The organism is Streptomyces sp. NPDC007945, assembly GCF_042958885.1.
GTDB lineage: Bacteria > Actinomycetota > Actinomycetes > Streptomycetales > Streptomycetaceae > Streptomyces.
Map to the genome: position 1 here is coordinate 449,788 of NZ_JBIBJV010000006.1, position 57,671 is coordinate 507,458.

Annotated in this window: 48 protein-coding genes (2 of these 48 only partly in view); 24 read left to right on the top strand and 24 right to left on the bottom strand. The window is 73.2% G+C overall.

Going from position 1 to position 57,671, the window contains the following annotated elements; all coding sequences use genetic code 11:
* Positions 1-1,303: the 5' portion of a cellulase family glycosylhydrolase gene (locus ACFZCF_RS21730; protein WP_391288078.1), read on the bottom strand. 263 nt of this gene lie to the left of the window's left edge; only the first 1,303 of its 1,566 coding nucleotides appear in the window; its start codon is at positions 1,301-1,303; its stop codon lies beyond the left edge, outside the window.
* Positions 1,304-1,619: 316 nt separating this feature from the next.
* On the opposite strand from ACFZCF_RS21730, the gene ACFZCF_RS21735 reads away from it, so the two are divergent.
* The 9 genes from ACFZCF_RS21735 to ACFZCF_RS21775 all read left to right on the top strand — a co-directional run bounded on the left by ACFZCF_RS21735 (position 1,620) and on the right by ACFZCF_RS21775 (position 14,339).
* Positions 1,620-4,535, top strand: a complete 2,916-nt coding sequence (locus tag ACFZCF_RS21735) for a glycoside hydrolase family 48 protein (RefSeq protein ID WP_391288080.1) — start codon at positions 1,620-1,622, stop codon at positions 4,533-4,535.
* Between the two features lie 229 nt (positions 4,536-4,764).
* Positions 4,765-6,279 (top strand): alpha-N-arabinofuranosidase, encoded by a 1,515-nt coding sequence (locus ACFZCF_RS21740; protein ID WP_388446091.1) that lies wholly within the window; start codon positions 4,765-4,767, stop codon positions 6,277-6,279.
* A gap of 161 nt (positions 6,280-6,440) precedes the next feature.
* Positions 6,441-7,724, top strand: a complete 1,284-nt coding sequence (locus ACFZCF_RS21745) for an ABC transporter substrate-binding protein (protein WP_388446094.1) — start codon at positions 6,441-6,443, stop codon at positions 7,722-7,724.
* A complete protein-coding gene (locus tag ACFZCF_RS21750) occupies positions 7,724-8,758 on the top strand; it encodes an ABC transporter permease subunit (protein WP_388446097.1) in 1,035 nt (344 codons plus the stop codon). Before ACFZCF_RS21745 ends, ACFZCF_RS21750 begins: the two co-directional genes overlap by 1 nt.
* Positions 8,755-9,612, top strand: coding sequence for an ABC transporter permease subunit (locus ACFZCF_RS21755; protein WP_391288083.1), 858 nt, complete (start codon positions 8,755-8,757; stop codon positions 9,610-9,612). The genes ACFZCF_RS21750 and ACFZCF_RS21755 overlap by 4 nt, the downstream gene beginning before the upstream one ends.
* A complete protein-coding gene (locus ACFZCF_RS21760) occupies positions 9,609-10,211 on the top strand; it encodes a hypothetical protein (protein WP_391288085.1) in 603 nt (200 codons plus the stop codon). Before ACFZCF_RS21755 ends, ACFZCF_RS21760 begins: the two co-directional genes overlap by 4 nt.
* Positions 10,212-10,368: 157 nt before the next feature.
* On the top strand, positions 10,369-13,101 hold the full coding sequence (locus ACFZCF_RS21765; protein ID WP_388446106.1) for a Tat pathway signal sequence domain protein: 2,733 nt from the start codon (positions 10,369-10,371) through the stop codon (positions 13,099-13,101).
* A gap of 16 nt (positions 13,102-13,117) precedes the next feature.
* Positions 13,118-14,170, top strand: coding sequence for a GDSL-type esterase/lipase family protein (locus ACFZCF_RS21770; protein WP_391288087.1), 1,053 nt, complete (start codon positions 13,118-13,120; stop codon positions 14,168-14,170).
* Positions 14,171-14,195: 25 nt separating this feature from the next.
* A complete protein-coding gene (locus tag ACFZCF_RS21775) occupies positions 14,196-14,339 on the top strand; it encodes a hypothetical protein (RefSeq protein ID WP_391288089.1) in 144 nt (47 codons plus the stop codon).
* Here the strand turns inward: ACFZCF_RS21775 and ACFZCF_RS21780 are convergent.
* Positions 14,321-17,209, bottom strand: a complete 2,889-nt coding sequence (locus ACFZCF_RS21780) for a glycoside hydrolase family 2 TIM barrel-domain containing protein (protein ID WP_391288091.1) — start codon at positions 17,207-17,209, stop codon at positions 14,321-14,323. The genes ACFZCF_RS21775 and ACFZCF_RS21780 overlap by 19 nt on opposite strands.
* 323 nt (positions 17,210-17,532) lie before the next feature.
* Between ACFZCF_RS21780 and ACFZCF_RS21785 the strand changes: the two genes are divergently transcribed.
* The 4 genes from ACFZCF_RS21785 (at position 17,533) to ACFZCF_RS21800 (ending at position 21,519) form a co-directional block, all read left to right on the top strand.
* Positions 17,533-18,567 carry a substrate-binding domain-containing protein gene (locus tag ACFZCF_RS21785; RefSeq protein WP_391288093.1) on the top strand — a complete coding sequence of 345 codons (1,035 nt, stop codon included), beginning with the start codon at positions 17,533-17,535 and terminating at the stop codon, positions 18,565-18,567.
* Positions 18,554-19,096, top strand: coding sequence for a SigE family RNA polymerase sigma factor (locus ACFZCF_RS21790; protein WP_388446118.1), 543 nt, complete (start codon positions 18,554-18,556; stop codon positions 19,094-19,096). Before ACFZCF_RS21785 ends, ACFZCF_RS21790 begins: the two co-directional genes overlap by 14 nt.
* Positions 19,096-19,734, top strand: a complete 639-nt coding sequence (locus ACFZCF_RS21795; protein WP_388446121.1) for a hypothetical protein — start codon at positions 19,096-19,098, stop codon at positions 19,732-19,734. The genes ACFZCF_RS21790 and ACFZCF_RS21795 overlap by 1 nt, the downstream gene beginning before the upstream one ends.
* Before the next feature lie 126 nt (positions 19,735-19,860).
* The gene (locus ACFZCF_RS21800; RefSeq protein ID WP_391288095.1) at positions 19,861-21,519 is read left to right on the top strand and encodes a rhamnogalacturonan lyase B N-terminal domain-containing protein; all 1,659 of its coding nucleotides are present in this window, start codon (positions 19,861-19,863) and stop codon (positions 21,517-21,519) included.
* 69 nt (positions 21,520-21,588) lie between these two features.
* On the opposite strand, the gene ACFZCF_RS21805 is transcribed toward ACFZCF_RS21800, so the two are convergent.
* The 13 genes from ACFZCF_RS21805 to ACFZCF_RS21865 form a co-directional block, all read right to left on the bottom strand.
* Positions 21,589-22,500, bottom strand: a complete 912-nt coding sequence (locus tag ACFZCF_RS21805) for a DUF2382 domain-containing protein (protein WP_391288097.1) — start codon at positions 22,498-22,500, stop codon at positions 21,589-21,591.
* A gap of 131 nt (positions 22,501-22,631) precedes the next feature.
* Positions 22,632-23,768: a pectinesterase family protein gene (locus ACFZCF_RS21810; protein ID WP_388446130.1), complete on the bottom strand. Its 1,137-nt coding sequence runs from the start codon at positions 23,766-23,768 to the stop codon at positions 22,632-22,634.
* 123 nt (positions 23,769-23,891) lie between these two features.
* Positions 23,892-25,187, bottom strand: a complete 1,296-nt coding sequence (locus ACFZCF_RS21815; protein ID WP_391288099.1) for a polysaccharide lyase family 1 protein — start codon at positions 25,185-25,187, stop codon at positions 23,892-23,894.
* 12 nt (positions 25,188-25,199) lie between these two features.
* Complete coding sequence (locus tag ACFZCF_RS21820; protein WP_391288256.1) at positions 25,200-26,027, bottom strand: GDSL-type esterase/lipase family protein; 828 nt, start codon at positions 26,025-26,027, stop codon at positions 25,200-25,202.
* Positions 26,024-27,361, bottom strand: coding sequence for an extracellular solute-binding protein (locus tag ACFZCF_RS21825; RefSeq protein WP_391288101.1), 1,338 nt, complete (start codon positions 27,359-27,361; stop codon positions 26,024-26,026). The genes ACFZCF_RS21820 and ACFZCF_RS21825 overlap by 4 nt, the downstream gene beginning before the upstream one ends.
* Positions 27,362-27,457: 96 nt before the next feature.
* A complete protein-coding gene (locus ACFZCF_RS21830) occupies positions 27,458-29,005 on the bottom strand; it encodes a family 43 glycosylhydrolase (protein ID WP_391288103.1) in 1,548 nt (515 codons plus the stop codon).
* Positions 29,002-29,853, bottom strand: a complete 852-nt coding sequence (locus ACFZCF_RS21835) for a PmoA family protein (RefSeq protein ID WP_388446142.1) — start codon at positions 29,851-29,853, stop codon at positions 29,002-29,004. The genes ACFZCF_RS21830 and ACFZCF_RS21835 overlap by 4 nt, the downstream gene beginning before the upstream one ends.
* Positions 29,850-31,031 (bottom strand): Gfo/Idh/MocA family oxidoreductase, encoded by a 1,182-nt coding sequence (locus ACFZCF_RS21840; protein ID WP_391288105.1) that lies wholly within the window; start codon positions 31,029-31,031, stop codon positions 29,850-29,852. Before ACFZCF_RS21840 ends, ACFZCF_RS21835 begins: the two co-directional genes overlap by 4 nt.
* Before the next feature lie 5 nt (positions 31,032-31,036).
* Positions 31,037-31,957: a carbohydrate ABC transporter permease gene (locus ACFZCF_RS21845; protein WP_388446148.1), complete on the bottom strand. Its 921-nt coding sequence runs from the start codon at positions 31,955-31,957 to the stop codon at positions 31,037-31,039.
* A complete protein-coding gene (locus ACFZCF_RS21850) occupies positions 31,954-32,892 on the bottom strand; it encodes a sugar ABC transporter permease (RefSeq protein WP_360607203.1) in 939 nt (312 codons plus the stop codon). The genes ACFZCF_RS21845 and ACFZCF_RS21850 overlap by 4 nt, the downstream gene beginning before the upstream one ends.
* 123 nt (positions 32,893-33,015) lie before the next feature.
* A complete protein-coding gene (gene araD, locus ACFZCF_RS21855) occupies positions 33,016-34,782 on the bottom strand; it encodes an L-arabinonate dehydratase (RefSeq protein ID WP_391288108.1) in 1,767 nt (588 codons plus the stop codon).
* Positions 34,779-35,681, bottom strand: coding sequence for a dihydrodipicolinate synthase family protein (locus ACFZCF_RS21860; RefSeq protein WP_391288110.1), 903 nt, complete (start codon positions 35,679-35,681; stop codon positions 34,779-34,781). Before ACFZCF_RS21860 ends, araD begins: the two co-directional genes overlap by 4 nt.
* A 2-nt stretch (positions 35,682-35,683) precedes the next feature.
* Positions 35,684-36,349, bottom strand: coding sequence for an FCD domain-containing protein (locus ACFZCF_RS21865; RefSeq protein WP_391288112.1), 666 nt, complete (start codon positions 36,347-36,349; stop codon positions 35,684-35,686).
* 418 nt (positions 36,350-36,767) lie between these two features.
* Between ACFZCF_RS21865 and ACFZCF_RS21870 the strand changes: the two genes are divergently transcribed.
* Positions 36,768-37,631 carry an alpha/beta fold hydrolase gene (locus ACFZCF_RS21870; protein ID WP_391288113.1) on the top strand — a complete coding sequence of 288 codons (864 nt, stop codon included), beginning with the start codon at positions 36,768-36,770 and terminating at the stop codon, positions 37,629-37,631.
* 69 nt (positions 37,632-37,700) lie between these two features.
* Here the strand turns inward: ACFZCF_RS21870 and ACFZCF_RS21875 are convergent, their stop codons facing one another.
* The 3 genes from ACFZCF_RS21875 to ACFZCF_RS21885 form a co-directional block, all read right to left on the bottom strand.
* Entirely contained in the window at positions 37,701-38,204 is a 504-nt protein-coding gene (locus ACFZCF_RS21875; RefSeq protein WP_391288116.1) for a hypothetical protein, read from the bottom strand.
* A gap of 266 nt (positions 38,205-38,470) precedes the next feature.
* Positions 38,471-38,692 carry a hypothetical protein gene (locus ACFZCF_RS21880; protein WP_391288118.1) on the bottom strand — a complete coding sequence of 74 codons (222 nt, stop codon included), beginning with the start codon at positions 38,690-38,692 and terminating at the stop codon, positions 38,471-38,473.
* Positions 38,689-39,153 (bottom strand): hypothetical protein, encoded by a 465-nt coding sequence (locus ACFZCF_RS21885; protein ID WP_388446171.1) that lies wholly within the window; start codon positions 39,151-39,153, stop codon positions 38,689-38,691. The genes ACFZCF_RS21880 and ACFZCF_RS21885 overlap by 4 nt, the downstream gene beginning before the upstream one ends.
* Positions 39,154-39,249: 96 nt before the next feature.
* Between ACFZCF_RS21885 and ACFZCF_RS21890 the strand changes: the two genes are divergently transcribed.
* The 6 genes from ACFZCF_RS21890 to ACFZCF_RS21915 all read left to right on the top strand — a co-directional run bounded on the left by ACFZCF_RS21890 (position 39,250) and on the right by ACFZCF_RS21915 (position 43,718).
* Positions 39,250-40,089: a Scr1 family TA system antitoxin-like transcriptional regulator gene (locus ACFZCF_RS21890; RefSeq protein ID WP_391288120.1), complete on the top strand. Its 840-nt coding sequence runs from the start codon at positions 39,250-39,252 to the stop codon at positions 40,087-40,089.
* Entirely contained in the window at positions 40,086-40,280 is a 195-nt protein-coding gene (locus ACFZCF_RS21895; RefSeq protein WP_391288122.1) for a DUF397 domain-containing protein, read from the top strand. Before ACFZCF_RS21890 ends, ACFZCF_RS21895 begins: the two co-directional genes overlap by 4 nt.
* Positions 40,277-40,723 (top strand): pyridoxamine 5'-phosphate oxidase family protein, encoded by a 447-nt coding sequence (locus ACFZCF_RS21900; protein WP_388446177.1) that lies wholly within the window; start codon positions 40,277-40,279, stop codon positions 40,721-40,723. Before ACFZCF_RS21895 ends, ACFZCF_RS21900 begins: the two co-directional genes overlap by 4 nt.
* 29 nt (positions 40,724-40,752) lie before the next feature.
* Positions 40,753-41,169: an Imm10 family immunity protein gene (locus ACFZCF_RS21905; protein ID WP_388446180.1), complete on the top strand. Its 417-nt coding sequence runs from the start codon at positions 40,753-40,755 to the stop codon at positions 41,167-41,169.
* Positions 41,170-41,235: 66 nt separating this feature from the next.
* A complete protein-coding gene (locus ACFZCF_RS21910) occupies positions 41,236-42,081 on the top strand; it encodes a hypothetical protein (protein WP_391288125.1) in 846 nt (281 codons plus the stop codon).
* Positions 42,082-42,572: 491 nt separating this feature from the next.
* On the top strand, positions 42,573-43,718 hold the full coding sequence (locus ACFZCF_RS21915; RefSeq protein WP_388446361.1) for a Cmx/CmrA family chloramphenicol efflux MFS transporter: 1,146 nt from the start codon (positions 42,573-42,575) through the stop codon (positions 43,716-43,718).
* Here ACFZCF_RS21915 and ACFZCF_RS21920 read toward each other — a convergent pair.
* On the bottom strand, positions 43,678-44,232 hold the full coding sequence (locus ACFZCF_RS21920; RefSeq protein WP_391288127.1) for a hypothetical protein: 555 nt from the start codon (positions 44,230-44,232) through the stop codon (positions 43,678-43,680). The genes ACFZCF_RS21915 and ACFZCF_RS21920 overlap by 41 nt on opposite strands.
* Positions 44,233-44,306: 74 nt before the next feature.
* Complete coding sequence (locus ACFZCF_RS21925; RefSeq protein WP_391288128.1) at positions 44,307-47,156, bottom strand: glycoside hydrolase family 3 C-terminal domain-containing protein; 2,850 nt, start codon at positions 47,154-47,156, stop codon at positions 44,307-44,309.
* A 237-nt stretch (positions 47,157-47,393) separates the two neighbouring features.
* On the opposite strand from ACFZCF_RS21925, the gene ACFZCF_RS21930 reads away from it, so the two are divergent.
* Both ACFZCF_RS21930 and ACFZCF_RS21935 read left to right on the top strand, forming a co-directional pair.
* A complete protein-coding gene (locus ACFZCF_RS21930) occupies positions 47,394-47,597 on the top strand; it encodes a Beta-galactosidase C-terminal domain (protein ID WP_391288130.1) in 204 nt (67 codons plus the stop codon).
* Complete coding sequence (locus tag ACFZCF_RS21935; protein ID WP_391288133.1) at positions 47,594-49,819, top strand: glycoside hydrolase N-terminal domain-containing protein; 2,226 nt, start codon at positions 47,594-47,596, stop codon at positions 49,817-49,819. The genes ACFZCF_RS21930 and ACFZCF_RS21935 overlap by 4 nt, the downstream gene beginning before the upstream one ends.
* Positions 49,820-49,941: 122 nt before the next feature.
* Here the strand turns inward: ACFZCF_RS21935 and ACFZCF_RS21940 are convergent, their stop codons facing one another.
* On the bottom strand, positions 49,942-50,967 hold the full coding sequence (locus ACFZCF_RS21940) for a zinc-binding dehydrogenase (protein WP_388446204.1): 1,026 nt from the start codon (positions 50,965-50,967) through the stop codon (positions 49,942-49,944).
* Positions 50,964-52,118 carry a mandelate racemase/muconate lactonizing enzyme family protein gene (locus tag ACFZCF_RS21945; RefSeq protein ID WP_388446364.1) on the bottom strand — a complete coding sequence of 385 codons (1,155 nt, stop codon included), beginning with the start codon at positions 52,116-52,118 and terminating at the stop codon, positions 50,964-50,966. The genes ACFZCF_RS21940 and ACFZCF_RS21945 overlap by 4 nt, the downstream gene beginning before the upstream one ends.
* A 205-nt stretch (positions 52,119-52,323) precedes the next feature.
* On the opposite strand from ACFZCF_RS21945, the gene ACFZCF_RS21950 reads away from it, so the two are divergent.
* Positions 52,324-53,097, top strand: a complete 774-nt coding sequence (locus ACFZCF_RS21950) for an IclR family transcriptional regulator C-terminal domain-containing protein (RefSeq protein ID WP_391288135.1) — start codon at positions 52,324-52,326, stop codon at positions 53,095-53,097.
* 113 nt (positions 53,098-53,210) lie between these two features.
* Here ACFZCF_RS21950 and ACFZCF_RS21955 read toward each other — a convergent pair whose 3' ends face one another.
* Positions 53,211-54,791 (bottom strand): glycosyl hydrolase 53 family protein, encoded by a 1,581-nt coding sequence (locus tag ACFZCF_RS21955; RefSeq protein WP_391288137.1) that lies wholly within the window; start codon positions 54,789-54,791, stop codon positions 53,211-53,213.
* A gap of 173 nt (positions 54,792-54,964) precedes the next feature.
* A complete protein-coding gene (locus tag ACFZCF_RS21960) occupies positions 54,965-56,986 on the bottom strand; it encodes a beta-galactosidase (RefSeq protein WP_391288139.1) in 2,022 nt (673 codons plus the stop codon).
* A gap of 215 nt (positions 56,987-57,201) precedes the next feature.
* On the opposite strand from ACFZCF_RS21960, the gene ACFZCF_RS21965 reads away from it, so the two are divergent.
* Positions 57,202-57,671, top strand: the start of a protein-coding gene (locus ACFZCF_RS21965; RefSeq protein ID WP_391288142.1) for an extracellular solute-binding protein. It continues 847 nt past the right edge of the window; the window shows 470 of its 1,317 coding nt (coding positions 1-470); its start codon is at positions 57,202-57,204; its stop codon lies beyond the right edge, outside the window.

Here is a 57,671-nt window from a genome sequence, read left to right on the forward strand (position 1 = left end):
TGGAGCAGGTGTTGAAGTTGTAGACGTGCCAGGCGGCGGCCAGATTGGCGGCCGGATCCGTGGGGCGGTAAGTGAGCCACTGGCTGAGGTCGTTGGAGTACGCGATGCCCGGGACGAGGATCAGGTTCTTCGCCCCGGTGGCGCGGACCGCGTCCACCAGGTCCTGCATGCCGGCGACCTCGTACCCGATGCCGGGACAGGTGCCGCCGTCGCGCCAGCAGGTCCATGCCTGGGTCGCGGTGGAGGTCGCCCGGTCCGGGTAGGGCTCGTTGAAGAGGTCGAGGACGACCCGCTTGTCGTTCTTGAAGGTGTTCGCCACCGAGGTCCAGAACGCCGGGGTGTAGCGGGCGTTCGGCATCGGCTTCTGGCAGCTGGCGTGCACGTCGGCGCAGCCGGAGGAGTTCCCGGTGTACTGGCCGTGCGTCCAGTGCAGTTCGAGGACCGGGGTCATGCCGTGGGCGAGGACCTTGGTCACCAGGTCTTCGACCGCGTCGATGTAGTTCGCGCCCCGGTACTCGGGCTTGATGTTGTCGAGGCCGAGCCAGCACTCCTCGTTGAGGGGGATGCGGACGGTGTTGGCCTTCCAGTCGGCGATCGCCTTGACGGACGCGTCGTCGACCGGACCGTCCCAGATGCCGTAGCCCTGCACGCACATGAACTCGCCGCCGGAGCGGTTGACGCCGAGCAGGCGGCGGACCGCGCCGTTCTGGTCGGTGAACTTGTTGCCGCTGACGGTGAGTTCGGGCGCGCCGGAGACCGGGGTCGGCGGCGGCGAGGTCGGCGGGGTGGTGGGTGGTGTGGTCGGCGGTGTGGTCGGAGGGTCGGTCGGGGGAGTCGTGGGCGGGGTGGTCGGAGGCGTCGTGGTGGGCGGGGTGGTCGGTCCGTCCACGGTGCAGGGCACGCCGCCGAGCGTGAACGCGGCCGGGGCCGTGTTGGTCCCCGTCCACGAGGCGATGAAGCCCGTCGTCACCTTCGCGCCGGGGTCGAGCCGGGCGTTCCAGCTCTCGTTGACGACGGTCACGGCGGCGCCGGACTGGGTCCACTTGCCGCCCCAGCCCTGGCTGACCACCTGGCCGGCCGGGAAGGAGAAGCCGAGGCTCCAGCCGTTCAGCGCCGTGCTGTTGTTGGTGACGGTGACGGCACCCTGGAAGCCTCCGGTCCACTGGCCGGAGACGGCGTACTCGACGGTGCAGACGGGTGCGGCCGCGGCTCCTGAGGCCGTACCCACGACGGCGAGCGCGGTGCTCGCCATCGTGACCGCTGCTCCTGCGAGCAGCGCGGTGAGACGTGGGGGTCTTCGCATGAGCGAGTCCTCGCAGCGAGGGCACGCCCCCTACGGCGTGCCGACTGGATGGAATCGCTCCCACTGGTCGGGCAGACCGTAGCGGCAACGGCGGCCAAGCAAAAGAGGAGTTGGGGAAATTGCTCGTCGTGTGCCTTCGACTCTTCACGCATCTTGACGTGGTTGCGTCACGCTTGCACAGTGGGAGCGCTCCCACTGGTTCACGGCTTGTTCACGCACCCCCCGTACGGCCCGTTCCCCCGCACCACCGGCGCGTTCCCGTACGGCCCGCTCTTCGCACCAACCGACCTTCCGAGCCGCGAGGAGACCCACCCGCATGCAACGCCTCAGACCACGCCGCCCACGCAGGCACCTGACCGCCCTGACCGCCGCGCTCGCCCTCCCCCTCGGCCTGCTGGCCGCCGGAGCCGGGGCCGGGACCGCGCAGGCCGCCGCCCTCGCGTGCAGCGTCGACTACAAGACCAACGACTGGGGTTCGGGCTTCACCGCCGAACTCACCCTCACCAACCGGGGAACCGCCGCCATCGACGGCTGGACCCTCACCTACTCCTACGCCGGTGACCAGAAGCTCACCAACGGCTGGAGCGGGGTCTGGTCCCAGTCCGGGAAGAACGTCACCGTCACCAACGCCGGCTGGAACGGCACGATCGCGGCCGGCGCCGCCGTCACCGCCGGCGGCCAGTTCACGTACAGCGGCGCCAACACCGCCCCGACGAACTTCGCCGTCAACGGCACCCTGTGCGCCGGGGCCCACCAGCCGCCGGTCGCCGTCCTCACCAGCCCCGCCGCCGGTGCGGTCTACGCCCAGGGCGACGCCGTCCCGCTCGCCGCCACCGCCGCGGCGGCCGACGGCGCGACCGTCGACAAGGTCGAGTTCTACAGCGACACGACCCTCCTCGGCACCGACACCACCGCCCCGTTCACGTACAGCGCCGCCGGCCTCGCCACCGGCGCCCACTCGCTCTACGCCAAGGCGTACGACAGCCAGGGCGCCTCCGGCGAGTCCGCGCCGGTCGGCATCACGGTCGCCGCGGGCCCCGCGCTCGTCGCCAGCCCCGGCCAACTGGCCGTCCGGCAGGGCTCCACCGGCACCTTCGACCTGAAGCTGTCGAAGGCCCCGACGGCGAACGTGACCGTCACCGTGGCCCGTACCTCCGGCAACACCAACCTGACGGCCTCCCCGGCCACGCTCACCTTCACCCCGGCGAACTGGAACACCGCCCAGAAGGTGACCGTCACCGCCGCCGCGACCGGCACCGGCGTCGCCGTCTTCACCGCGAGCGCCCCCGGCCACGCGAAGGCCGAGGTCCAGGCCACCCAGCTCGCCGCCGACTCCACCTACGACGCGCGCTTCCTCGACCTCTACGGGAAGATCACCAACCCGGCCAACGGCTACTTCTCGCCCGAGGGCATCCCGTACCACTCCGTCGAGACCCTGATCGTCGAGGCCCCCGACCACGGGCACGAGACGACCTCGGAGGCGTACAGCTACCTCATCTGGCTCCAGGCCATGTACGGCAAGATCACCGGCGACTGGACCAAGTTCAACGGCGCGTGGGACACCATGGAGAAATTCATGATCCCGACCCACGCCGACCAGCCGACGAACTCCTCCTACAACGCCTCGAAGCCCGCCACCTACGCCCCCGAGTGGGACCTCCCCTCGCAGTACCCGGCGCGCCTCGACTCCGGCGTCACCTCCGGCTCCGACCCGATCGCGGCCGAGCTGAAGAGCGCCTACGGCACCGACGACATCTACGGCATGCACTGGATCCAGGACGTCGACAACGTCTACGGCTTCGGCAACGAACCCGGCAAGTGCTCCGCGGGACCGACGGCGACCGGCCCCTCGTACATCAACACCTTCCAGCGCGGCCCGCAGGAGTCCGTCTGGGAGACCGTCACCCACCCGACCTGCGACAACTTCTCCTACGGCGGCAAGAACGGCTACCTGGACATCTTCACCGGGGACGCCTCCTACGCCAAGCAGTGGAAGTACACCAACGCCCCCGACGCCGACGCCCGCGCCGTCCAGGCCGCCTACTGGGCCGACCTCTGGGCCAAGGAGCAGGGCAAGGGCGCGCAGGTCTCGGCCACCGTCGGCAAGGCCGCCAAGATGGGCGACTACCTGCGGTACTCCATGTTCGACAAGTACTTCAAGAAGATCGGCAACTGCGTCGGCCCGACCGCCTGCCCGGCCGGCACCGGCAAGAACAGCGCCCACTACCTGATGTCCTGGTACTACGCCTGGGGCGGCGCCGTCGACACCTCCGCCGGCTGGTCCTGGCGGATCGGATCCAGCCACAACCACAGCGGCTACCAGAACCCGCTCGCCGCGTACGCGCTCAGCGAGTACGCCCCGCTCAAGCCCAAGTCGGCGACCGGCCAGGCGGACTGGGCGACCAGCCTCGACCGGCAGCTGGAGTTCTACCGCTGGCTCCAGTCCAGCGAGGGCGGCATCGCGGGCGGTGCCACCAACAGCTGGCAGGGCCGCTACGCCACCCCGCCGGCCGGCACCCCCACCTTCTACGGCATGTACTACGACGAGAAGCCCGTCTACCACGACCCGGCGTCGAACCAGTGGTTCGGCTTCCAGGCCTGGTCCATGGAGCGCGTCGCCGAGTACTACCAGCAGACCGGCAACGCCGAGGCGAAGACCGTCCTCGACAAGTGGGTCTCCTGGGCGCTGTCCAAGACGACCGTCAACCCCGACGGCACCTTCCGCATCCCGTCCACCCTCCAGTGGTCCGGCGCGCCCGACACCTGGAACGCGGCGAACCCCGGCGCCAACAACGGCCTGCACGTCACCGTCGCGGACTACACCAACGACGTCGGCGTCGCCGCCGCCTACGCCAAGACCCTCACCTACTACGCGGCCAAGTCCGGCCACGCCGAGGCCAAGCGGGTCGCCAAGGCCCTGCTCGACGGCATGTGGGAGCACCACCAGGACCCGCTCGGCATCGCCGTCGAGGAGACCCGCGCCGACTACAACCGCTTCGACGACCCCGTCTACGTCCCCAGCGGCTGGACCGGCGTCATGCCGAACGGCGACACCGTGAACTCCACCTCCACCTTCGCCTCGATCCGCTCCTTCTACCAGGACGACCCGGCCTGGCCGAAGATCGAGGCCTACCTGGCGGGCGGCGCCGCCCCCGTCTTCACCTACCACCGGTTCTGGGCCCAGGCGGACATCGCCCTGGCCATGGGCTCGTACGCGGAGCTGCTCGAATAACAGCCCGCCCCGCGAGAGCGGGCTCCGCGTACGACGAGGCCGGGCGGTCCCCCGAGGGGCCCGCCCGGCCTTCGGCCTGGGGCGGGTGGGCCCGGGAGCTCGGATCCGGGATCCCGGGCGATCCCGGGGCCGGACCGCCGGTGATCCATTGACCCGGCACGGACCCCGCTCTTACGTTCTCGTTCGGACATGCGGCCATCGGCCGAAATCTCGAACGAGAGGATGCACCGTGTCACTTCCCGAACGCACCGCCCGCTTCACCCTCGACCCCGACTTCACCGTCGGCCCCGTCGACCCCCGCCTCTTCGGCTCCTTCGTCGAGCACCTCGGGCGCTGCGTCTACACCGGCGTCTACGAGCCCGGCCATCCCGCCGCCGACGCCGACGGCCTGCGCACCGACGTCCTCGACCTCGTGCGGGAGCTGGGCGTGACCACCGTCCGCTACCCCGGCGGCAACTTCGTCTCGGGGTACCGCTGGGAGGACGGCGTGGGGCCGGCCGAGGCGCGGCCCCGGCGGCTGGACGTCGCGTGGCGCTCCACCGAGTCGAACCGGTTCGGGCTGAGCGAGTTCATGGGCTTCCTGCGGAAGCTGGGGCCGCAGGCCGAGCCGATGATGGCCGTGAACCTCGGCACCCGGGGCATCGCGGAGGCGATGGACCTCGTCGAGTACGCCAACCACCCCGGCGGCACCGCCCTCTCCGACCTGCGCGTGAGCCACGGCGACAAGGACCCCTTCGGCATCCGCCTGTGGTGCCTGGGCAACGAGATGGACGGCACGTGGCAGACGGGCCAGAAGACCGCCGAGGAGTACGGCAGGCTCGCCGCCCAGACCGCCCGCGCGCTGCGGCAGATCGACCCGGACCTGGAGCTCGTCGCCTGCGGCAGCTCCGCACGTGACCTGCCGACCTTCGCCGCCTGGGAGGCGACGGTGCTGGCGGAGACGTACGAGGTCGTCGACCACGTCTCCCTGCACGCCTACTACGAGGAGACCGACGGCGACCGGGACTCGTTCCTCGCCTCGGCCGTGCACATGGAGGCCTTCATCGAGGAGGTCCTCGCCACCTGCGACCACGTGGCGGCCCGGCTGAAGTCGCGGAAGCGGCTCACGCTCTCCTTCGACGAGTGGAACGTCTGGTACCAGCGCCGCCCCAACCCGCACCCGTTCGAGGACTGGCAGGAGGCGCCGCGGCTCCTGGAGGACGTCTACACGGTCACCGACGCGGTCGTCCTCGGCTCGCTCGTCATCACGCTGCTCCGCCACGCCGACCGGATCGCCGTGGCCTGCCTGGCGCAGCTCGTGAACGTGATCGCGCCGATCATGACCGAGCCCGGCGGCCCGGCGTGGCGGCAGACGACGTTCCACCCGTTCGCCCAGGCGTCGCGGTACGGCCGGGGGACCGTCCTCGACGTGCGGCCGGTCTCGCCGGCGTACCGCACCGAGAAGTACGGCGAGGTGCCGCTCCTGCACGCGACCGCGGTGCGGGCGGAGGACGGGAGCGTGACGGTCTTCGCGGTCAACCGCGACCGGCACCGGGCGCTGCCGCTCGACGTGACGCTGCGCGGCTTCGGCCTGGCGGAGGCGGTGGAGCACAGCGCGCTCGCCGACGCCGACCCCGAGGCCCGCAACACCCTGGCCGCGCCCGACCGGGTGGTGCCGCACGCGGTGGCCGGCACGGAGCTGGTGGACGGGGTGCTGAAGGCGGTCCTGGAGCCGATGTCCTGGAACGTCATCCGGCTGGTCTGACCGGCTTCCCTTTGAATCCTTTCACTGAGGTGGGGTGCGCCCCGGGTTCGAAGCGCTTCGAAAGATCCTGTCCGAAGCGTTGACGTGGCTGACGGGCAACCCTACGGTGACCCAGCAAGCGCTTTCCTGAAACGTTCTAATCACGCGCGGGAGGACGAACTGTGCGTACTCATGGCACTGTCGACCGTCGGAGTCTGCTGAAGATCACGGGTGGCTCGGTGGCGGCACTCGGCCTGACCGCGACGGGCTGCGGAGGCGGCTCCGACTCCGGCGACGGCACCGTCACCATCCGGTACACCTGGTGGGGCTCCGACGACCGCGCCAAGCGGATCAACCAGTCGATCGCCCTCTTCGAGAAGAAGTTCCCGAAGATCAAGGTGAAGACCGACTTCCAGCCGTACGCCGACTTCTGGAAGAAGTTCAACACCCAGGCGTCCGGCGGGAACACGCCCGACGTCTTCCAGAACGCCATCGGCTTCCTGCGCAAGTACGACGCCAAGAACGTCCTCCTCGACCTGCGCGAGCAGGTCGAGGCCGGGAACCTCCGCCTGGAGGGCTTCCGGGCCGGCCTGGAGAAGTTCGGCGAGGTCGACGGCAAGCTCGTCGGCGTCCCCGTCGGCTCCAACTCCATGGCCCTCGTCATCGACGAGACGGTCTTCGCCAAGGCCAAGGTCAGGCCCAAGCCCGGCTGGACCTGGGACGAGTACCACGACGCCCTGGCGAGGATCCGGCAGACGGCCGGCCGGGCCGGCGACGCCGGGCCCTACGGGATCATGTACCTGTACGACCTCTACCTGCGCCAGCAGGGCAAGGCCTTCTTCACCGACTCCGGACTCGGCTTCACCGAGGCCGACCTGACCGACTGGTGGAACAAGGCCGCCGACCGCGTCGGGTCCGGCGTCTACGCCGACCCCAAGAAGACCATCCAGGCCAAGCCGAAGTCCGCCGTCACCGCCGAGCTCGCCGGCTGCGAGTTCACCTGGGACAACTTCACCGTCCGCTACACCTCCGAGGGCAAGAGCCGGTACGGCCTCGCGCCCATCCCCACCACCGACGGCAAGCGCACCGGCCAGTACCTCGGCTCGCTCATGCTCAGCGCCTCCAAGCGCACCAAGCACCCCAAGGAGGTCGCCCAGTTCATCGACTTCATGGTCCACGACCCCGAGGTCGGCAAGATCATGGGATACGACCGGGGCGTCCCCGCCACCGAGGCGCAGAACGCGGCCTACGTCCCCACCGACGAGGTCGGCAAGCAGATCGCCGCATACGAGAAGCAGCTCGTCGAGAGCCGCGTCCTGGAGCCGATCACCCCGCACCCGTCCGGCGCCGACGTCTGCGAGGCGGCGTTCCTACGCCTCTCCGAGGAGATGTCCCTCGGCACCCGGACCGTCGCCGACGCGGTGAAGCAGTACTTCACCGAGGCGAAGACGGCCCTCTCGGCCTGATGGACGCCGCCGTGAGCACCGTACCGAACCCCGCCGCGCCGGAGAGCCCGGCGACGGCCCCGCCCGGCGAGGGCGCCGCACCCGCGGTCCCCGCCCCGCGGGGCGGGCGGCCCCGCCGGCCGGCGGGCAGCGCCCCCCGGCGCCGCGACCTGCGCGAGAACCTCGCCGGCTACCTCTTCATGTCCCCCTGGATCACCGGCTTCCTGCTGCTGACCGCGGGCCCCATGGCCGTCTCGCTCTACTTCGCCTTCACCGACTACAACCTCTTCGACGCGCCCCGCTGGATCGGGCTCGACAACTTCACCGAGATGTTCGGCGACCCCCGCTGGCGCACCTCCGTCGAGGTCACCGGCTGGTACGTGGTCCTCGGCACCCCGCTGAAGCTGGCCGCAGCCCTCGGCGTCGCCGTCCTCCTCAACCAGAGCCGGCGCGGACAGGGCTTCTACCGGGCCGCGTTCTACGCCCCCTCGCTCATCGGCGCCAGCGTCTCCATCGCCATCGTGTGGCGCGCCCTCTTCTCCGACGGCGCGCCCGTCGACCGGGCCCAGCAGCTGATCGGACTCGACCCGGGCGGCTGGATCGGCGACCCCGACAAGATCATCTACGCTCTGGTGGCGCTCACCGTCTGGCAGTTCGGCGCGCCCATGGTCATCTTCCTCGCCGGGCTCAAGCAGGTGCCCCGCGAACTGTACGAGGCCGCGCAGATGGACGGCGCGGGACCGTGGCGCAGGTTCTGGAACATCACCCTGCCGATGATCTCCCCGGTGCTCTTCTTCAACGTGCTCCTGGAGACCATCCACTCCTTCCAGATCTTCGGCTCCGCCTACATCATCGGCAGTCAGGGCAACGCCTGCGGGCCCGCCGACGGCACGCTCGTCTACACCTGCTACCTCTACGTCCAGGGCTTCGAGAACAGCCGGATGGGCCTCGCCTCCGCCATGGCCTGGATGCTGCTGCTCGCCGTCGGCCTGGTCACCGCGGTCCTGTTCTGGTCCCAGCGGCGCTGGGTGCACTACGAGGAGGGGGGCCGATGAGCCTCGTCCGTACCGGGGCGCGGGGCGTCCGCGCCGGGTCCCTCGCCTGGCACCTCGGCTCGCTCGCCGTCCTCGCGGTGGTGCTCTACCCGGTGATGTGGGTGATCGGCGGCTCGTTCAAGCCGAACGACGAGATCGTCGGCAGCCTGAACGTCCTGCCGACGGACCCCCTCACCGACAACTACCGGCGGCTCGCCGACGGCATCGCCGACATCCCCATCTCCACCTTCTTCGGCAACTCGCTGTTCCTGGCGCTCGCCTCGGTCGTCGGGGTGCTGGTCTCCAGCTCCCTCGCCGCCTACGCCTTCGCCAAGATCGGCTTCGCGGGCCGGAACCTGCTCTTCACCCTGATGATCGGCACCCTGCTCCTGCCGTACCACGTGCTGCTCATCCCGCAGTACGTACTGTTCCAGAAGCTCGAACTCATCAACACGTACACGCCGTTGCTGCTCGGCAAGTACCTCGCCACCGACGCCTTCTTCGTCTTCCTGATGGTCCAGTTCATGCGCGGGCTGCCCCGGGAGCTGGACGAGGCGGCCCGGCTCGACGGGTGCGGGCACCTGCGGACGTACTGGTCGATCGTGCTGCCGCTGTGCCGGCCGGCGCTGATCACCAGCGCGATCTTCACCTTCATCAACGCGTGGAACGACTTCATGGGCCCGCTGATCTACCTCAACGAACCCGAGAAGTACACCGTGTCGCTGGGCCTCAAGATGTTCGTCGACCAGGACGGCGTCGCCAACTACGGCGGCATGATCGCGATGTCGCTGGTGGCGCTGCTGCCCGTGGTCGCCTTCTTCCTCGCCTTCCAGCGGTACCTGATCGACGGCATGGCCACCTCGGGGCTCAAGTGACCGCCGCCGACGCCCCCGTGCGCGGCGCGCGCTTCTTCGCCCGTTTCGCCGTCTTCGCCGAGTGCCTGCTCACCGGGGTGTGGATCGCCGTCGCCGCGCTCCCGCTCGTCACCCTGCCGGCCGCGCTCGCCGCCGGCGCGGGGCACCTGCGGCGCACCGTCGCGGGCGACGGGACCGGGCTGCGCTCCTTCGCCGCCGAGCTGCGCGGCGCGCTGCGGGGCGGCGGGTGGGCGGTGGGCCTGGCATGGTGGGCGGCGCTCGCCCTGGTCCAGGCCGACCTCGCGCTCGTCCGGGCGCTGCCCGTGCCCGGCGGTCGGGCGGCCGGGGCCCTCGCGATCCTCGCGGCGCTCTGGGCGACCGTCACCCTGCTCCGGGCGGCCACCGCCTGGCGGCCGGGCGCGGCCTGGCGTGCCCTGCTCGCGGACGCCTGGCGCCGCTCGCTGCGGGACCCGGCCGGATCCCTGCTCGTCGTCTGCGGCCTGGCGGTCGTCGCCGCCTCCGCCTGGTTCTCCGCCCCGCTGGCCCTCCCCGCCCTGGGCCTCCTGACCGCCGGCACCCTGGCGGCCGAGCACCGCACGGCCGCCGTCGCCGCCACCTGAGCCCCGGGACGGTCCCCGACGGGTGCCGCCGCCCGAGCTGCGCCGTCCGTCGCCGTCCGTCACCCCGCCGGTCCGGGGACGCGGCCCCCACCCCACCCCACCCCGCCTCACCCCCTCCCTCGGGCGTGCCACAGGTGTGCCCTCGAAAGGAGTCCACGTGTCTTCGCTACCTCGTCGTTCCCTCCTCAAGGCGGCCGCCGTCGCCGGTGCCGCCGCGCAGTTCAGCTGGGTGCTCGGGCGGGGGGAGGCGCAGGCCGCGCCCGCCGCCGAGCAGGTCGCGGAGGAGCGGCCCGCGAGCATCGGGTGGCTGGAGCCGGGTGGGCTCGGGGCCGCCGGCGGGTCGACGTTCGGTGTCGCCTGGCCGAAGGGCGTGCACCCGGGGGACCGGGAGTTCGCGCTCACCACCGCCGACGGCGCCCCCGTGCCCGTACAGACGTGGACCACGGCCCGCTGGCCCGACGGTTCGCTGAAGTGGACCGCGCACGCGGTCGGACCCGAGGCGGCCGGGGCCGAGCGGTACTCGCTCGCGCCCGGCACGCCCGCGGCCGGCACGAAGAAGATCACCGTCACCGAGACGGGCCGGAGGATCACCGTCGACACCGGCGTCGTGAAGGCCGTGCTGTGGAAGGACGGCGGCAAGCTCGTCGAGTCCCTCACCCGCGACGGCGTGCGGATCGCCACCGACGGGCGGCTCGTGCTGCTGCGACAGAGCGACCTCGACGACGGCGACCAGGGCAACGCCAAGTGGGAACGGTTCGACGGGGAGATCTCCGGCGCCGTCGTCGAACAGGCCGGACCCGTCCGGGCCGTGGTCCGGATCGACGGCAAGCACCGTAAGGGCAGCAGGAGTTGGCTGCCGTTCTCCGTGCGGATGTACTTCTACGCCGGCTCCGAGGCCCTCCGGATGATCCACACGATCACCTACGACGGCGACCAGAACAAGGACTTCATCCGCGGCCTCGGCGTCCGCTTCACCGTCCCGATGCGGGACGCCTTCTACGACCGACACGTCCGCCTGGCCGGCGAGGGCGCCGGCTTCCTCACCGAGGCCGTCCAGGGCATCACCGGTTTGCGCCGCGACCCCGGCGCCGCCGTCCGCGCCGCGCAGGTCAAGGGCGAGAAGCTGCCCGACCCGGCCACCTGGGACCAGCGGGTCACCAGCCGGCTGCGGTACGTCCCCACGTGGGGCGACTACACGCTGTCGCAGCTCACCGCCGACGGCTTCGGCATCCGCAAGCGCACCAAGGAGGGGCACGGCTGGATCCCCGCCGGCGGCGGCCGCCGCGCCGGCGGCTTCGGCTACGTCGGCGGCGCGAGCGGCGGACTCTCCTTCGGACTCCGGGACTTCTGGCAGAAGCACCCGGCCCAGCTCGACGTCCGCGGCGCCGCCGGCGCCGAGGCCGAGGTCACCCTCTGGCTCTGGTCCCCCGAGGCGCAGCCCATGGACCTGCGCTTCTACCACGACGGCATGGGCCAGGACACCTTCCCCGAGCAGCTCGAAGGCCTCAACATCACCTACGAGGACTACGAGCCCGGCTTCGGCACCCCCTACGGCATCGCCCGCACCAGCGAGCTGATGTTCTGGGCCAACGCCGCCACCCCCACCGCCACCGCCCTCGTCGCCCAGGCCGCCGCCGTCCGCGTCCCGCCGCAACTCGCCGCCGGCCCCGAGGACCTGGTCCGCGCCCGCGTCTTCGGCGGACTGTTCTCGCCGGTCGACCGCTCCACCCCGGCGAAGGCGCGGATCGAGGACCGGCTCGACTACCTCTTCACCTACTACAAGGACCAGGCGGAGCAGCGCCGTTGGTACGGCTTCTGGGATTACGGCGACATCATGCACACGTACGACGAGGACCGGCACCAGTGGCGGTACGACGTCGGCGGCTACGCCTGGGACAACTCCGAGCTCTCGCCCGACCTGTGGCTCTGGTACGCCTACCTCCGCTCCGGCCGCGCCGACGTCTTCCGCTTCGCCGAGGCCATGACCCGGCACACCGGCGAGGTCGACGTCTACCACCTGGGGCAGTGGGCGGGACTCGGCACCCGCCACGGCGTCCAGCACTTCGCGTGCAGCGCCAAGCAGCAGCGGATCTCGACCGCCGTCTACCGCCGGCCCTACTACTTCCTCACCGCCGACGAACGCGTCGGCGACCTCATGCACGACCTGGTCGACTCCGACGAGACCTTCCTCGTCCTCGACCCCATCCGCAAGATCCGCACCGAGCCGTACACCCCCGACCGCCACGCCCTCTCCATCGGCTTCGGCACCGACTGGAGCGGTCTGGCCGCCGCCTGGCTCACCGAGTGGGAGCGCGGCGGGCCCAAGGCCGCGAAGGCGGAGGCGCGGCTCCGCTCCACCATGGAGACCATCGCCGCCCAGCCCAACGGCTTCGTCCAGGGCACCGGCCTCTACGACCTCGACACCGGCCGCTTCGCGGTCGCCACGGAGCCCGTCGTCGGCGTCTCCCACCTCTCCGCCATGTTCGGCCTCGTCGAGATGTGCGCCGAGCTCATCGACCTCGTCGACATGCCGGCCTTCCGGTCCGCCTGGCTCGACTACTGCCGCTACTTCAACGCCACCAAGACCGAACAGGCCGCCCGCTACGGGAAGAACTTCGGTACGCTGCTCCTCTTCCAGGGCCACTCCCGCCAGGACGCCTACGCCGCCGCCCAGCTGAACGACGCCAAGCTCGCCGAGCGCGCCTGGGCCAAGTTCGACAAGAGCGACGGCTACACGTCCGCGATGGTCTGGGACAAGACCCCGGTGCAGGGCCCCGCCGCCCTCGAACCCGGCTACGAGCACCTGTGGATCAGCACCAACACCACCGCCCTCTACGGCCTCGCCGCCATCCAGAACCTCGCCCTCGTCGGCGACCATCTCCCCAAGTGACGGACAGGAGACCCCGATGAAGAGGACCGTGGTCCTCGCGACGAGCCTGCTCGCGCTCCTCGCCGCCACCGCGCCCGCCACCGCCCGTGCCGGCTCGCCGTACGGCGAGGGCCTCGACCACTGCGCCCGGGTCGCCGAAAACGGCGCCCTCGCCTGCCACTTCGACCTACCGCCCGGCACGTACGACGTCACCGTCACCCTCGGCGGCGACACCGCGGGGGCGACCGCGATCAGCGGCGAGACCCGGCGCGCCCTGCTGGCCGAGACCCCGACCGGGGCCGGCGAGCGGCTGCGCCGCTCCTTCACCGTCGACGTCCGCGACCCCGAGGGCGAGCCCACCGGCGCCCCCGGCACCCCCGGCCTGGACCTGCTGCTCGGCGGTGCCGCCCCCAGGGTGGCGAGCCTCCGGGTGACCCCCGCCCCGGCGGCGACCCGCCTCTTCCTGATCGGCGACTCGACCGTCTGCGACCAGCCGGGCGACCCGTACACCGGCTGGGGCCAGCGGCTCCCCGTGCACCTGAAGCGGGGGGTGGCCGTCGCCAACCACGCCGACGGCGGCGAGAGCACCGTCACCTTCCTGTCCGACCCGGCCCTCTTCGACCGGGTGGAGACGGCGATCAGGCCCGGCGACCCGGTCCTGATCCAGCTCGCCCACAACGACAAGCAGACCGACGCCACGAGGTACCGGGCCAACCTCACCACCCTGGTGGAGCGGGTACGGGCCCGGGGCGGCGAACCCGTCCTCGTCACCCCGATCGTCCGTCGCTGGTTCAACGCGGACGGTACCCTGGACAACGGCGTCGCCCTGCTCGTCAACGGCCTCGGCGTCGATCATCCGGCCGAGATCCGGGCCCTCGCCGCCACCCTCTCCACCCCGCTGATCGACCTCACGGCCCTCACCAAGGCCCGCGTCGAACAACTGGGCCCCGAGGCCTCCAAGGCGCTCTACCTGACGGCCGAGAAGCGCGACAACACCCACACCTCGGTCCGCGGCGCCACCGAGTACGCGGCGCTCGTCGCCGCCGAACTGAAGGCCCGGGGCCTGCTGCCCGAGCGGATGCTCCGCTAGCCACCGGGCCGGTTCAGACGTCGCGGTGGCGGGGACCGCCGCCGCCGCGACGGCGATCCCCGCCACCGCCCGGGCGGCGAGGACGCGCGCGGTCCTCGCGCTCGCGGTGATCCGGCGGGTGACGTCCGGCCAGCCCGCCGGACCGCTGCCCTACTTCAACATGACCTGAGCGGCGGCGAAGGACAGCGAGAAGGACGCCGGGGCCGCCTCCAGGCGGTGTTCGGGGAGCACGCCCGGGCCGCAGGACTGGGACCCGATGCCGTGCAGCGCGTGGTCCAGGCCGACCCACAGCGTGTCGCCCGGCACGAGGTCCGGGCGGTGCGCGGCGGCGTCCAGCTCCGCGTGCGTCCAGCGGCGGGCGGTGAACCAGAACGACGGTTCGCCCTCGACCCGCAGCCCCGCGCCGCCGCCGGTCAGCTCCAGCCACCGGGTGTCGATCCGGGCGCCGTTCTCCTGCGGGCGCACGTACGGGGTCTGCAGGCCGGCCACCGTGGACCCCCAGATCCCGAGGCGGGCCGCGGCACGGGTGTCCGGGTACGCCTCGCCGGGGCCGCCGCCGTACCAGTCGGCCCGGTCGAGCACGGCCGGAAGGCCGAGCCGGACACCGAGCCGGGGGAGCGGCACCGGCCACGCTCCCTCGGGCACCACGTCCACGCCGAGCCGCACCGCCGTGCCGTCCGAGGTCCAGCGGTACGTGACGGCGAGCCCGACGTCACGGGCCGCGGGCGCCACCCGGACCCGCACCGTCACCCCCTCGCCGTCCACGCCCACCGCGTCCGTGCGGTGCCGCATCCGGTGCAGGCCCAGCTCCCGCCACAGCGGGCCGAAGCGGGCGTCGGGCTGCCAGGGCGCCCCCTCGTCGTTGTCCGTCGGCGCCCGCCACACGTCGAGGCCGAAGCCCGTGACCGGCTGTCCCGCCAGCAGCAGGGGCGCGCCGGTGCGGGCGTCGAGGACGACCGGACCGAGGGTGATCCGGCCCCCGTCCACGACGGCGGGAACCCGCGCGCCCGGGGTCCGGGACCGCGCCGGGGCGGTCGCCGGCAGCTGTCCCCAGGCGACCTCGTGTCCGGCCGGCGCCCAGGCGGCGGCCTCCGCGAGCAGCGCCCGTACCGTCCACACGCCCTCCGTGCCGGCCGGGTGCTCCGGCACCGCCGGCAGCGCCACCTCCGCGTGCCCGCCGGCCGCCACGGCCGGCACGTCCAGGTCCCCTTCCGCGACCACCACGCCGTCCGCCAGGAACTCCCAGACGAAGGCGTACCCGGAGAGGTCCGCCACGTCGTGGAGGTTGGTCACCCGGGCCGTGCCCGCGCGGCCGCCCGGCGCGATCCGCACCGGCTCGATCACCTTCTTGTACTCGGCCAGACCGGGCGACGGCGTGCGATCGGGGAAGAGGAGGCCGTCGCAGACGAAGTTCCCGTTGTGCTGCTCCTCACCGAAGTCGCCGCCGTAGCCGTACCCGTGGACCGGGTGGGCCAGGCCGTGGTCGATCCACTCCCACACGAAGCCGCCCTGGCAGCGCTCGTACCGCTCGAAGAGGCGCTGGTACTCGCTCAGCCCGCCCGGCCCGTTGCCCATCGCGTGCGCGTACTCACAGAGGAGGAAGGGGAGTCCGCCGCGGCGCTCCGGGCCGCCGTCGGCGCGCCGGCCGATCTCCTCGACCTCGGCGTGCGGCGGGTACATCCGGGAGTAGACGTCCACGTCGGCGCAGGAGCGGTCGCCCTCGTAGTGCACCGGCCGCGAGGGGTCCCGGTCGTGGATCCAGCGGGCCATCGCGCCGAGACCGGCGCCCGTGCCGCATTCGTTGCCGAGCGACCACAGCACCACCGACGGATGGTTCTTGTCCCGCTCGACCAGCCGGGCGGCCCGGTCGAGCAGCGCGGGCGTCCACCGCTCGTCGTCCACCGGATTGCCCCGCCAGCCCAGCTCCTCGAAGCCGTGCGTCTCCAGGTCGCCCTCGTCGATCACCCACAGCCCGTACGCGTCGCACAGGTCGAGGAAGGCCGGGTGCGGCGGATAGTGCGAGGCCCGTACGGCGTTGACGTTGTGACGCTTCATCAACACGACGTCGGCGCGCATCGTTTCGAGGTCCAGGGTCCGTCCCGTGTCGGGGTGGAACTCGTGCCGGTTCACGCCCCGGAAGAGGATTCGCCGTCCGTTCGCCTTCAGGACGCCGTCCTCGACGTACACCGAACGGAAGCCGATCCGCAGCGCGATCCGCTCCCCGCCGGCCGACAGCTCACCCTCGTACAGCCGCGGCACCTCGGCGCTCCACGGCTCCACCGGCACCGTGGCCGACTCCCCGGCCGCCAGGTCGAGCCCCAGCTCCGGCACCCGCACCCGGGCGGGCACGTCGCAGTCGACCCGCAGCTCGCCGGTCCCCGCCGCGTGGTCGTACGAGGCGTGCACGAAGAAGTCGCCGGGCGCGCCGGCCGGCCGGTGCAGCAGCGTCACCTCCCGGAAGATGCCGGGGAGCCACCACTGGTCCTGGTCCTCCAGGTACGAGCCCGAGGACCACTGGTGCACGCGGACCGCGAGCACGTTGTCCCGTTCCCTCAGCAGCTCCCCGACCGCGAACTCGTGCGGGAGGCGCGACCCCTTGAACCAGCCCAGCTCCGTGCCGTTCAGCCACACCCGGGCACAGGACTCGACCCCGTCGAAGCGGAGCACGGCGCCGCCGTCCGCGGGCCAGCCGTCCGGCAGGTCGAACCGGCGCAGGTGGTCCCCGGTCGGGTTCTCGTCGGGCACGTGGGGCGGGTCGACCGGGAAGGGGTAGAGGACGTTCGTGTACGCGGGCCCGCCGAACTCCCCGTCCTCGCCCTGGAGCACCCAGTGCCCCGGCACGGAGACGGTCCGCCAGCCGCCGGCGTCGAACCCCGGCTCGGCGAAGGAGGTGTCGGCCGCGTCGGCGGCGGGGGAGAGGCGGAACGCCCAGTCGCCGCCGAGCGGAAGGCGCGCGGCGTCCGAGCCCCCCGTCCAGGCGCGCGGCGGCAGGGTGCCCCGCTCGGGGGCGAAGGAGGTGTACCAGGGCAGATCGGTCATGGTGATCCCAACGGAAGGCGAGGGAGAGGGGGAAGGGGCGGGGAGAGGGCACCGCCAGAAAGCGCTTGCGCGACGGTGTCCATCCCACCGCCCCGCACGCTCCCGCACAACCCCGCCCGGCCCCCCGGTCCTTGGACTCTTCGCACCCCGCCTGGACAGTCCGACGAGCGGCCGCTTAGGGTCGGGGGTCCCCGTCGCCGACGGGCACCCCATCCGTCCCGGAGGTCACCCCGGAGATCCGCCCGGAACGCACACCGTCCCGGAGCCACCCCGGAGATCCACCCGGAACGCACACCGTCCCGGACCAGTCGAGGAGCGCGCACGTGGTCACCCTCGCCGACGTCGCCCGTCACGCCGGTGTGTCGGCCAGCACCGTCAGCTACGTCCTCAGCGGCAAGCGGTCCATCTCCGCCGCCACCCGCGAGCGCATCCAGCACTCCATCGACACGCTCGGCTACCGCCCGCACGCCGGGGCCCGCGCCCTCGCCGGCGGCCGGACCAGCATCCTCGCGCTGATGATGCCGCTCCGCACCGGCCTCTACGTGCCGGTGATGATGGAGATCGCCATGGCCGTCACCACCACGGCCCGCGCCCACGGCTACGACGTGCTGCTGCTCACCGGCGAGGAGGGGCCCGAGGCCGTCCGCCGCGTCGAGGGCAGCGCCGTCGCCGACGGCATGATCGTCATGGACGTCGAACTCGACGACCCGCGCCTGCCCCTGCTCCGCGAGGCCGAACGGCCCTCCGTCCTCATCGGCCTGCCCGCCGACACCGCCGGACTCGACTGCGTCGACCTCGACTTCGTCGCCGCCGGCGCCCGCTGCGTCGACCACCTCGCGGGGCTCGGCCACCGCGGCCTCGCCGTCCTCGGCGAACCCCCCGCCGTCTACGCCCGCGGCACGGGCTACGCCGAACGCACCCTCACCGGAGTCCGCGCCGCCGCCGCCGAGCACGGCCTCGACCTGCTCCACCGGCCCGTCGACGGCACCTACGCCGCCGTGTCCGCCGCCGTCACCCGGATCTTCGAGGAGCGCCCCGGCACCACCGCCCTCCTCGTGCAGAACGAGGCCGCCGTCGAACCCCTCCTCGCCGTCCTGCGCCACCAGGGCCGGGCCGTCCCCGAGGACGTCTCCGTCGCCGCCGTCTGCCCCGAGCAGGTCGCCGCCCACGCCTCCGTACCGCTCACCGCCGTCGCCGTGCCCGCCCAGGACCTGGGACGGATCGCCGTCGAGCGGCTCGTCGCCCGGCTGCGCGGCGAGCCCGCCCGCGGCACCGAACTCCTCGCGCCCCGCCTCACCGCCCGCGCCGCCACCGGCCCGGCCGCCACCGCACCGGGAGACGGCCGTGCCCGCCGCTGACCCCGGCGAGGAGCGCGACGGCACCGCCGAGTTCCGCGACTTCTTCGACCGCCACTACGCCGAACTCGCCCGCCTCGCCTACCTCCTGACCGGCGAGACCGACGCAGCCGACGACCTCGCCGCCGACGCCATGCTCGCCCTCTGGCACCGCTGGGACCGGGTCCGCGCCGCCGACCACCCCGCCGCCTACGCGCGGGGCGTCGTCGCGAACCTGGTCCGCACCCGCATCCGCGGCACCGTCCGCGAGCGCCGCCGCATCGCCGCCTTCTGGGACCGCCGCCCCGAGCACACCGAGGACCCGGACGTGCCCGCCGTCGTCGACGTGCGGACCGCGCTGCGCGCCCTGCCGTTCCGCAAGCGCGCCTGTGTGGTCCTGCGCCACGCCTTCGACCTCTCCGAGCGCGACACCGCCCTGGCCCTCGGTGTCTCCGTCGGCACGGTCAAGAGCCAGACCGCCAAGGGCATGGCCGAACTGCAGAGGCTGCTCGACGGACGGGCCGCCACCGAACTCGCCGCGGGAAGGCGCTGATGGACGAGACACGCCTGCGCGGCGAACTGCGCGAGGCGGCGGCCGCGCACCGCCCCGACCGTGCCCGGATGCTGGCCCGCGTCGAGCGGGGCATGGCCGGCCCACCGCCGGCCCGCGTCCGGCCGCCCCGGCGCCGCTGGACGGTCGCGGTCGCCGTGGCCGCCACCGTGGCCGGGGTCCTCGGGCTCGGCGGCGTCGCCGTCACCGCACTGCGGGACCGGCCCGCGCCCCCCTCGGGAGTCGCCCCCGTGCCCGGCCCGGCGGCCCGGGCGGCCGGCACCATCGACCCCGGCAGCAACCGCTGGTGGGCGCAGAGCGACCTCGCCGTCACCACGGAGGCCGAGGTCGCCGGCCTCACGGTCGAGCTGCGGGTCGCGCTCACCGGCGGGATCGTGAGCACCGGCCACTGGCAGACGCGTCCCGCCGACGACTTCACGGTCGCCGTCGCGGAGGAGGCCGGCGCCCTCGTCTACCGCTGGACCCTGAAGGAGGGCCGCTCGGTGCCTCCGGGGCCGCACACCTTCGCCGCCCAGTACAACCACGCGGAGGGCACCCGGGACGCCTCGGCCGACGCGTACACCGTCGTCCTCACCGCCCGCGACGGCGGCCGCACCACCCTCAGGGGCGCCTTCGGCTGAGGCGCCGGCCCGGCCGCGCGCCGGCGAGGCCCGCGCCCGAAGCGTGCGTGAAACGTTTCGATGGAGGGGCAACCCTTTCCCGCCCGGCGGCGACCTACGGCTACCCGCACCCACCAAGGAGCCGCCATGCGCACCCGTCCCGTCCGCCGCCGGACCGTCCTCGGCGCGGCCGTCGCCGCCGGCGCCCTCGCCGCCACCGCCACCGGAACCGCCCGAGCGGCCGGCTTCGGCTGGAGCGACGACGGCGCGCACTACGTCCTCGACACCGGCGCCGGCCTCGTCTTCAAGGTCTCCAAGACCAACGGCGACCTCACCTCCCTCGTGTACAAGGGCAAGGAGTACGAGGGCTACGGCGGCAAGCACTCCCACGTCGAGTCCGGCCTCGGCGCCTCCACCGTCACCCTCAGGCAGGTCGGCGCCACCCTTCTCGTCACCGTCGTCCACGGCACCCTGCGCCACTACTACGCGGCCCGCTCCGGCCACAACAACGTCTACCTGTGGACCGACAAGGCGGACACGTCCTTCACCGCGACCCGCTTCATCGCCCGCCTCAAGCCCGGCGTCTTCCCCGCCGAGGGCCCCGACTCCTGGGTCGAGGGCGCCGACACCGTCATCGAGGCCGGCGACGTCTGGCGGCGCGCCGACGGGCAGACCCGCTCCAAGCACTACTCGGGCGTCCGCGTCATGGACTACGACTACGTCGGCCACTCCACCGGGTCCGTCGGCCTCTGGATGGTCCGCTCCCGGCACGAGAAGGCCTCCGGCGGCCCCTTCTACCGCTCGCTGCTGCGCCACACCAACGAACTGGGCGTGGGACTCTACGAGATCCTCCACTACGACCAGGCGCAGACCGAGCCCATGCGCTTCGGTCTCCAGGGCCCGTACCTGCTCGCCTTCACCGACGGCGGCACCCCCGATCCCGCGCTCTTCGCCGCCGACCACGACACCGGCTGGGTGGACGCACTCGGCATCCCCGGCTGGGTCGGCGCCGCCGGACGCGGCCGGGTCGCCGGCGTCGGCCTCAGGAACATGGACCCGGCCCACCCGTACACCATCGGCTTCGCCAACGCCGACGCCCAGTACTGGACCCGGGCGGCCGCCGGAACCGGCGCCTACTCCTGCCGCGGCATGCTGCCCGGCACGTACACGCTCACCGTCTACAAGGGCGAACTGGCCGTCCACACCACGACGGTGACGGTCGCCGCCGGCGCCGCCACCGCCCTGCACACGCTCACCATCACCGGCGACCCGAGCACCGCGCCCGCCGTCTGGCGGCTCGGCGACTGGGACGGCACCCCCGCCGGCTTCAAGAACGCGCGGCTCATGACGTACGCCCACCCCGCCGACGTCCGGGCCGCCGCCTGGACGGGGAACGTCGTCGTCGACGGGGCGAACCCCGCCTCCGCCGTCCCCTGCTACCTCTGGAAGGGCGTCAACGACGGCTTCCTGGTGTACTTCCGGCTCACCGCGGCCCAGGCCGCCGCCGCGCACACCCTGCGGATCGGCGTCACCACCGCCTTCCTCAACGGCCGCCCCCGGGTCACCGTCAACGACACCTGGGTGTCCGCGATCCCCTCGCCGCCCGCCCAGCCGTCGACCCGCTCCCTCACCACCGGCTCGTACCGGGGCAACAACCACACGTTCACGTACAGCGTCCCCGCGAGCGCGTGGAGGGCGGACCCGTCCCAGTACAACGTGCTCCGGGTGAACGTCGTCAGTGGTTCGACCGGAACAGGCTTCCTGAGCCCGGGCACCGCCCTCGACTGCGTGGACCTGCTCGTCTGACCCCGTGGGCCGGGGCCGGGCCGTCCGGCGGCCCGGCCCCGGTCGCGTCGTGGTCGCGACGGCGGGAACTCACATGCCGCGCTCGTCGTCCTCACGGGCGACGATCGTGTCGTCCGCCTCGACCTCGATGCGCTCCTTGCGGACCTCGCCGGTGACCGTCTGCTCCTCGGCGACCTCGTCCGTCTCCAGGCGGACGCGTTCCACCGGCACCGCACGGGTCTCGACGACCGGGCGCTCCTCGTGGAGGGTCACCTCGTGCTCGGCCTCGGCGATCTCGGGGCCGGACAGGGCCTCGTCGCGGTTGGCCTCGGTGATCGGCTCGCGCACCACGCGCACCTCTTCGTGGCGGACCGGCACGGTCTGCTGGACCTCTTCCGTGACGACGTACTTGCGCAGCCGCACCCGTCCGGTCTCGACCTCCTCGGTGCCGACGTGCATCTGTTCCTCGGAGCGGGTCATCGCGTCCGGGGCGGTACCGAGGTCGTCCCTCGTGCCCGCGGTCCCGGTCATCCCGGTCATCCCGGCCTCGTCGCCGTACCCGCTCGTCCCGGCCGCACCGGCCGCCCCGGCCATGCCGGCGGTGCCCGCCGTGCCGGTCGTGCCCGTGGTGCCGCCGTGCGCCCAGCCTTCCTCACCGGGCTGGTTGGCGCGATGCCAGGCGTCGTCCCAGGCGAGCCCGTAGTACTCGTAGAGACGCTGTTCCTCGCGCTGGTCGAGGTGTCCGCGGTCGTCGACGTCGACGTCCGGCGCTCCCTTCACTCGGTCCTTGGGGTAGGGGACCTCGAGATGGTCGTGGACCACCGAAGCGTCCTTGATCGGCACGAAGGACTCGCTGCCGAACAGACCGGTCTTGACGGTGACCCATTCGGGACGGCCCGTGGCGTCGTCGAGATAGACGCTCTTGGCGTCACCGATCTTCTGCCCCTCGGTGTCGTACACGGGATGGTCCAGGACGGTCGGTATCTGTTCCTTGGCGATCATGTCCACCCTCCATGCGTTGTCGCGGTCTCCCGGGCGACTTTCCGGACTATCACGGAGAAAACACGCTCAAGCTGGAAGAAATTGGTTGATTTCTGACCTGTTGATCCTTGAATCGAACAGGCCGGGAGGAATCAGAGGCGGAGGGAGCCGGTCGGCGTCCAGTCCCCCAGGTACGCGGCCGGGGTCGCGGCGGCGGCCTGCGCGGCCGTCAGCCGGGGGCGGTTCTCCGGGACGGTGACCTCCGCGCCCCGGCCCGTGTTGCGGTACTCCGCGAAGCGCTGCCGCTGCCAGGGGTGTTCGGCCCGCATGTTCGCGTACGGGGCCACCGCGTCCACCCCCGCGGACAGCACGCTCTCCCGGACCACCAGCGAGGGCCAGGCCGTCGTGTCCGAGCCGGGCACCCAGGGGCGGGCCAGCTTGTAGTAGCCGTCCGGGGCCTCGCTGGTGACCCGGCAGCGGGTGGCGAGGAAGCCGTACGGGTTGGCGCGGGCCGTGGAGGGCGCGAAGACGAAGCCGTACGGGGCGCCGGCCAGGTCCGGGCGGACCAGCGTCCGGAAGTGGCAGTGCTCGAAGACCGCCGTGGCCCGCCCGAAGACGAAGTCCACGTCACCCTCGACGTAGCAGTGCGCGTAGTACTGCCGGGCGAAGGCCGCCAGGGACATCGAGTCCGCGTACAGGGTGTCCTGGTGGCCCAGGAAGCGGCAGTGGAAGAAGGCCGAGCGGTCGCCCTGCGCCTTCAGCGCCACCGCCTGCGTGCCCGGGTTCCCCGGCAGGTCGGCGCGGAGGAAGTCGTTGGCGAAGGTGACGGCATGCGCGGTGAAGTCCGCCGCCTGGAGGGTGACCGTCGCCGAACCCGTGGTGCCGTACGTGCCGGAGCCGTCCGGCTTCGGGGTGCCCGCGGCGTTGTCGTACACCACGGCCACGTCCTTCGCGTTCCCGCTCGCCCCGATCCACGTCATGCCCGTGCGGGCGGCGCTCACCACGACCGTCTCCCGGTACGTGCCCGGCGCCAGGACCAGCGTCCAGCCGGCCCCGGAGGCGGCGCTCACCGCGGCCTGGACGGAGGTGTGGTCGCCGAGGCCGCCGGGGTGGACGTACAGCGTCCTCGCGGAGAGCCGCGCGGCGGGCGAGCCGTACCGGCCGAACGGGCCGCCCGGCGCGGAGGCGGCGGCGGGCGCCGCCGGCAGGGCGAGGGCGGCGAGCGCCGCGCCGGCGCCGGCGAGGAAGGCACGGCGGCCGGGGGAGGTGCGGGGGTGGCGCGAGGACATGCGGAAGCTCCTTCGGGACGGACGGGGACGGACGGGGACGGGCGGGGGAAAAGGACCGGGCCGGGGCGGGCGCGACGGGACGGGGGTGCCGCGCTCCGCCCCGGCCCGGGGCAGGGGACGCGCTCAGCGCAGGCGGCCGGCGCCGGCGTGGAGGCCGACCAGGAAGGGGACGGCCCGCGGGTGGTCCACCCGGGTGCGCAGCGTCGGCGTCCAGCCCGCGTCGCCGCGGAGCGTCTCCTCGGGGAACTGCTCGTTGTGGACGGCCAGGAGGTCGACCGGGCGCCCGTCGACGTAGTTGCCGGTGGTGGTGACGGGCGCGTCCTTCCACTTCTTCAGGATCTTGCCGGCGGGCACCTCGGGGCCGAGCGTGAAGGCGTTCTTCTCCGCGTACAGCTGCGACTCCTGGCCGATGCCCAGGCTGTACACGTAGTTCGCGTCCGGCACCCTGAAGTGGTTGTTGTACGCGTCGACCTGGCCGAAGCGGACCCGGGGCGCCCGCTCCACCACGTCGTCGAAGAGGTTGTGGTGGAGGGTGACGCGGAGCCTGCCGCGGTCGGTGGCGCCCGCGCTGTCGCTGTTGCCGATCATCAGCGTCTTGTCGTGGTCGGTGAAGACGTTCCACGAGACGGTGACGAGGTCGGCGCCGCGCACCACGTCCAGTTCGCCGTCGTGCTGCTGGTACACCTCGCCGTAGTACTCCGGCAGCGAACTGTCGGGGTGGCGGCCGTCGGTGAAGGTGTTGTGGTCGATCCAGACGTGGGTGGAGCCGTACACGACGAGGCTGTCGTACTCCGAGTTCCAGGCGCCGGTGGCGCCGTCCGTCGGGTCCCACTGCGGGAAGCAGTCGAGCGGGCTCTCCAGCCTGAGGTTCCGGATCACCACGTTGTCGACCCCGGTGACCTGGAGGCTGCCGCCGAGGATCGTCGCGTTCCGACCGACGCCCACCAGGGTGGTGTTGGCGGGCACCTTGACCTTGACGGCCTGGCCCTGGGCGGCGGCGGAGGCGGCGCGCGCCTGCTCCTGCGGGCCGCTGACCTCGGTCTCGTACCCCCACACGGCGGGGTCGTAGTCGGCGAGGTACTGCTGGAAGGAGTAGCCGGGGGCCTCGAAGGCGGCGCAGCCGGCCTCGACGGCGTCCAGGGTGCCGACGACCTTGACGATCCGGGGCTCGGTGCCGGGGACGGCGAGCGCGGCCCGCAGCTCGGCCCAGGTGGTGACGGTGAAGACGCGGGAGGCGTCGGCGGCGGCGCCGCCGGTGGTGCCGGTGCCGAGGGAGGCCCAGCCGTCACCGGCCGGGAGGGTGACGCGGGTCGGGTCGGAGCCCGAGGGGTGGCCGGAGTGGGCGCCCGCGGCGGGCGCGGTGACGGTGAGGACGAGGGCGGCGGCGGCCACCGCCCCGAGCTTCGTGCTTCTGTTCACGCGCGGTTCTCCTCAGGATGCGGACGGAACGGCCGGGGGCCAGGTGATCCGGTCGGCGGGGATGTCGTCGTCGAGCCGGCGGGTCTCGCGCGGGGCGAGGACCCGGGTGCGGAGCAGTTCACGGGCCACGAGCCGGGCCACCTCGATCGCGCCGGGCGGGTTGAAGTGGGTGTTGTCCTGCTCGGTGGCGGTCCAGTTGAAGTACGTCTTGGTCGCCTCGGGGCCGAGCCGCTGCCACAGCTCCAGGGACAGCGCCTCGATGTCGAGGAGCGGTGTGCCGCAGGCGGCGGCGACCGCGCGGGCGGCGGCCGGGTGGTCGCCGAGCGAGCGCTGGGCGGTGCCGGCGGCGTCGAAGCGGCGCCGCTCGACGGAGGTCGCGATCACCGGGACCGCGCCCCGGGAGCGGGCGGCCTCGACGAAGACCCGCAGGTTGTCCTGGTAGGCGCCCCAGGGAGCGGCGTACCGGGCCGGGTCGGTGGACTTGGCGTCGTTGTGCCCGAACTGCACGAGGAGCACGTCGCCCGGGCGGAGCGCGGCCGTGATCGGGTCGAGCCGTCCCTCGTCGAGGAAGCTCTTGGTGGAGCGCCCGTTGACGGCGTGGTTGGAGACGGTGGTGTCCCGGTGCAGGAAGAACGGCAGGGCCATGCCCCAGCCGGTCTCGGGGGCCGCGTCGGCGTACTTCTGCGCGGCGGTGGAGTCCCCGGCGATGAACAGGGTGCGGGGGCGTCGGGGGGAGGACCCGGTGGCGGCGTCCTCGGTGCGGGCGGCGGCCGGCCCGGCGGCCAGGGCGAGCACCAGGCCCGCCCCGGCCGTGACCGCCTCACGGCGGCCGAGCGTCACTTCTGCTGCTGCTTCCACTCGGCCTGCGCCTCGTTGAGCTGCTCGGCGAGGCTGTCGGCGAACTCCTTCGCCGTCATCGAACCGAGCAGCACCTTCTGGAAGTCGGCCTCGTTGTCGGCCTTGGAGATGGTGTTCCAGTCGGGCAGGTAGTAGGGCAGCTGGACGATGGTCGCCTTGCCGCTGAAGAGGACCTCGGCGGCGAGCTTGGTCGGCTCCGCCTCCTTGATCCAGGGGTCCTGCGCGGCCTCGGTGTTGGCGGGGATGGCGCCGGCGGACTTGTTCCACTTGGAGTTGGACTGGTGGGAGGCCGCGAACTCGATGAACTTCCAGGCGGCGGCCTTGTTCTTGCTGCTGGAGAAGAGGCCGAGGCCGTCGACCGGGTTGGACACCATGACGCGGGTGCCGTCTTCGAGCGTCGGGTTCGGTATGCCGCGGAACTTCTCGGTGCCGAGGGCCTTCACGTGGTCCTGGTACGAGCCGAGGTTGTGGTTCAGCATGCCGATCCGGCCGCTGTCCCACTGGGCGACCATCTTGGTGAAGTCGTTGTTGACGTCGGCCGCGGGGGTGGTCTTCTTGAACAGGGCCGCGTACTTCTCCAGGGCGGCGACGTTCTTCGGGTCGTTGACGGTGGTCTTGTCGCCCTCCCAGAAGGTCTGGATGCCGCTCTGGCCGTACATGGCGTCGAGGGCCTGGGCGATGGAGCCGGCGCCGCCGCGGATGGTGTAGCCGAACTGGTTCTTGTCCTTCGCGGTGAGCTTCTCGGCCGCCTCGTAGAACGCCGACCAGGTGGACGGCTCCTTGAGGCCGGCCGCCTTGAAGAGGTCGGTGCGGTAGTAGAGGACGCCGTTGCTGGCGGAGGTCGGGACGGTGAAGAGCTTCTCCTGGCCGCCGGCCGCCCTGACGGACTCGACCATGCCGGGGTTCAGCTTGCCGAACAGGGAGCTCTTCTCGATCCGCTCGTCCAGCGGTTCGAGCGCGTTCTGCGCGGCGATCCCGGCGAGCATCGCCGCGCCGACGCCGCCGACGTCCGGCAGCGCGCCGCCCTGGATGGCGGTGTCGTACTTGGACTGCACCTCCTTGGAGGCGATGCCGACGTACTCGACGTCGATGTCCGGGTTGGCCTTCTCGAAGTCGGCGATGATCTCCTTCCAGACGTCGGTGCGGACACCGCCGTTGTTGTCCCAGAAGGTGATCTTGCCCTTGCCGGATCCCTCGGTGCCTCCGCCGCCGGCGGCGGAGCCGCCGTCGTCACCGCAGGCGGTGGCGGTCAGCGCGAGGACGCCGGAGACGGCGAGGGCGAGGGCGGCTCTGCGCCGTCCGGGGAAGATGGTCATCGTCGGCTCTCTTCTCTCGGGGTGGTGCGGGGGTCGGGGGTGGTGCGTGGGGGTGTACGGGGCCCGCCCGGGTGAGGCGGGCCGTGGCGGCGGCCGCTAGGCGGTCAGTGTGCGGAAGTCGGTGAACACGCCCGTCCCGGCGGGCCCTTCGCCCTCCGGTGCGGCGGCGAACAGTCCGAGCAGGGCGCCCACCCACCGCCAGGGGGTGGCCGCGAACTCGGGGCCGAGCCGGACGGGTCCCTCGCCGGCGTCGTAGGAGAAGCGGCAGCGGGCGTCGGCGGTGACCTCGACCCGCAGCAGGACCTCGTCGGAGGCGAGGGGCCGGGCGCGGGCCGCGTCCCGCTCCCGGTCGGCGTTGCCGGGGGCGAAGCGGTGGACGAGCAGCGGTCCGCCGTCGGTGCCTCGCTCCAGGCCGATCCAGGCGTACGCGTCGCCCAGGACGACCAGTCCGGCGTGGGCCCCGGGCGTCCCGGAGTCGAGCCGCAGCCGGACCTCGACGGTCCGGGCACCGGCCGGCAGCCGCTGCGTCAGCACGTGCGGTACGGTCCGCAGGTCGTCGGCGGCCCGCTCCGACCGCAGGCAGGCGAGGCGCAGCCCCCACCCCTCGTGCGTGCTCGTCCACCCGGTGCCGGGGTTGGCCGTCCACTGCCACTGCGGGCCGAAGGCGCCGCCGGGGAAGGCGTCGTCGACGGCCGGCCGGGACGGCGGCGCCTCCGGCAGGGCCGGCTTGCGGTGGACGCGTACGGGGGAGCCCTCGTCGCCGAGGACCGGCCAGCCGTCCGCGTCCCAGCGCATCGGCTGGAGGTGGACGAGCCGGCCGTGCGCGCAGGTCTGCTGGAAGTGCAGGAACCAGTCCTCGCCGGCGCCGGTTCGCACCCAGCCGCCCTGGTGGGGGCCGTTGACGTCGGTGTCGCCCTGGGAGAGGACGATCCGCTCCTCGTAGGGGCCGAAGAAGGAGTCCGCGCGGAAGGCGCCCTGCCAGCCGGTGGCGACGCCGCCGGCCGGGGCGAGGATCCAGTACCGGCCCTCGTGCCGGTAGAGCTTGGGGCCCTCCAGGGTGAACCAGCCGGGCAGGAGGTCGGCGTCGACGAGGGTCCGTCCCTCGTCGAGCACCTTGGTGCCGTCCGGGCTCATCCGGTGGCCGGTGAGCCGGTTGTTGAACCCGGCCCGGGACTTCGCCCAGCCGTGCGCCAGGTAGGCCTCGCCGGTCCCCTCGTCCCACAGCGGGCAGGCGTCGATGAGTCCCCGGCCCTCCTTCACCAGGTGCGGGAGGGTCCAAGGTCCTTCGATCGCGGGCGAGTTGACCTGGAAGATGCCGTGGTCGGGGTCGCCCCAGAAGATCCAGAACCGGCCGTCGTGGTGGCGGAACGAGGGCGCCCACACCCCGCGGTCGTGCCGGGGCCGGGTGAACGCCTCCTCCGGGGCGAGCCGTTCGAGGGCGTGTCCGACGAGCGTCCAGTTGACGAGGTCGCGGGAGTGCAGCAGCGGCAGTCCGGGGGCGCGGCCGAAGCTGGAGGCGGTGAGGTAGTGGTCCTCGCCGACCCGGACGACGTCCGGGTCCGACCAGTCGGCGTCGAGCACCGGGTTGCGGTACGTGCCGTCCCCCAGGTCGCCGGTGACCCGGGTCTCCGCTGTTCCGGTCACGACGCCACCGCCTTGCGGACCAGGGCGGCGGCCCCGTCCCGGTCGAGGCGGCCGTCGGCGACGACGGTGACCACGCGCCGTACGAAGGTCTCGCCGGCCGGGACGGCGAGCCGCTCCCCGTGTGCGAGGGAGGAGCCGACGCCCGGGTACTCGGCGGCCCGCACGAACCACGGGTCGCGCCGGGTCGTCCCGGTCGCCCCGGCGAAGACCAGCGTCCAGCCGTCGCCGCACATCGCCACCCAGTCGGCGCGGGCGCCGTGCACGGCCTCCTCGCCGGTCGCGTCGGGACCGAACACCCCGGGCGGCGCGGCCTCCATGGGGGCGCGCCAGAAGAAGCCGCCGTAGGCGGCGCCCGGGCGCCCGTTGGTGGCCGGGCTGCCGATGGACAGGTCGCGGCCGGAGACGTTGGCGACGGAGAAGGTCAGGTCGAGGGCCCAGGCCGTGTCGGTGAGGCCGAGGGCGGCGACCGTGCGGTGCTCGGCGAGCAGCCGCTCGCCGCCGGCGGTCCAGGTCAGTTCCTCGACGAAGCCGTCCGGGTCGCACAGTTTGAAGCCGTCGTGGCGCTGCGTGCCGTGGTTGTCGAGCGCGACCGGGCCGCGGCCCCGGACGAAGGTCCGCCCACCCCAGAAGTTGTGCCCGGCCACGTCCGGGACGGCGACGGAGACGCCCAGGTGGTGCACGTGGTCCTCGGGCAGCACCTCGGTGACGGCCCGCCCGGCGAGCGTGGTCACCGGGTGCAGGTAGGGGCGGGGGGAGTGGTCGGCGGCGAGCGGGGGCCGGGTCACGTACCGGGCGACGGTGCGCCCGGCGACCCGCAGAGCGGTGGTGGCCGTCGCGTCGGTGCTCATCGGACCTCCGCCGGTGCCGGGGCCGTCCAGGGGGCGCCGAGTTCGGAGTAGAGCCGCAGCTGTTCGGCGCTGGCGTCGACGAGCGCCTCGACGCCGGTCACGATCCGCCGGCCGGCGGTCGCGTCCTCCCCGCCGGGGGCCGTGCGCCAGTGGGCGGCGTCCATCGGCAGCGGGTCGGGCGCGGTGCGGACCGCCTCGACCACCCGCATGAAGGCGCCGGTCGCGTCCGGCGGGACGAGCAGTCCGGTGCCGTCGGTGACGTGGGCGAGGAGGTTCTCCAGGAGGTCGGTGCGGCCGTACACAATCTCCTCCGGGCCGCGGCCGGCGCGCTGGAGGAGGATCCGGTCCTCGCGGTACCAGAAGGTGACGCGGCCGCGGGTGCCGTGCACGACCACGTACGGCTCCCCGTTCGTCTCGGCGCAGAGCGTCGCCGCGACGGTCACCGGGAGGCCGGCGGTGGTGGTGACGCGGACGGCGGAGGTGTCGTCCGACTCGATGGCGTGGGCGTGGTAGAGCTCCGTCTCGATGCCGGTGACGTCCTCGGCGCGGGTGGTGCCGGCGAGGGCGAGGGCGGTGGCGACGGCGTGGGCGAGCGGGTTGGTCAGTGCGCCGTCGACGACGTCGAGGCCGCCGAGGCGGCGCCTGCCGGCCCAGGGAGCGCGCCGGAAGTACGCCTCGTCGCGGACCCAGGCGCCGGCCGCGCCGACGCCCCGGACCTCGCCGATCGCCCCGTCCGCGATGAGTCCGCGGATGGCGGGGACGGCGTGCGAGCCGAGCGACTGGAAGCCGATCTGGCAGGCGCGGCCGGCCGCCGCGACCCCGTCGGCCATCCGCCGGAACTCCGCGTAGGAGGGGGCCGGGGGCTTCTCCAGGAGGATGTCGGCGCCGTGCCGGGCGGCCGCGAGCGTCATGTCGGTGTGGGTCTGGATGGGGGTGCTGAGCACCGCCAGCTTCGCGCCGGTGGCGGCGAGGAGCGCCTCGAAGTCGTCGGACTGGGCGGGCTCGCCGATCCCGTCGAGCTCGGCGGCGTCGAGCGGGCGGAGCTCGCAGACCCCGGCGAGGCGGACCAGGCCGAGCCGTTCGAGCCGGTGGATGTTGAGGAGGTGGCTGCGGCCGTGGCCGCGGGCCCCGGCGAGGACGACCGGCAGCGGTTCGCGGGTGGACGGGGGTGTGGGCATGGGGCTCATCCCTTCACCGCCCCGGCGCTGAAGCCGGTGACGAGCCACTTCTGGATGAAGGCGAAGACGATCACGACGGGGACGGCGGCGATGACACCGCCCGCGGCGAGCGCGCCGAGGTCGACGCTGTCCGCGCCCATCAGGGTGTTGAGGCCGACCGGGATGGTCTGCTTGTCCTGGCTGCTGAGGAACATCAGGGCGAAGAGGAAGTGGTTCCAGGCGTGCACGAAGGCGAAGGAGCCGACGGCGACGAGACCGGGCCGCAGCAGCGGCAGCACCACGATGAGGAAGCCCCGGAAGCGCCCGCAGCCGTCGACCCAGGCGGCCTCCTCCAGGGAGGGCGGCACGTTCCTGATGAAGCCGCTGATGAGGATCATCGACAGCGGCAGCTGGAAGACCGTCTCGGCGAGGATGACGCTGCCGATCGAGTTGATCAGCTTCAGCTCGGCGAAGATCTGGAAGAGCGGCACCAGGAGCAGGGCGCCCGGCACGAACTGGGAGCAGAGCAGGGCCAGCATGAAGCCCTTCTTGATCCGGAAGTCGAAGCGGGCCAGGGCGTATCCGCCGGCCAGCGCGACCACCGTGGTGCTGATGAGCACCGCGATCCCGATGAGCAGGCTGTTCTGGAAGAAGACCCCGAAGCTGCGCTCGGTCCACACCTTCTCGAAGTGCTCCGTCGTCATCGGCCAGGGCAGCAGCGAGGTCGAGCCGGCCGGGCGGACGGAGAAGAGGAAGATCCAGTAGAAGGGGACCAGGGTGAAGACGAGGTAGACGCCGAGCGGCAGGTAGATCTGCCAGCGGGGCACTTCGTCCCAGGCCCGGTGCCGGGTGCGGGCGGTGGCGGGCGGGGTGCCCTCCGGCGGGTCGGCGGGGGGCGGGGCCTCGCCGGCGGGAGCGGTGCGGGTGCGGGTGGCTGCGGCGGTCACTTGCTGTCGCCTCCGAACTTGCTCAGGCGCAGATAGACGATCGAGCAGAAGAGAAGGATCACGAACGCCACCGTGGTGAGGGCGGAGGCGTAACCGAAGTTGTGCGCGTCGACGCTGGTCTCGGCGACGTACAGCGGCAGGGTCGTGGTGACGCCCGCGGGCCCGCCGCCGGTCAGCGTGTAGAGCAGGTCGACGTTGTTGAACTCCCACACCGCGCGCAGCAGCGTGGAGAGCACGATCGCGTCCCGGATGTGCGGGAGCGTGATGTGGAAGAACTGGCGGAGCCGGCCCGCCCCGTCGACCTCGGCGGCCTCGTACAGGTCGCCGGGGATCGACTGGAGGTCGGCGAGGATGAGGATGGCGAAGAAGGGCACGCCCCGCCAGAGGTCCGCGACGATCGCCGCCCAGAAGACGGTGCCGGTGTCGGAGAGCAGCGAGGTGCCGTACTCGCCGATGCCGAGGTCCGCCAGGTAACGGGTGATGCCGGTCTGCGAGTTGTAGAGCAGCACCCAGATCGCCGAGGTCAGCACGCCGGAGACGGCCCAGGGCGAGAAGACCAGGGCCCGGCCGAGCGCCCGGCCGAAGAAGGTCTGGTTGACGATGAGGGCGAGCGCCAGGCCGAAGAGCAGCTGGAGGGTCACCTCCACCACGACCCACTTCAGGCTGAAGGTGAGCGTGCCCCAGAAGTGCGGGTCGTCGGTGAAGATCTTCGTGAAGTTGTCGAAGCCGGCGAAGCCGTTCCGCCACGGCTTGGTCGGGTTGTAGTGCTGGAGGCTGTAGTAGAAGACGCTCAGCACGGGGTAGGCGATGAAGCCCAGCATCAGCAGGCCTGCGGGGGCGATCAGCAGATACGGCAGCCGGCGGGGGGTCGCTCCCGTGCGGCGGCGCCCCCGTGCCGTGGCGGCTCGGGGCGGTTTGGTCACAGCTGTGGCCATGACGGCGGCTCCGTTCTCGGGCGGGCGGTGCGGGGTCCGCGCACGCTCCACCTGTGGTGAAGCGCTTCGCGAACGGCGTTCGATATACCGAACAAGAGGGTCGGTGGTGAGGTGGGGCGGTGCTCAGCCCGCGTACGGATCCGGGGTCGTCCCCGGCCGGGCCAGGAACTCGAAGTCGCAGCCGGTGTCGGCCTGCGAGATCTGCTCCATGTACAGCGCGCCGTAACCGCGCTCGTACCGGGCCGGCGGCGGGGTCCACTCCGCCCCGCGGCGCGCCAGCTCCTCGTCCGTGACGTGCAGGTGGAGGGAGCGGGCCGCGACGTCGAGGGTGATCGTATCGCCCGTGCGGACCAGGGCAAGAGGTCCGCCGACATGCGATTCGGGCGCCACGTGCAGCACGCACGCCCCGTAGCTCGTGCCGCTCATCCGGGCGTCCGAGATCCGGACCATGTCCCGCACCCCCTGCTCCAGGAGGTACTTGGGGATCGGCAGCATCCCGTACTCCGGCATGCCGGGACCGCCCTTGGGGCCCGCCCCGCGCAGCACGAGGACGTGGTCGGCGGTGATCCCGAGCGCCGGGTCGTCGATCGTCCGCTGCATCGTCCGGTAGTCGTCGAAGACGACCGCGGGACCGGTGTGCTGGAGGAACCTCTGCTCCATGGCGACGTGCTTGATGACGGCGCCGTCCGGACAGAGGTTGCCCCGCAGCACCGCCAGTCCGCCCTCGGCGGCCAGCGGCCGGTGCCGCTCCCGGATCACGTCGTCGTCGTGGACGAGCGCCCCGGCCAACTGCTCGCGCAGGGTGGCGTGGGCGACCGTCGGCCGGTCCAGGTGGAGCACGTCGGCGATCCGGGACAGGAAGCCCGGCATCCCGCCGGCGAAGTGGAAGTCCTCCATGAGGTACGCCCCGCCGGGCCGCAGGTTCGCGAGCACCGGCACCGTCCGCGCGATCCGGTCGAAGTCGTCGAGGGTCAGCCTCACCCCCGAGCGCCCCGCCATCGCGATCAGGTGGATCACCGCGTTGGTGGAGCCGCCGAGCGCCAGGACGGCGGCGACCGCGTCCTCGTACGCCTCCCGGGTCAGCAACCGCGACAGCCGCAGGTCCCGGCGGACCAGCTCCACGATCCGCAACCCGGACGCGGCCGCCATCCGGTCGTGCCCCGACTCCACCGCCGGCACCGAGGACGCGCCCGGCACGGTCACGCCCAGGGTCTCCGCCGCCGCCGTCAGCGTCGACGCCGTGCCCATCGTCATGCAGTGGCCGGGGGAGCGGGCGAGCCCGTTCTCCAGCTCGGCCATCTCGCAGTCGCCGATGGTGCCGGCCCGCCGCTCGTCCCAGTACTTCCACATGTCGGTGCCGGAGCCGAGGGTCTCCCCGCGCCAGTGCCCCGGCAGCATCGGACCGGCCGGCACGAAGACCGTCGGCAGGTCCACCGAGGCCGCCCCCATCAGCAGCGCGGGCGTCGTCTTGTCGCAGCCGCCCATCAGCACCGCCCCGTCCACCGGGTACGAGCGCAGCAGCTCCTCCGTCTCCATCGCGAGGAGGTTGCGGTAGAGCATGGGCGTCGGCTTCTGGAAGGTCTCCGACAGCGTGGACACCGGGAATTCGAGCGGGAAGCCGCCCGCCTGCCACACGCCCCGCTTCACGGCCTGCGCGCGGTCGCGCAGGTGGACGTGGCAGGGGTTGATGTCCGACCAGGTGTTGAGGATGGCGATCACCGGCTTGCCGAGGTGCTCCTCCGGCAGATAGCCGAGCTGCCGCGTCCGCGCCCGGTGGCTGAATGACCGCAGCCCGTCGGTGCCGTACCACTGGTGGCTGCGCAGCTCGTGCGGCTGCTTCTCCGGGCGGCCGTCCGGCTCCCCGGTCCCCGCCCCGCGGTCCTCGCTCATATCGGCCACCCGCCGGCGATCGCCGCGACCTCGGCCCGCGCGTCCTCGGGGAGTTCGCGGCTGGGCGGCCGGATGTCCCGGCGGCACAGCCCGAGCGAGGCCAGCGCCTCCTTCACCACGGTCACGTTGTCGGCGCTGCCGTTGGCGGCGCGCAGCTCCTCGAAGCGGCGGATCCGCTCCCACACCTTCATCGCCGCGCCGTAGTCGCCGGCCCGCAGCGCCCCCAGCATCTCCAGGGAGAGCGCGGGCGCCACGTTGACGAGGCCGGAGGTGAAGCCGGTGGCGCCGGCCGAGAAGTAGGAGGGGGCGTACGGCTCCGCGAGCCCGGCCACCCACACGAACCGGTCGAGGCCCGCGTCCCGGGCGAAGCCCGCGAACCGAGCCGCGTCCGGCACCGCGTACTTGACGCCCACCACGTTCGGGCAGTCCTCGCCTAGCTCGGCGAGCCGCTCCCCGCTCAGCAGCGGGTTGCGGATGTAGGGGACGACGCCGAGCTCCGGCACCGCCTCGGCGATGGCCCGGTGGTAGTCGACCCAGCCGCTCTCGGCGACGTACGGGTGCACCGGCTGGTGGACCATCACCATGTGCGCCCCGGCGTCCCGGGCGTGCCGGGCCGCGCCGACGGCGGTCGGCAGGTCGTGCCCGACGCCGACCAGGATCGTCGCGCGCCCGGCGGCCTCCGCGACCGTCGCCTCGGTGAGCGAGCGGCGCTCCTCGGGGGTCAGGGCGTAGAACTCGCCGGTGTTGCCGTTGGGGGTGAGGGTCCGCACCCCGCCGTCGAGCAGCCGGCGCAGCAGCGCCCGGTGGGCGGCGGAGTCCACCCGGCCGTCCTCGGCGAACGGCGTGACCGGGATGGCTACGACGTCGGCGAGGGCGGCCCGAAGGGTCTGATGAGTCATCGTCACTCACTGTTCAGGGGTTCAGAGGTACGGGGGTTCGCGGGGAAGGCCCGGTCCACGAACGAGGCGATGTGGGCGTGCACCGCGCGGCGCGCCCCGTCGGCGTCGCCGGCGGCGGCGAGCCGCAGGATCTCGTCGTGCTCGGCGGCCTCCCGCTCCCAGGAGGGGACGGCGGCCCAGGCGACCGTGGAGACCAGCGCCGCCTGGTCGCGCACCTCGTCGAGCATCCGCCCGAGCAGCGGGTTGCCGCACGGGAGGTAGAGCGCGCGGTGGAACGCCCGGTTGGCGAGGGACCGTTGAGCGGGGTCCTCGGCCTCGGCGGCCAGGGCGAGCGCCTCGTGCGCCGCGTCGAGGGAGGCCCCGGAGGCGACCGTCCGGCGGACGGCCTCGGGCTCCAGGAGCAGCCTGACGTCGTACACGGCCCTGGCCATGTCCGCGTCCACCATCCGTACGGTGACGCCCTTGTACTGGTTCATCACCACGAGGCCGCTGCCCGCGAGGGTCTTCAGCGCTTCGCGCACCGGCGTCTTGGACACCCCGAAGCGGGCCGCGAGTTCGGCCTCCACGAGGGCCTGCCCGGGTCTGAGGCCCCCGGTGAGGATGTCGTGCTTGATCGCCTCCAGGACGTACTGGGTCCGGGAGGGGATGGGGCTGGGGGCATAGGGCATGGAGCACTCTCAGATCTCGTGTACGACGTCTCGTGTATCGCGTCTCATATATGACGTACGAAGTGCAACGGCCATGAAGCTAAGGGGACGCCGATGTTTCGTCAATGCTTCGCGCAGGGTTGATAGAAAGCGGTTTCCCCGCGGCCGACACCCTCCACCGCCACTCCTCGTCGCCCCCGGTGCCTCCGTCGGCACCGCGATCACGGTCACCGTCCCTGACCACCGGGGCGCCCCGGCCGCGATGTACACGGAGACGGGACCGGAAACGACGGCCACCGGCACGGACCTGCTGTACCGCCCGCGCGTGCTGACGGGGGAGGACCTGGACATCTGAGGCGCTCTCGACAGCGAACTCTGGCTTGAGCAGGACGAGTTCATACGCACGGGCGACCACGACCGCACCGGCTATCATCCCGCCATGGATCAGGGCGACCCCGGTGACTCAGGCGACCAGACGGCCTTCTTCGCGGCGTACGACGCCCTGTTGCGGCGCTGGCCCGCGGACGTCACCGCCGTCGACGTGGAGTCGCCGTACGGCAGGACGCGGGTCCACGTCTGCGGGCCGGAGTCAGGCGCCCCGCTCGTGCTGCTGCCCGGCGGCGGAACCACGTCCATGGCGTGGTTCGGAAACATCGAGGCCCTCGGCCGCGACCACCGGGTGTACGCGGTCGACCTCATGGGCGACTTCGGCCGCAGCGTCAACGACGGGGCGCCGCTGCGCGGCCCGGAGGACCTGACGGCCTGGCTGGACGCCGTTCTGGACGGCCTCGGCCTGGAGCAGGTGCGGCTGTGCGGCCACTCCTACGGCGCCGCCATCGCCCTGCGCCACGCGCTGCGCCACCCCCACCGCGTCAGCAGGCTGGCCCTCCTCGACCCCACCAACTGCTTCGCCGGGATGGACCCCCGCTATCTGCTGCGCGCCCTTCCCACGCTCCTGCGTCCCACCGTCGCGCGACAGCGGGCCTTCCTGCTGTGGGAGACAGGCCGGCCCCCCGAGGACCCCGCCTGGCAGGCCTTCCTCGACGCCACCACGACGGCGGTGCGCTCCAAGGTCGTCGCCCTGCGCCGTCCCCGGCCCGAGGAGCTCAGGGCCTGCGCCGTTCCGACCCTGGTCGTCCTGGCCGGACGCAGCCGGACCCACGACGCACGGCGCGTCGCGGCCAAGGCCCGTGACCTCCTGCCCGCGGCCGAGGTCGCCGTCCTGCCGGACGCCGGCCACCACACGCTCCCCACGGAGCGGCCCGCCGAACTCAACCGGCTGCTGGTGCGGTTCCTGACCTGAGAAGAGCGCCCGGCACGCCACGACGCCCGCCCGGAGGCCCGGGCGGACGTCTGCGTGCGGTGGCGCGGATCAGCAGTTCTTGATCTTCCAGATCGGGTCCCAGCTCCACCAGGAGGGAGCGATGTCGGGCGCGGTCGAGCTGTGGGCGACGGCCCCGGAGGAGTTGTAGAACCGGGCGACCGTCCCATTGGTCTGGGAGTTCTTGAAGCCGCCGCCGTCCCCGCCGCCGCCCCAGTAGGACAGCGAGTAGGTGTTGCAGTAGTACAGGTCGAAGACCTTGTACGAGCCCTGGGTGGGATCCCACACGCGGGCGCACAGGCGCCCGCTCGGGCAGGTGTAGGTGCCGTCGCTGACGTAGCGGACGCGCTCGGCGGCCGGCGAGATCGTCGGCGCCGACGCCATCACGCGCGCCCCGGCCGGGGCGTCGGCCGGAACGACGGTGACGGCCGGCGCGCGGTCGCCCGCCGGCCCATCGGCGGGAGCGGCGGCCTGGGCCGGCGAGGTGGCCAGAAGGCCGGCGACGACCAGCCCCATCCCTGCGATGAGCGCCGCGGCCTTTCGACGTAGCTGCATGCGTGGTCCTCCGTGTCATTGTCGGAACAAGATGCGTACGCGGTTCAGTATGTGGCGAAGCCGCCCGATCACAGGGCAAGTCGGGAGTTATGGCGAGAAGGCGCCAGCCGGCCTCGTCGGTCGGGTCTTTCCGGCGCTGCCTCGGATGACCACCCGGTCCCCGGCCCGGCTTTCGGAGGCTGGTCGGCGCGAGCGGCGGCGACGATGTCGCTCCGGCTTCGACCGCCGCCCGTCCCGAACGGCGCCCGGCGCCCGACCGGCCCCGCTCAGCGGCCGCCCTCCGCTGTGACCAGCGCGATGTACTCCACGCACACGGCGAACGTCCTGTGCCCCGAGGCCGCCGCGTGCGCCTCGCACCCCGTGGCCGTGCTCGCCGGCACGGGCTCGGACTCCCACGCGCACCCGCCGTCCATGCAGCACGCCGTCACCGTCACCTCGGACTCCGGCCCGGGGTGCGGCCGCAGCCGGTGCAGCGGCAGGCTCGTCACGGCCGTCCGTCCGGCAGCCTCAACTTCGGTGTGCCGTGCGGATGGTTGCGGATCTCGACCCGGCAGTCGGCCGCCGCGGAGTGGTCCTCCCGGTGGCGGTGGTGCCGCTCCCAGTCGGCGGCCAGGGCGCACGGAGCACAGCCCGGTGCGGGAACGGCGGGAGGTACGGGCTCCACGGAGAGCACGACCGGCGGCTCCTGCCACGTCTGCGGGACGGGTGGCGGCGCCATGGCCGTGACGGGGCGGGTGAGGATCCGGATCAGCGCGCGCTCCCGCTCGTCCGGCCGCCGCAGGTCCGCCGGCGCGGCCGTCCACACGGTGCCGCCGCCGGGCGGCTGGAGGTGGAGGAGGGAGCCGTCCCAGGCGGTGACTCTGCCGAGCCGAGGGGTCCCCTCGGTGGTGTCTTCCGCCATGTAGGTGCCGAGGTCGGGGAGGGGGGTCGGGGGGTCGTCTGCGGGCATGGGCACGCTCCTCTCTGTAGCGGTTTCACTACCGGGAGCCATCAGCGTGGCCTAGAGTCAAAGCTCCTTCAACGTACGAGATTTGGAGGGAGAGTCGTGGTCAACCGCAAGGACCTCGACCCGGACGATGGGCTCATGGCCGCGTATGGGGCGCGAGTGCGCAGGTTGCGCGAAGATCGGGGCTGGACACAAGAGGAACTGGCCACTCGGACCCGGTACTCCAGCAAGCACATTTCGGCCGTCGAAACCGGGAGCAGACGCTCAACTCTCAAGTTTTCGGGAGCCCTGGATGTGGCGTTCGGGCTGGTAGGTACGGACCAGTCGTTCAACCGGGAGTGCCAGAAGCTGAGGAACGGGCTTCTCCTGGAAGGTTTCCCGGAGTACGTCGTCCAGGAGCGCAAGGCCGTCGAGATCCGCCTGTTCATGATCGGAATCGTCCCCGGGCTCCTTCAGACGCCCGAGTACGCTCGGACGGTGGCGAGGAGCTTCGTCTCGCGCGGAGCGGCGACGGCGGACCAGGCAGCCGAGCGGGTCGCATACCTGCTGAAGCGCCAGCAGCTCTTGGAGCAAGAGAACCCTCCCATGCTCTTCGTCGTGATGGACGAGAGCTGTCTGCGCCGTCCTGTCGGTGGCCCCGACGTCATGGCCGCCCAGCTCGACCGACTGATCGAGTTTGCGGAGCGGCCGAATACGGTCGTCCAAGTGGCGCCGTTCGCCATAGGAGAGCGGCGACCGCTCGACCTTCCCCTCTATCTGCTGACCCTGCCGGACAGATCCGTGATCTCGTACGCCGAATCGCAGTCCAGGGGCCATTTGGAGCGGGAAAACGGAGCCGTATCGTCCATGCTCACGGCCTATCATCAGCTCGCGGCTGAATCGCTGTCGCAGGCGGACACCGTGACCATGATGAAGGACGTACGAAAGGGCCTGCTGTGACCAACGAGTACCCCCTCTGGTTCAAGTCGTCCTACAGCGGCAACGGCGGCGCCGACTGCGTCGAGGTCGCCCACAACCTCGTCCCCGCGCACGGCGTCGTCCCCGTCCGTGACTCCAAGGTGCCCGCCGGCCCGAGCCTCATCCTCTCCGCCTCCGCCTTCACCGCCTTCCTCGCCTCCGTCAAGCGGTGATACGCGACAGCGCGCGGCGCGTCCGCGACGTGCGGGAGCGGCTGACCCGCGAGAAGGACGTGTGGGTCGCCTCCGCAGGGGACGGCGGCGTGCCGTATCTCGTGCCGTTGTCGTTCTTCTGGGACGGGCGTGACGTGTGGCTCGTGACCCGGCTGTCCAACCCGACCGGGCGGAACCTCGTCGCCCGCCCCCGTACCCGCCTCGCCCTCGGGGACACCAGGGACGTCGTTCTCCTCGACGGCGAGGTCACGGCGTACCCGCATGACGAGGTTCCGGCGGAGGCCGCCGAGGGCTTCCGTGCCAAGACCGGCTGGCACGCGCGCGAGGCCGGGCCCGCGTACCGGTGGTTCCGGGTGCGGCCGGTGGAGGTGCAGGCGTGGCACGAGGAGCCGGAGCTCGCGGGGCGGCAGCTGATGAAGGACGGGGAATGGGCCGTGGAGTGAGGTCCCGACAGGCCTGGTAGAACAGGCGTATGAGCTACAGGTTCGTGGCGACCATCGCCTACGGATGGCACGAGGAGATTCCGCCGGGCGCGTACGTCCCGGCGGCCGGTGTCATCGAGTCGGAGGACGAGGAGAGCTTCGCGCTCGAATTCCAGGGCGGCATCGAGGAGCCGGACGAGCAGGACGTTCGGCTCGGGATGGACTCCTACTGCGTCGTCACCCCCGACCAGAACACGGCGTACGGATGCCTGCGCGCGGTCGAGCTGGAGGGCGACCTGCTGCGGGTCACGTTCGACCCCGCGCGGCTGGACGACCTGGGCCTGGAGGATCCCGTGGTCGAGGTGGTCCTGGACGCGCCGGCCGAGGACGTGGTGCGCATGCGGGAGGCCCTCCAGCGCATCCTTGCTTATGGCCGTCCGGACGCGCTGCCCGTCGTGACGTGGTGACGCGGCCCCGGTCACGATCGGGGAAACGGCCATGACCGCCGCGCACCCGTGGTGCACGCTGCGATCATGGCGAGACGACCACAGGTCCGGACGGGTACGCCGGGCGGCTGCCTGTTCAACGGCTGCCTGACCGTTCTGGTGTTGCTGCTCACGGCTGCCTTCGGCGGCCTGGTCTGGCTGGAGACGCAGCCGGCGCGTGCCGAGGACCGGGCGCGTCAGGACCTGCGGGCGAACGTCGCGACGCACCGCGAGCGGTTGGGCGAGGCGGCGGCCAACGGCAGCCTTCCCGACGGGGAGATCGCCGAGGTCTTCCGCCCCGCGAAGCCCGCGGGGGGCTTCGTCGGCGCCACGCGCCAGGGCGGGGTGGTCACCGTGGTCGCGGAACTGGTCGGTCAGGGCCAGGCGGCCGGCATCCCTTTCCCGACGAGTCGGTGGGTGACCGGCTGTTACGCGTTCGAGGTGCCGCCGCCGGACTCGGGGCACTCGCGGCCCTCCCTCCGGGACCTCCCGCCCGAGGCGTGTGGGGCGCGGGCGACCACGCCCCCCGCACCCGGCCGCCCGGACCAGGCCGGCGCGGGCGGGAAGCCCTTCGCGAAGGTCCTCACCCGCGGCGCGGGCGACACGCCGCCCGGCCGCTCCGCGCACCTCTCGGGAATGCTCGTGGTCACCGACGACCGCTGCGTCGCGGTGAGGACCCACGCGGGCGCCGTGCCGACGGCCGTCGCCTGGGGCCATGGCTGGTCGGTCCGGGAGGAGGACGGCGAGGCCGCCGTGTACGGCCCGAAGGGCGGGCTCTACGTCCGGGAGGGCGACCGGGTCGGGCTGGACGGCGCGGCCTCCGAGCGGTTCGCCGGCAGGCCGTGCGCCGACGGCACGGTCTTCGAAGCCCACGACGAACAGGCCGGCTCCTAGGGCCTGTCGTCAAACTCCCGCCTGCCCCACGACGCCCTGCACGCACTCTCGCCGCACCGGGCACAAGGCCAAGTACGTCCCGTACGAGGCCTCGCGCCCGGCACGCCGAGAGCACGCACCTGACGCCGCGGGGCCGCCCTCCGGGCGACGGCGGGATTTGACGACAGTCCCTAGGCCCGGAAACCGGGTGCGGGGAGCGGGGCCGAGAGGTACCGTGCCCACCATGTCCAGCCCCGAGGCGTCCAGAGCGGGGGGCTTTCGGTCACGCCGTCAGCCCCTGAGCCTCCGTACTCCCTGAGCCGCACCCGGCCACCGACCACCGCAGCGCCCCGCGCCGTGCGGCCGTTCCGGTGTGCCCGTGCGCTCCCGAGGGGTCGGTGAGGTGGGGCCGCGGTGGTGACGCGACGACGTCCTTCGTCCCTCCCGCCTCACCCTCGGAGCCTTCCGTGTCCCTCCCGCCTCCCGCGCGCGCTCTGCCGCGCCCGCCGTCCCTGCCCTTCGCCCTCTTCCCCCTCGCCCTCGCCGTCTTCGCGATGGGCACCTCGGAGTTCATGCTCGCCGGTCTGCTGCCGGACCTCGCCCGCGACCTCGGGGTGAGCGTCGGTGCCGCCGGTGCGCTCACCTCCGCCTTCGCCGTCGGCATGGTGGTCGGCGCGCCCCTCATGGCCGTGCTGACCCGAGGGCGGTCCGCGCGCGGCGGGCTGCTCCTGTTCGTCCTCGTCTTCCTCGCCGCGCACCTCGTCGGGGCGGTGACGGACGGCTTCGCCGTCCTGCTGCTCAGCCGGGTCGCCGCCGCCCTCGCCAACGCCGGGTTCCTCGCGCTCGCGCTCACCACCGCCACCGCCATGGTCCCGGCGGACCGCAAGGCGCGGGCGCTCGCGGTGCTGCTGGGCGGCACGACCGTCGCGACCGTCGTCGGGGTGCCCGGGGGCGCGCTGCTCGGAGCCGTCGCCGGATGGCGGGCCGCGTTCTGGGCGGTCGCCGCGCTGTGTGTGCCCGCGGCCTTCGGGATCCTGTGGGGCGTGCCCGGCGTCCGGGGCGAACGCCTCTCCCTGCGAGCCGAGTTCGGGGTGCTGCGGTCGCCCCGGCTGCTCCGTGTCCTGGTGCCGGCCGCGCTGGTGAACGCCGCCACCTTCGGCGCGTTCACCTTCCTCGCGCCGGTGGTGACCGGCCCGGCCGGGCTCGGCGCCGCCTGGGTGTCCGTCGCCCTGGTGCTGTTCGGCGCGGGTTCCTTCGCCGGGGTCACGGCGGCCGGGCGGCTGGCCGACCGTCACGCCGCCCGGGTCCTCGCCGTCGGCGGGCCGCTGCTCCTCGCCGGCTGGGTCGGCCTCGCCGCGCTCGCGGAGCGACCGGCCGCGCTGCTCGGGCTGCTCCTCGTCCAGGGCGCCCTGGCGTTCGCCCTCGGGGGCACGCTCATCGCCCGCATCCTGTACGAGGCCGCCGGCGCGCCCGCGCTCGCGGGGGCGTACGCGACGGCGGCGCTCAACGTGGGCGCGGTGGCCGGGCCGCTGCTCGCCGCGACCGTCCTGGAGCGGGCGACGGGACCGTTCCTGCTGAGCGCGGGGCTCGTCGCCGCCGCGCTGGCCGTCGTGGCCGTCAGCGGTAGTCGTCCGGATGGTCCTGCATCCAGGTGTTGATGAAGTCGCGGGTGCCGATGAGCTCCTTCTGGTGCTTCTTCAGGTTCGGGTAGGACGCGTCCCCGCCGAGGGTCTCGTTCAGCTCCGCCATCCGCGCGATCGGCTCCGGGAAGTGGCCGGGGCCCTTCGGATCGGCCTTCATCGCCATGTCGAGCTCCTGGAGCTCCTTGTGGACGCGGCCGAGGAAGTAGGAGCAGTCCGTCGCGCAGGAGTCGCCGAGCGTGGCCTGGAGGGTCGCGAAGGCGTCGCGGACCTTCTCGCCCGGGGCGGGGGCGGACGGGTCGTACGTGGTGGGCGCGGGGGGCGGCGTGGAGTCGTCGGGCAGGGCGTCGGCGCCGTCGGGCGCGGACGTCGTCCCGGCGGCCCCGGTCGCCTCCGGTGCCGCCGTGGTCGCGGTCGTCGCCCGGCCCCTCGCCGGGGCGTCCGGCTCCGGGGTGGTGCCGCAGGAGACGGCCAGGGCCGCCAGCGCGGCGGCCACCAGCGCGGCCCGCCGCAGGGGCTTCGTGCGGATCATGTGGGTTCCCTCCCCTGTGTCATGGACCGGGTGAGCCTAACCGGCCGTGACACGGGGGAGCCGCGCCCCGGTCCTCAGCCGGGGAAGGCGAGGTGGGCGAGCCGCAGCGGGCCGCGCAGTTCGACCCGCAGATCCGTCACGTCGCGGATGTGACAGGGGGCGCCGACGGTCGTGTACGCGTACCGGCCGCCGGTGCGCGGCAGCGTCACGCGGGCCAGTTCCCGGGAGCCCGCGGAGAGGACCAGTTCGCCCTCCCCGGCCGCCGTCACGGCCACCTCCGTGACCCCGTCGCCGAAGTCGCACGCCCGGTAGAGGAGCGTGCCCGGCACGGCCGGGTCCGCCGGGGCGACCGCGTCGCCGGAGACGCGGGTGCGGTCGACGATCGCCGTGCCGGTCTGCTCGTCGTAGTCGACGGCCTCCAGACCCGCCTCCGGAACCGGGCGCGGGCCCGGCGCCTCGCCGGCCAGTTCCACCAGGACGGTGCGGCGGGCGTCCGCCGACGACGGGCCGGCCAGGAACGCGTACGCCCCCGGCTCCACCGCCCACCGGCCGTGTGCCACGTCCCAGTACGCGAGCGCCGACAGCGGCACCGTGAAGGCGAGCGCGGCGGTGGCGCCGGGCGCCAGGTGGACGCGTTCGTGGGCGACGAGCGCGCGGTGCGGGCGGGGGACCGAGGGGGCGACGGGCCGCGCGTACACCTGGACCACCTCGTCCGAGGCGACGGCGCCCGTGTTCGTGACGGTGCAGGAGACCCGTACCCCGTCCGCGTCCACCGCCGCCGTCAGGTCCTCGTAGGCGAAGCTCGTGTACGTCAGCCCGTGGCCGAAGGGGAAGAGCGGCGTCCCGTCGAAGTACAGGTACGTCTGCCGGCCGCCGATGACGTCGTAGTCGAGCAGGTCCGGCAGGTCGGCGTCGGAGGCGTACCAGGTCTGGGGCAGCCGTCCGGCGGGGGAGACGTCCCCGGCGAGGACCCGCGCGAGCGCCGTGCCCGCGGCCTGGCCGCCGTGCGCGGTCCACAGGAGCGCCGGGAGCGCGGCGGCCGCGTCGGGGACCGCGTACGGGTAGGAGGAGACGAGGACGAGCGCGGTGCGCGGGTTGGCCGCGTGCGCGGCCCGCCACAGGCGGTCCTGGTGGGGCGGGAGCGCGAGGGTCGTGCGGTCCTCGGTCTCCCGGCCGTTGATGTGCGGGTCGTTCCCGGCGACGACGACCACCGCGTCCGACCCGGCGGCCACCCGCGCCACCGCGTCCTCGCCCCGCTCGACCGTCTCCACCGCGAAGACGTCGGCCGTCTCCCGATCGGCGGCAACCTTCGCGCCGTCGGCGGCGACAGAGACGTAGCCCCCCGTCCCGAGGTGCCGAAGGAGGTGACCGTCCCCGTGGGTCTCGAAGCGGAACGTCTCCTGGACGACCCAGCCGCCCGGCTCGTCCGCGGAGGCGCGCACCAGGCCGTCCTCGGCCACCGACAGGTACCGGCCGTCGGGGGCGCGCAGCGTCAGCACCCCGCCGCCCCAGTCCATCAGGTCGAGGACCGAACCCTCGGTGTCCGCGGTCAGCGGTGGCAGGTCGGTGCGGCCGGCGAGCAGGGCCGGGTCGAGCGCGATCTGCGCGTCGCGTGCGGACCCGCCGTCCGCCGGCTCGGGCACGCGCAGCGCGCGCCCGTCGGCGGTGCGCAGCCGGATCCGGTCCACGCCCTCCGCGAAGTCCACCCGGTCCGCGCCGAACCGCTCCCGCACGCCGTCGAGCGGGGAGGAGCGGTGGAGCAGCGCGCCGCTGTACCAGTCGAGCTTGACGGCGTCGGCCAGCAGCCCGACGACCGCGATCCGCCCGCCCTCCCGCAGCGGCAGCAGGGGCGCGTCGCCGACGGGTTCGTTGCGCAGCAGGACGAGCGCCGCCTCCGCCGCCTCGCGCGCCAGCTCCCGGTGGTCGGCCGTGTCGTACGCCGACTCCCGGGCATACGGGTCGTGTTCGGGGTCGAACTCGCCGAGCAGCATCCGCACGGTGAGCTGCCGGCGGACCGCGCGGTCCACGTCCTCCTGGCCGATCAGTCCCCGCTCCAGGGCCCGTTGCAGCCGCCCCAGGACGATCGTGCTGTCCGTGCCGTGGTCGGTGAAGGAGTCGACGCCCGCCCGCAGGGCCGCCGCGACGGCCTCCTCGTGGGTGTCGAAGTAGGCCTGGGAGTCGCCGAGGTTGCTGGGCGCGCCCGCGTCGGAGCAGACGAGCAGTTCCTGCTCGGTCCAGGTCCGCAGCTCCGATTCCAGGTACGGGGACAGGTGGTTGGGGCGGCCGTTGACCAGGTTGTACGCGGGCATGACGCCGGCCACCGCGCCCGCCTCGACGGCGCCCCGGAAGGCCCGGAGGTCGTATTCGTGGAGCACGCGCGGGCGGACGGAGGCCGAGGAGGTGTCGCGGGCCGTCTCGTTGTTGTGCGCGAGCCAGTGCTTGAGGACCGGCGCCGTGCGCCAGTACGCGGGGTGGTCGCCGCGCAGGCCGCGCGTGAAGGCGACGGCGAGGGCGGAGGTGAGCACCGGGTCCTCCGCGTAGCCCTCCTCGCCGCGCCCCCACAGCGGGTTGCGCAGCAGGTTCACGGTGGGTGCCCATACGTTGAGGCCGACCCGGTCGTCCTTGGCGCGCATCACCCGCGCCTCGCGGGAGACGGCCTCGCCGACCCGGCGCACCAGCTCCGGGTGCCAGCTCGCGCCGAGGCCCACGGCCTGTGGGAAGACGGTGGCCGGGCCCATCCAGGCGACGCCGTGCAGCGCCTCCTGTCCGGTGCGGAAGGCGGCGAGTCCGAGGCGGTCGACGCCGGGCGCGAACTGGTGCAGGAGGGCGAGGCGTTCGGCGGGGGTGAGGCGGCCGACGAGGTCGGCGACGCGCGTGTCGACGGGGAGGGAGGGGTCACGGAAGGGCGGCCGGTCTGCGGTCACGTACGAGTCCCTTGGACGGCGGCCACCGTCCGGCGGCCGGAGATTTCGAAGCGCTTCGATGCTTCAGTCCCGCCGGGTGGGTGTCAAGACGTAGGGCCCCTTCACCTTCCCTCCCGGTCGCCGGGGTTGAGCGCAAGCGACCCACGGGAGCGCCGACGCGAGAATCGGCTGAACGGCCCTTGCCGCGCCCCTGGTCGTGATTTGACCTCGCAGCGACGTCGAAGCGCTTCGACTACCATGTCCCGGCGCCGCCGCTTCGGACCCCCCGACGGCGTCGAGGCCGTCCGCCGCGGCGGCCTCCTCTGCCCGCTCCACCACGGCCGCGAGCCCGGCACCGTCACCGTCCCCGGCCGCCACCGCGACCTGCTCACCGGCACCACCCCCGACTCCGCCCTCACCCCCGACCGCTTCGGCGCCGCCGTCCTGGAGGAGCAGCCATGACCGGAGGAGCACTCCCGACCGGACCCGTCCACGGCACCTGGGAACCCGCCCCCGCCGCCCGCTGGGAGGACGCCTTCCTCACCGGGAACGGCCGGCACGGGGCCCTGGTGTACGGCGACCCCGCCGACGACCGGGTGATCGTCACCCACCACACCCTCGTACGCCCCCACCACCGGCCCGGCGACACCGACCCGCCCCGCCTCGCCGACCGGCTCCCCGCCCTCCAGGACGCCCTCCTCGCCGGCGACCACACCGCCGCCGACGCCTTCACCGACGGCCGCCCGCTCCGCTGGATCCAACCCTTCCACCCGGGCTTCCTCACCCGCCTGCGGGCCGAGCCCCCCGGAGACCGCACCGGCACGCGGCGCGCGATCGACTTCACCACCGGCGTCGCCACCGCCACCGCCGGGACCCGCGTCAGCCGGGTGTTCGCCTCCCGCGCCGACGACGTCCTCGTCCAGTACGTGACGGAACCCGGCCCCCGCGTCGCCGCCGAACTCGACCACCGCCTCGACGGCGTCCCGCCCGGCCTCGCCACCGGCCGAGGCGCCGCCACCTCCCACGGCGAGACCCTCCTCACCCTCCACGCCCGCTACCCCGACTCCCCCCTCGGCTACACCGGCCTCACCCTCGTCCTCGCCGACACCGGCCGCACCACCCTCACCGACCGCGGCATCCGCGTCGACGGCGCCGGGGAGCTCCTGCTGCTCACCCGGGTCCACCGCCACGCCCTCCCGCACGACCCCGTCGACGAGACCGCCGCCCTGCGCGCCCTCACCGGGGAGGACGGACCCGCCGCCGCGTACGCCCGCCTCCTCGACCGGCACACCGCGCTCCACGGCGCCGCCTACCGCCGGGTCGCCCTCGACCTCGACGCCCACCCCGACGAACGGGCCCTGCCCGGCTCGGAGCTGCTCGCCAGGCCCGCCGGTCCCGCGCTCCTCGAACGGCTCTTCGCCGCCGGCCGCCACCACCTGCTCTCCTCCTCCGGCCTCTACCCGCCCCGGCTCTGCGGACTGTGGACCGGGGACTGGGACACCGCCTGGTCCGGCGGGTTCACCACCGACGCCAACCTCCCCCTCCAGACCGCCTCCGCCGTCGCCGCCGACCTGCCCGAGGTCCTCGACGCCCACCGCCGTCTCATCCGGGGCCAGCTCGCCGACTGGCGGGACAACGCCCGGGCCGTCTTCGGCGCCCGGGGCGTCGTGGCCCCCGCCCACACCGACGGCGAGAGCGGCCACGCGTACCACTTCGACCGCGCGTACCCCCTCCACCTGCGGACCGCCGCCGCCGACTGGCTCCTCCTCCCGCTCCTCGAAGCGGACGAGGCCGACGGCCGCCACGACCCCTGGCTCACCGGTCTCCTCCTCGAACTCGCCGACTTCTACGAGGACTTCCTCACCCGCACCGGCCCCGACGGGCAGCTCGCCGTCGTCCCCTCCTACTCCCCGGAGAACCGCCCGCGCGGCGGCGGCTGGGGCGCCGTCAACGCCACCATGGACCTCGCCGCCGCCCGCCACGCCCTCACCGCCGCCGCCGACCGCGCCCCCGGCGAACGCGCCGCCCGGCTGCGGGCCCTCGCCGAACGGATCCCGCCCTACCGCGTCAACGCCGACGGAGCCCTCGCCGAATGGGCCTGGCCCGGCCTCGAAGACCGCTACGACCACCGGCACCTCAGCCACCTCTACCCCGTCTGGCCGCTCGACGCCGTCACCCCGTACGACACCCCCGGCCTCGCCCGCGCCGCCGCCCGCGCCCTCGCCCTGCGCGGCAGCGAGAACGACTCCGCCCACGGCCACCTCCACCAAGGTCTCGTCGCCGCCCGGCTCGGCGACCCCGGCCGCACCGGCGACGCCCTCCGCCGGGTCCTCGACGGCGACTACTTCCACGCCTCCCTGATGAGCGCGCACTACCCGAAGCGGCACGTCTACAACGCCGACGCCGCCCACGCCCTGCCCGCGCTGCTCGTCGAGGCACTCGTCCGCTCCACCCCGGGGCGGCTCGTCCTGCTGCCCGCGCCGCCGCCCGGACTCTGCGCCCGCGGCCGGCTCACCGGGGTCCGCACCCGCTTCGGCGCCCGGATCGACCTGGCCTGGGCGCCGGGCAGGTACCGGGCCGTGCTCCGCCCCGCCCGCGACGCCTCGATCGAACTGTGCGCCCCCGACGGGAGGCGACGGCTCGCGCTGCGGGCGGGCGAGGAACACGTCCTCGTCAGTCCGTGAACCCGCGGACCGGCGGCGGCCCCGAACCCCGCACCGTGAGCACCGGGGCGAGGAACACCTGGACCGCATCGAACCCCTCGGCGGTCCGTGACGGGGAAGCGGGGCGGGGGGTACGGCGGTGCTCAGGGCCGCAGCAGGACCTTGCCGACCTCCGGGGCGCCGCCGCCGACCAGGGCCAGCGCCTCGCCGAAGCCGTCGAGCGGGAACTCGTGGGTGATCAGCGGCGCCGGGTCGAGCAGCCCGCTCGCGAAGGCCCCCACCGCGTCCGCCCAGGCGGCCGAGGAGGCGCCGAAGACGCTCCGCAGCTCCAGCTGGCTCACCGACAGGTGCACCGGGTCGATGCCCGTGGCGCCCTCCGCGAACATCCCGGTGAGCACCACCCTGCCGCCCCGGCGGGCCAGCAGGCAGGACGAGGCGGCCGTCTGCGGCGCCCCCGCCGTCTCCACCACCAGGTCGAACTCCCCGTCCGCGGCCGAGGCCGCCGCCGGGTCCAGGGCGCGGCTCGCGCCGAACGCCCGGGCCCGGTCGGTCCGGGCGGCGCGCGGGTCGACCACGGCCAGTTCGGCGGGGGAGTGGGCGGCCAGCCACTGCACGGCGAGCAGCCCCAGCGTCCCGGCGCCGACGACCGCGATCCGCTCCCCGGGGCGGGGCCGACCGGCCCGTACCGCGGCGGCGACCACCGCCGCCGGTTCGAGCAGCGCCGCCGCCCGCAGGTCCGCGTCCGCCGGCAGGAGGTGCAGGAGCCGCGCGGGCACCAGCAGCCGGTCGGCGAAGGCGCCCGGTTCGGTGAAGCCGGTCTCCGCGTACCCGGCCGTGCACAGGCTCGTCTCCCCGCACCGGCAGCGCTCGCAGGTCCCGCAGTGGCGGAAGCCCTCGGCGACGCACGGCCGGCCGGTCAGCGCGGGGTCCACGCCGGGACCGACCGCCTCCACGGTGCCGGACCACTCGTGCCCCGGCACCACCGGATAGCGCACGTAGCCGGGCGCCCGCCTCCCCTCGTACAACTCCCGGTCGCTGAGGCAGATCCCGGCGGCGGCGACCCGCACCAGGACCTCGCCCCGGCCCGGTTCGGGGCACGGGCGCGCCACGAGCCGGTGGACCCCCGGCCGTTCGACGAGGACCGCCCGGCCGGGTGGACCGCCGCTCACTCCGGACGCCTCTTCTCCCAGCCGTCGGCCCACAGGTCGAACCTCGCCCGCTGCTGCGGGAACTCCGCCGCCGCGTCCACGTCCAGCTCGACGCCGAGGCCCGGGGCGTACGAGACGGGGAAGCAGCCGGTCGCCGGGTCGATCTCCGGGGCCCCGCGCACGACCTTCTTGATCTCCGCGTCGGCGAAGTCGTTGAAGTGCTCCAGGGTCTTGAAGTTCGGTGTGCACGCCGCGAGTTGGAGGGAGGCGGCGGTGAGGACCGAGCCGCCGACGTTGTGCGGGGCGACGGTCACGTAGTGGGTCTCGGCGGTCGCGGCGAGCTTCCGGGCCTCCAGGATGCCGCCGATGTGCCCCACGTCCGGCTGGATGACGTCGGCGGCCTGGGACTCGAACAGCTCGCGGAACTCGATCCGGTCGTGGATCCGCTCCCCGGTGGCGATCGGCAGCTCGGTCTTCCCGGCCACCTTCGCCAGCGCCTTCAGGTTCTCCGGCGGCACCGGCTCCTCCAGCCACGCCGGGCGGAACGGGGCCAGGTCGCGGGCGAGCCGGACGGCCGTCGCGGGGGAGAAGCGGCCATGCATCTCCACCATGAGCTCCGTGTCCGGACCGATCGCGTCCCGCACCGCCTCGACCAGTGAGATCGCGTACCGCGAGGCGGCCGGGTCGAGTTCGAGCCGGCCCGCGCCGAACGGGTCGAGCTTCAGGGCCCGGTAGCCGCGCGCCACGACCGCGCGGGCCGCCTCGTGGTAGGCCTCCGGCGTCCGCTCGGTCGTGTACCAGCCGTTCGCGTACGCGGGCACCCGCTCCGTCACCCGTCCGCCGAGCAACTGCCAGACCGGCACGCCCAGCGCCTTGCCCTTGATGTCCCAGCAGGCCGTCTCCACGACCGCGATCCCGGACATCACGATCTCACCGGCCCGCCCGAAGTCCCCGTACTTCATCCGCCGGACGAGGTCCTCGACGGCGAACGGGTCCGAGCCCGCGATGTGGTTCGCCTCGGCCTCGCGGAGGTAGCCGAGCAGCGCGTCGGTGTGACCGAGCATCCGGGTCTCGCCGACGCCCGTCAGCCCTTCGTCCGTGTGCACCAGGACATAGGTGAGGTTGCGCCAGGGAGTGCCGACGACATGAGTGGTGATGCCCGTGATGCGCACGGTGGAGGCTCCCAGGATGTTCATCATGCCGAACGCTGTCCGGCGGGTTGGCGTGACCGTAGGCAGCGGCGCTCCGGGGCGTCAAGCGTCCTCGAGGCGCCCCCGCGCCGGGGCCGTTGCCCGGCTTCCGGTCCGGGACTAGTCTCTGTCCGCGATTTCGGTCGCGGTACGGCATATCGAACGGCGTGAGGGTGAGGTGGGGGCCATGGGACGACTCGTGCCCGCGGTGACCAGGGCATTCGACATTCTGGAGCTCTTCCTCCACGGGGACGGCACGCTCTCCGCGCCCGAGATCACCCGCCGGCTCCAACTGCCCCGCACCACCACCCACGAGCTCGTCTCCACGCTCGCCGCCCGCCACTACCTCGTGCCGGTGCCGGAACAACCCGGCCGCTACCGGCTCGGGGTGCGCACGTACCAGCTCGGCAGCCGGTACGCCGAGCAGCTCGACCTCGCGGCTGAGGGGCGCCAGGTCGCCCACGAGATCGCCGAGACCTGCGGCGAGACCGTCCATGTGGCGCTCCTGGAGGACGCGGACGTCATCTACATCGCCAAGGTGGACTCCACCCACGCCGTCCGCATGGTCTCGGCGACCGGCCGACGGCTCCCCGCCCACTGCACGGCCGTCGGCAAGATGCTCCTCGCGATGCTGCCGGCCGACGAGCTCGACGCGCTCCTCGACGGGCGCGAGCTGGCGCGCATGACCCCCCACAGCATCACCGACCCGGACGTGCTGCGCGCCGCGCTCGCCGAGATCGCCATCCTCGGCGTCGCCGTCGAACAGCGGGAGTCCAACCCGGACGTCTCCTGCGTCGCCGCCCCCGTCCGCGACCGTACGGGCCGCGTCGTCGCCGCGCTCTCCATCTCCGTCCCGGTCATCCGCTGGGACGAGGCCCGCGAGAACGAACTCACCGCCCTCGCCGTCCACGGCGCCACCGACCTCTCCACCCGCCTCGGCCACCGCACCGGCCCCCGCTGACACCCGGACGGGCGAAGGTCACCGCGTCCCGGGCCACCGGTTCGTGCGCGTCGGCCGACCGGGCCGACGCCGCGACCGTCGCCGCGTCGTCGGCCCGGCCGGTGCCGTGCGCCCTACCGGTGGGCGAACCAGCCCGCCGCCGGAAGCAGCCGGCTGTCGTAGTCGAACAGGGCCTGGTTCTCCCAGGCGTTGCCCGACGACGGGTCCGTCGGGTCCCAGCCGTTGCCGCCGACCGCGGTCCAGGCCGGCTCCCAGTAGACGACGCCGAGGCCGCGGCCGCTCGGGACGGCCTCCACCACGTTCATCACGTCACGCAGCCACGCCGACTGGCCCGCCGCCGACGCCGGGTAGCCGGGGACCAGTTCCGAGGGCAGGTCGATGATGTTCTCGTGCGCGTCCTCGCTGTCCAGGCGGAAGGGATACGCCGTCTCCGCGACCATCACCTTCTTGCGGTAACGCGCCGAGATGTCGTCCATGTTGGCCTGGAGCGAGGCCAGTGAGCCGTGCCAGTACCCGTAGAAGGACAGCGCGATCACGTCGTAACTCACGCCCTGCGCCCTGGCGTTGTCGAACCACGTGCGGTACAGCGCGTTGTCGCCGCCGTTCGCCAGGTGCAGGGCGATCTGGGTCGAGGACGACACCGCCTTCGCCGCCGAGATGCCGGAGCCGAGCAGCCCCGCGAGCTGTGTCCAGTTGCTCGTCGACCCCTCGGGCCACAGCATGCCCGTGTTGATCTCGTTGCCGATCTGCACCATGTCGGCCGTGGTGCCCTGCGCCTTCAGCGCGGCGAGGACGTCGTACGTGTGGTTGTACACGTCCGTCCTGAGCTGCGCGTACGAGTGCCCCGCCCACGCGGCCGGCTTCGTCTGGGCGCCGGGATCCGCCCAGATGTCCGAGTAGTGGAAGTCCACGAGCAGTTTCATGCCCTGCGCCTTGATCCGCTTCGCGGTGGCGAGGACCCGGGCCTTGGTGTTGTATCCGTCGGCCGGGTCCACCCACACCTTCAGCCGGCCGTAGTTGGCGCCCGCCCCCTTGAGCAGTGCGACCGGGTCGCCGGCCGTCCCCGCGGCGTTCTTGTACGTGGCGCCGAAGTCCTCGTTCTTCTTGAGGGCCGACAGGTCCACGCCCTTCACGATGAGCCCGGTCGAACCCGGGGTGAAGGAGAGGTCGTCGACGTTCAGCCAGTTCCCGGCGCCGGCATCGGAGTTGACGCTCACGGTGCAGCCGCCGCCGACGACCTTGACGGAGGTCACCACGCGTATCCAGGAGCCGGCGGTCACCGGCAGGTCGGTGCGCTGCTCGGCGGACCCGCAGTTGCGCAGGGCGAGGTACGCGGACTTCTGGCCACCGCCGGAACGTACCCACGCCGTCAGCGTGTACGTGCCGTCGGCGAGCCCGCTGAGGTACTGGTACGTCTCGACCTTGTACGCCGACGACGACCAGTGCGAGAGGCGGTGGCCGCCGCTGCGGCCGCCGGCCTCCGTGAAGGAGGCGGCGTTCTGCCCGGTGGCCGAGTAGGTCGACCAGCCGGACGGCGTCGCCGTACCGGTGCCGTCGGCCTCGAACCCGGTGTTGGTGAGCGTGCTCGCGGCCACGGCCTTCTCCGTGGGCAGCGGGGCGAGCAGCAGCCCCGCGCCGAGCGCGGTGGCGAGAACGGCGGAACGAAGCCGGAAACGGCCTCTGGTGGTGCGCATCGTCGAGTCCCTTCGACGGTGACGGACGGGGGAGTGGTGGTGCGGTGGCGCTGTTCCTCGGGGACGGGGGATCGGGGTGGGTACGGCTCACCCGGGAGCGGCGCGGCGACTGCGGCCGCCCCCGGGGAGATCGGGGACCGGCCCCGCGACGGGACCGGTGGGAGGCGGCGCCGTCAGGTGGCCAGGCGGACGACCCGGACGGCGCCCGCCGGGACGGTGAGCACGCCGTTCACCTCGCCGCCGGCGAGCAGTTCCGTGCCCGGGCCGTCGAGGGGGACCTTCGCCTCCGCGTCCGTGTGGTTGAGGACGAAGACGTGGTGGCCGTGGGCGCCCGCCCGGCGGACGACCTCGACGTCGCGCGGGAGCGAGGGGCGGCTCGGGACGCCGGCGTCCTCCGCGGCGGCCGCCACGATCGCGTCCAGCGAGGCCGCGTCGAGGCGGGTGGAGACGTACCAGGCGGTGCCGCGCCCCAGCCGGTGGCGGGTGACGGCGGGTCCGCCGGCGGCGGGGCCGTCCGCGTACGTCCACACGGTCTCGGCGCCGCGCGGGCGGACGAACTCGGTCCACACGTCACCGGTGAGCGCCGCGCCGCCGGGCCCGGCGAGCCCGACCCGCTGGTGGTCGAGGAGCGGCGACCACTCCTCGACGGTGAGCCCCAGGACGTCCCGCAGGGCGCCCGGGTACGCGCCGGGGTGGACGGCGTCGTGCTCGTCGACGATCCCGGAGAAGTACGAGACGACGAGCGTGCCGCCGTTCTCCACGTACTCCCGCAGGTTCTGCCCGGCCGCCTCCGTCATCAGGTACAGCGCGGGGACGACGACCAGCGGGTAGGCCGACAGGTCGGCCTCGGGGTGGGCGAAGTCCACCGTGAGGTGCCGGTCGTAGAGGGTCTCGTAGAAGCTGTCGGCGCGCTCGCGGGCGTCGTGCGCCTCGTTCGGCCGCCACTCCAGCCTCTGCGCCCACCAGGACTGCCAGTCCCACAGCATCGCGACGTCCGGGACGGTCCGGCTGCCGCGGACCTCCTCCAGGGCGCCGAGCCCGGCGCCGAGTTCGACGACCTCGCGCCAGATCCGGGTGTCGGTGCCGCCGTGCGGGACCATCGACGAGTGGAACTTCTCGGCGCCGCGCCGGGACTGCCGCCACTGGAAGAACATCGCGCCCTCGGAGCCGCGGGCGACGTGCGCGAGGGAGTTGCGGGCCATCTCGCCGGGCCGCTTCGCCGGGTTGCGCGGCTGCCAGTTGACGCCCGAGGTGGAGTGCTCCAGGAGCAGCCAGGGCGCGCCGTCGGCGACGGAGCGGGTCAGGTCGGCGGCCATCGCGAGGTTGACGTGGGTGCGGCGGCCGTCGGTGATCAGGTAGTGGTCGTTGGTGACGAGGTCGACCTCGCGGCCCCACGCCCAGTAGTCGATCGAGTCGCACTGGCTGAGCGCGGTCATGAAGTTGGTGGTGACCGGGATCCCCGGGGACAGCTCGTGGAGGATGTCCCGCTCCGCGCGGAAGTTCTCGCGGATCGTGGCGTCGGCGAAGCGCCGGTAGTCCAGCCGCTGGGCCGGGTTGCCGACGGTCGGGGTGGTGCGGGGCGGCAGGATCTCCTCGTACGTGCCGTACCGTTGGCCCCAGAAGGCGGTGCCCCAGGCCTCGTTGACGGCCTCGACGGAGCCGTACGCGCTGTTCAGCCAGCGCCGGAAGTGCGCGGCGCAGCCGTCGCAGTAGCAGGCGCTGACGGGGACGCCGTACTCGTTGTGGACGTGCCAGAGCGCGAGCGCCGGGTGGTCGGCGTACCGGCGGGCCAGCTCGGTGGTGATCCGGGCGGCGGCCTCCCGGTAGGCGGGGGAGCTGTGGCAGATCGCCCCGCGGGAGCCGTACGTGAGGCGGGCGCCGTCCGCCGTGACGGGGAGCGCCTCGGGGTGCGCGCGGTAGAACCAGGCGGGCGGGGCGACGGTCGGGGTGCCGAGGTCGACGCGGACGCCGTTCGCGTGCAGCAGGTCGAGGACGCGGTCCAGCCAGCCGAAGTCGTACCGGCCCGGCTCGGGCTCCAGGAGGGCCCAGGAGAAGATCCCGACGCTCACCATGGTGACGCCGGCCTCCCGCATCAGCCGCACGTCCTCCTGCCAGACGCTTTCCGGCCATTGTTCGGGGTTGTAGTCCCCGCCGAACGCGAGCCGGGTCAGGCCCTTGGGGGTCGTGGCAGACATGAGTCTCTCCTGAGCACCTGTGAAACGGAAGGGGGTGTTCGAGCGCCGTGGCTGTGAACGTACACACATCAGATGTCGAAGTGGCAACGCAACATAACCGCACAGGAACAACCATTGACAAGTGTCCGGAACGTTTCTCTACTGTGAACGCTCACAGATGCATGGTCGGCCTCTCCGTCCGATGGAGAGGCCCCTTTCGGTCAGGGAGAACCCCCATGCCCCAGCTCAAGCGCCGCAGCCTCGCCGCCGCCACCGCCGTGCTCGTCGGCGCCACCGCGCTCACCGCCTGTGGATCCGACTCCGGCGACGAGGCGGGCGCCGGATCCGGCCCCGTCAAGCTCACCTACTGGGCCTGGGCGCCCGGCATGGACAAGGTCGCCGCCCTCTGGAACGCCAAGCACCCCGACATCCAGGTCACGGTGCAGAAGCAGGCCTCCGGAGACGATCTCGTCACCAAGATCATCACCGCCGCCAAGGCCCGCAAGGGCCCCGACCTGGTCCAGGCCGAGTACCAGGCCCTGCCCACCCTCGTCACCAACGACGCGCTCGCCGACATAGGCCCCGAGGTCCAGGGCGTCGAGAAGAAGTTCGCCCCCGGCATCTGGCAGCAGACCACCCTCGGCGGCGACGCGGTCTACGCCCTCCCGCAGGACTCCGGCCCGCTGATGTTCTTCTACCGCGAGGA

Bases quoted from the DNA above. Each gene is read 5' to 3' on its own strand.
- ACFZCF_RS21930 (WP_391288130.1), top strand. From the start codon at position 47,394: ATGTCCCGGCGCCGCCGCTTCGGACCCCCCGACGGCGTCGAGGCCGTC.
- ACFZCF_RS21955 (WP_391288137.1), bottom strand. From the start codon at position 54,791: ATGCGCACCACCAGAGGCCGTTTCCGGCTTCGTTCCGCCGTTCTCGCC.
- ACFZCF_RS21950 (WP_391288135.1), top strand. From the start codon at position 52,324: ATGGGACGACTCGTGCCCGCGGTGACCAGGGCATTCGACATTCTGGAG.
- ACFZCF_RS21735 (WP_391288080.1), top strand. From the start codon at position 1,620: ATGCAACGCCTCAGACCACGCCGCCCACGCAGGCACCTGACCGCCCTG.
- ACFZCF_RS21850 (WP_360607203.1), bottom strand. From the start codon at position 32,892: ATGGCCACAGCTGTGACCAAACCGCCCCGAGCCGCCACGGCACGGGGG.
- ACFZCF_RS21875 (WP_391288116.1), bottom strand. From the start codon at position 38,204: ATGCAGCTACGTCGAAAGGCCGCGGCGCTCATCGCAGGGATGGGGCTG.
- ACFZCF_RS21780 (WP_391288091.1), bottom strand. From the start codon at position 17,209: ATGACCGATCTGCCCTGGTACACCTCCTTCGCCCCCGAGCGGGGCACC.
- ACFZCF_RS21920 (WP_391288127.1), bottom strand. From the start codon at position 44,232: ATGATCCGCACGAAGCCCCTGCGGCGGGCCGCGCTGGTGGCCGCCGCG.
- ACFZCF_RS21805 (WP_391288097.1), bottom strand. From the start codon at position 22,500: ATGATCGCCAAGGAACAGATACCGACCGTCCTGGACCATCCCGTGTAC.
- ACFZCF_RS21935 (WP_391288133.1), top strand. From the start codon at position 47,594: ATGACCGGAGGAGCACTCCCGACCGGACCCGTCCACGGCACCTGGGAA.
- ACFZCF_RS21795 (WP_388446121.1), top strand. From the start codon at position 19,096: ATGGACGAGACACGCCTGCGCGGCGAACTGCGCGAGGCGGCGGCCGCG.
- ACFZCF_RS21905 (WP_388446180.1), top strand. From the start codon at position 40,753: ATGAGCTACAGGTTCGTGGCGACCATCGCCTACGGATGGCACGAGGAG.
- ACFZCF_RS21755 (WP_391288083.1), top strand. From the start codon at position 8,755: ATGAGCCTCGTCCGTACCGGGGCGCGGGGCGTCCGCGCCGGGTCCCTC.
- ACFZCF_RS21825 (WP_391288101.1), bottom strand. From the start codon at position 27,361: ATGACCATCTTCCCCGGACGGCGCAGAGCCGCCCTCGCCCTCGCCGTC.
- ACFZCF_RS21870 (WP_391288113.1), top strand. From the start codon at position 36,768: ATGGATCAGGGCGACCCCGGTGACTCAGGCGACCAGACGGCCTTCTTC.
- ACFZCF_RS21840 (WP_391288105.1), bottom strand. From the start codon at position 31,031: ATGCCCACACCCCCGTCCACCCGCGAACCGCTGCCGGTCGTCCTCGCC.
- ACFZCF_RS21810 (WP_388446130.1), bottom strand. From the start codon at position 23,768: ATGTCCTCGCGCCACCCCCGCACCTCCCCCGGCCGCCGTGCCTTCCTC.
- ACFZCF_RS21770 (WP_391288087.1), top strand. From the start codon at position 13,118: ATGAAGAGGACCGTGGTCCTCGCGACGAGCCTGCTCGCGCTCCTCGCC.
- ACFZCF_RS21750 (WP_388446097.1), top strand. From the start codon at position 7,724: ATGGACGCCGCCGTGAGCACCGTACCGAACCCCGCCGCGCCGGAGAGC.
- ACFZCF_RS21885 (WP_388446171.1), bottom strand. From the start codon at position 39,153: ATGCCCGCAGACGACCCCCCGACCCCCCTCCCCGACCTCGGCACCTAC.
- araD (WP_391288108.1), bottom strand. From the start codon at position 34,782: ATGAGCGAGGACCGCGGGGCGGGGACCGGGGAGCCGGACGGCCGCCCG.
- ACFZCF_RS21910 (WP_391288125.1), top strand. From the start codon at position 41,236: ATGGCGAGACGACCACAGGTCCGGACGGGTACGCCGGGCGGCTGCCTG.
- ACFZCF_RS21800 (WP_391288095.1), top strand. From the start codon at position 19,861: ATGCGCACCCGTCCCGTCCGCCGCCGGACCGTCCTCGGCGCGGCCGTC.
- ACFZCF_RS21860 (WP_391288110.1), bottom strand. From the start codon at position 35,681: ATGACTCATCAGACCCTTCGGGCCGCCCTCGCCGACGTCGTAGCCATC.
- ACFZCF_RS21960 (WP_391288139.1), bottom strand. From the start codon at position 56,986: ATGTCTGCCACGACCCCCAAGGGCCTGACCCGGCTCGCGTTCGGCGGG.
- ACFZCF_RS21835 (WP_388446142.1), bottom strand. From the start codon at position 29,853: ATGAGCACCGACGCGACGGCCACCACCGCTCTGCGGGTCGCCGGGCGC.
- ACFZCF_RS21865 (WP_391288112.1), bottom strand. From the start codon at position 36,349: ATGCCCTATGCCCCCAGCCCCATCCCCTCCCGGACCCAGTACGTCCTG.